This is a genomic window from Mediterraneibacter sp., assembly GCF_030825015.1.
Taxonomy (GTDB): domain Bacteria; phylum Bacillota; class Clostridia; order Lachnospirales; family Lachnospiraceae; genus Mediterraneibacter.
Genome location: NZ_JAPJQP010000009.1, coordinates 1 through 57,671, shown reverse-complemented (window position 1 = coordinate 57,671; position 57,671 = coordinate 1). Strand labels below are relative to the sequence as shown.

At 39.7% G+C, this 57,671-nt stretch carries 56 protein-coding genes (1 of these 56 running past the window's edge); 46 read left to right on the top strand and 10 right to left on the bottom strand.

Annotated features, from left to right (window positions below; genetic code table 11):
- The 35 genes from RCH61_RS06030 to RCH61_RS05860 all read left to right on the top strand — a co-directional run.
- Nucleotides 1–665: the 3' portion of an RluA family pseudouridine synthase gene (locus tag RCH61_RS06030; RefSeq protein ID WP_306480152.1), read on the top strand. 379 nt of this gene lie to the left of the window's left edge; the window shows 665 of its 1,044 coding nt (coding positions 380–1,044); its start codon lies off the left edge, out of view; the stop codon is at nucleotides 663–665.
- Complete coding sequence (locus tag RCH61_RS06025; protein ID WP_306480151.1) at nucleotides 622–1,155, top strand: Holliday junction resolvase RecU; 534 nt, start codon at nucleotides 622–624, stop codon at nucleotides 1,153–1,155. The genes RCH61_RS06030 and RCH61_RS06025 overlap by 44 nt, the downstream gene beginning before the upstream one ends.
- Nucleotides 1,156–1,234: 79 nt before the next feature.
- Complete coding sequence (gene hisZ / locus RCH61_RS06020; protein ID WP_306480165.1) at nucleotides 1,235–2,479, top strand: ATP phosphoribosyltransferase regulatory subunit; 1,245 nt, start codon at nucleotides 1,235–1,237, stop codon at nucleotides 2,477–2,479.
- Between the two features lie 26 nt (nucleotides 2,480–2,505).
- Entirely contained in the window at nucleotides 2,506–3,168 is a 663-nt protein-coding gene (hisG, locus tag RCH61_RS06015; protein ID WP_306480150.1) for an ATP phosphoribosyltransferase, read from the top strand.
- On the top strand, nucleotides 3,158–4,474 hold the full coding sequence (hisD, locus tag RCH61_RS06010; RefSeq protein ID WP_306480149.1) for a histidinol dehydrogenase: 1,317 nt from the start codon (nucleotides 3,158–3,160) through the stop codon (nucleotides 4,472–4,474). The genes hisG and hisD overlap by 11 nt, the downstream gene beginning before the upstream one ends.
- Nucleotides 4,467–5,066 carry an imidazoleglycerol-phosphate dehydratase HisB gene (gene hisB / locus RCH61_RS06005; protein WP_306480148.1) on the top strand — a complete coding sequence of 200 codons (600 nt, stop codon included), beginning with the start codon at nucleotides 4,467–4,469 and terminating at the stop codon, nucleotides 5,064–5,066. Before hisD ends, hisB begins: the two co-directional genes overlap by 8 nt.
- 59 nt (nucleotides 5,067–5,125) lie before the next feature.
- Entirely contained in the window at nucleotides 5,126–6,409 is a 1,284-nt protein-coding gene (gene hisIE, locus RCH61_RS06000; protein WP_306480147.1) for a bifunctional phosphoribosyl-AMP cyclohydrolase/phosphoribosyl-ATP diphosphatase HisIE, read from the top strand.
- 131 nt (nucleotides 6,410–6,540) lie between these two features.
- The gene (locus RCH61_RS05995; RefSeq protein WP_306480146.1) at nucleotides 6,541–6,855 is read left to right on the top strand and encodes a hypothetical protein; all 315 of its coding nucleotides are present in this window, start codon (nucleotides 6,541–6,543) and stop codon (nucleotides 6,853–6,855) included.
- A 217-nt stretch (nucleotides 6,856–7,072) separates the two neighbouring features.
- The gene (locus RCH61_RS05990; protein ID WP_306480145.1) at nucleotides 7,073–8,938 is read left to right on the top strand and encodes a TIGR03960 family B12-binding radical SAM protein; all 1,866 of its coding nucleotides are present in this window, start codon (nucleotides 7,073–7,075) and stop codon (nucleotides 8,936–8,938) included.
- Nucleotides 8,922–9,644, top strand: a complete 723-nt coding sequence (locus RCH61_RS05985; protein ID WP_306480144.1) for a TIGR03936 family radical SAM-associated protein — start codon at nucleotides 8,922–8,924, stop codon at nucleotides 9,642–9,644. Before RCH61_RS05990 ends, RCH61_RS05985 begins: the two co-directional genes overlap by 17 nt.
- Nucleotides 9,645–9,665: 21 nt before the next feature.
- Nucleotides 9,666–10,880, top strand: a complete 1,215-nt coding sequence (locus tag RCH61_RS05980) for a ribonuclease E/G (RefSeq protein WP_306480143.1) — start codon at nucleotides 9,666–9,668, stop codon at nucleotides 10,878–10,880.
- Between the two features lie 133 nt (nucleotides 10,881–11,013).
- Nucleotides 11,014–12,333 carry an aspartate kinase gene (locus tag RCH61_RS05975; protein WP_306480142.1) on the top strand — a complete coding sequence of 440 codons (1,320 nt, stop codon included), beginning with the start codon at nucleotides 11,014–11,016 and terminating at the stop codon, nucleotides 12,331–12,333.
- Nucleotides 12,334–12,436: 103 nt separating this feature from the next.
- Nucleotides 12,437–12,856, top strand: a complete 420-nt coding sequence (locus RCH61_RS05970) for a CBS domain-containing protein (protein ID WP_306480141.1) — start codon at nucleotides 12,437–12,439, stop codon at nucleotides 12,854–12,856.
- Nucleotides 12,857–12,963: 107 nt separating this feature from the next.
- Nucleotides 12,964–13,272 (top strand): 50S ribosomal protein L21, encoded by a 309-nt coding sequence (rplU, locus tag RCH61_RS05965; RefSeq protein WP_004845105.1) that lies wholly within the window; start codon nucleotides 12,964–12,966, stop codon nucleotides 13,270–13,272.
- A gap of 11 nt (nucleotides 13,273–13,283) precedes the next feature.
- Nucleotides 13,284–13,616, top strand: a complete 333-nt coding sequence (locus RCH61_RS05960; protein ID WP_306480140.1) for a ribosomal-processing cysteine protease Prp — start codon at nucleotides 13,284–13,286, stop codon at nucleotides 13,614–13,616.
- Nucleotides 13,617–13,621: 5 nt separating this feature from the next.
- A complete protein-coding gene (gene rpmA, locus RCH61_RS05955; protein ID WP_004845107.1) occupies nucleotides 13,622–13,906 on the top strand; it encodes a 50S ribosomal protein L27 in 285 nt (94 codons plus the stop codon).
- Between the two features lie 163 nt (nucleotides 13,907–14,069).
- Nucleotides 14,070–15,353, top strand: coding sequence for a GTPase ObgE (gene obgE, locus RCH61_RS05950; protein ID WP_306480139.1), 1,284 nt, complete (start codon nucleotides 14,070–14,072; stop codon nucleotides 15,351–15,353).
- A gap of 27 nt (nucleotides 15,354–15,380) precedes the next feature.
- A complete protein-coding gene (gene yhbY, locus RCH61_RS05945) occupies nucleotides 15,381–15,674 on the top strand; it encodes a ribosome assembly RNA-binding protein YhbY (protein ID WP_306480138.1) in 294 nt (97 codons plus the stop codon).
- Nucleotides 15,671–16,288, top strand: coding sequence for a nicotinate-nucleotide adenylyltransferase (gene nadD, locus RCH61_RS05940; RefSeq protein ID WP_306480137.1), 618 nt, complete (start codon nucleotides 15,671–15,673; stop codon nucleotides 16,286–16,288). Before yhbY ends, nadD begins: the two co-directional genes overlap by 4 nt.
- A 35-nt stretch (nucleotides 16,289–16,323) precedes the next feature.
- Nucleotides 16,324–16,896 (top strand): bis(5'-nucleosyl)-tetraphosphatase (symmetrical) YqeK, encoded by a 573-nt coding sequence (gene yqeK / locus RCH61_RS05935; protein WP_306480136.1) that lies wholly within the window; start codon nucleotides 16,324–16,326, stop codon nucleotides 16,894–16,896.
- Nucleotides 16,893–17,246 carry a ribosome silencing factor gene (gene rsfS, locus RCH61_RS05930; protein ID WP_306480135.1) on the top strand — a complete coding sequence of 118 codons (354 nt, stop codon included), beginning with the start codon at nucleotides 16,893–16,895 and terminating at the stop codon, nucleotides 17,244–17,246. Before yqeK ends, rsfS begins: the two co-directional genes overlap by 4 nt.
- 125 nt (nucleotides 17,247–17,371) lie before the next feature.
- Entirely contained in the window at nucleotides 17,372–17,740 is a 369-nt protein-coding gene (locus tag RCH61_RS05925; RefSeq protein WP_306480134.1) for a DUF6442 family protein, read from the top strand.
- Between the two features lie 8 nt (nucleotides 17,741–17,748).
- A complete protein-coding gene (locus RCH61_RS05920; protein WP_306480133.1) occupies nucleotides 17,749–17,955 on the top strand; it encodes a helix-turn-helix transcriptional regulator in 207 nt (68 codons plus the stop codon).
- 101 nt (nucleotides 17,956–18,056) lie between these two features.
- The gene (locus RCH61_RS05915) at nucleotides 18,057–19,634 is read left to right on the top strand and encodes an NAD(P)/FAD-dependent oxidoreductase (protein ID WP_306480132.1); all 1,578 of its coding nucleotides are present in this window, start codon (nucleotides 18,057–18,059) and stop codon (nucleotides 19,632–19,634) included.
- A gap of 109 nt (nucleotides 19,635–19,743) precedes the next feature.
- Nucleotides 19,744–20,445: a RadC family protein gene (gene radC / locus RCH61_RS05910; RefSeq protein ID WP_306480131.1), complete on the top strand. Its 702-nt coding sequence runs from the start codon at nucleotides 19,744–19,746 to the stop codon at nucleotides 20,443–20,445.
- Between the two features lie 79 nt (nucleotides 20,446–20,524).
- On the top strand, nucleotides 20,525–21,550 hold the full coding sequence (locus tag RCH61_RS05905) for a rod shape-determining protein (RefSeq protein ID WP_306480130.1): 1,026 nt from the start codon (nucleotides 20,525–20,527) through the stop codon (nucleotides 21,548–21,550).
- Nucleotides 21,550–22,419, top strand: coding sequence for a rod shape-determining protein MreC (mreC, locus tag RCH61_RS05900; RefSeq protein ID WP_306480129.1), 870 nt, complete (start codon nucleotides 21,550–21,552; stop codon nucleotides 22,417–22,419). Before RCH61_RS05905 ends, mreC begins: the two co-directional genes overlap by 1 nt.
- Nucleotides 22,420–22,467: 48 nt before the next feature.
- Nucleotides 22,468–23,001, top strand: coding sequence for a rod shape-determining protein MreD (gene mreD, locus RCH61_RS05895; protein WP_306480128.1), 534 nt, complete (start codon nucleotides 22,468–22,470; stop codon nucleotides 22,999–23,001).
- Between the two features lie 40 nt (nucleotides 23,002–23,041).
- Nucleotides 23,042–25,849: a penicillin-binding transpeptidase domain-containing protein gene (locus RCH61_RS05890; protein WP_306480164.1), complete on the top strand. Its 2,808-nt coding sequence runs from the start codon at nucleotides 23,042–23,044 to the stop codon at nucleotides 25,847–25,849.
- 17 nt (nucleotides 25,850–25,866) lie between these two features.
- Nucleotides 25,867–26,511, top strand: coding sequence for a septum site-determining protein MinC (locus tag RCH61_RS05885; RefSeq protein WP_178006750.1), 645 nt, complete (start codon nucleotides 25,867–25,869; stop codon nucleotides 26,509–26,511).
- Between the two features lie 31 nt (nucleotides 26,512–26,542).
- Nucleotides 26,543–27,349 carry a septum site-determining protein MinD gene (minD, locus tag RCH61_RS05880; protein WP_178006749.1) on the top strand — a complete coding sequence of 269 codons (807 nt, stop codon included), beginning with the start codon at nucleotides 26,543–26,545 and terminating at the stop codon, nucleotides 27,347–27,349.
- Entirely contained in the window at nucleotides 27,346–27,555 is a 210-nt protein-coding gene (locus RCH61_RS05875) for a cell division topological specificity factor MinE (protein ID WP_178006747.1), read from the top strand. The genes minD and RCH61_RS05875 overlap by 4 nt, the downstream gene beginning before the upstream one ends.
- The gene (locus tag RCH61_RS05870) at nucleotides 27,552–28,688 is read left to right on the top strand and encodes an FtsW/RodA/SpoVE family cell cycle protein (protein WP_306480127.1); all 1,137 of its coding nucleotides are present in this window, start codon (nucleotides 27,552–27,554) and stop codon (nucleotides 28,686–28,688) included. Before RCH61_RS05875 ends, RCH61_RS05870 begins: the two co-directional genes overlap by 4 nt.
- Before the next feature lie 14 nt (nucleotides 28,689–28,702).
- Nucleotides 28,703–29,098, top strand: a complete 396-nt coding sequence (locus RCH61_RS05865; RefSeq protein WP_306480126.1) for a methylglyoxal synthase — start codon at nucleotides 28,703–28,705, stop codon at nucleotides 29,096–29,098.
- Nucleotides 29,099–29,130: 32 nt separating this feature from the next.
- A complete protein-coding gene (locus RCH61_RS05860) occupies nucleotides 29,131–30,183 on the top strand; it encodes a D-alanyl-D-alanine carboxypeptidase family protein (RefSeq protein WP_306480125.1) in 1,053 nt (350 codons plus the stop codon).
- A 165-nt stretch (nucleotides 30,184–30,348) separates the two neighbouring features.
- Here RCH61_RS05860 and RCH61_RS05855 read toward each other — a convergent pair whose 3' ends face one another.
- Entirely contained in the window at nucleotides 30,349–30,552 is a 204-nt protein-coding gene (locus RCH61_RS05855) for a DUF378 domain-containing protein (RefSeq protein WP_306480124.1), read from the bottom strand.
- 116 nt (nucleotides 30,553–30,668) lie between these two features.
- Here RCH61_RS05855 and RCH61_RS05850 point away from each other — a divergent pair, with 116 nt between their 5' ends.
- From RCH61_RS05850 to RCH61_RS05815, 8 genes are all read left to right on the top strand, one after another.
- On the top strand, nucleotides 30,669–32,081 hold the full coding sequence (locus RCH61_RS05850) for an HlyD family efflux transporter periplasmic adaptor subunit (protein ID WP_306480123.1): 1,413 nt from the start codon (nucleotides 30,669–30,671) through the stop codon (nucleotides 32,079–32,081).
- A gap of 65 nt (nucleotides 32,082–32,146) precedes the next feature.
- Nucleotides 32,147–32,839 (top strand): YggS family pyridoxal phosphate-dependent enzyme, encoded by a 693-nt coding sequence (locus RCH61_RS05845; protein ID WP_306480122.1) that lies wholly within the window; start codon nucleotides 32,147–32,149, stop codon nucleotides 32,837–32,839.
- 122 nt (nucleotides 32,840–32,961) lie between these two features.
- The gene (locus tag RCH61_RS05840) at nucleotides 32,962–33,510 is read left to right on the top strand and encodes a cell division protein SepF (RefSeq protein ID WP_306480121.1); all 549 of its coding nucleotides are present in this window, start codon (nucleotides 32,962–32,964) and stop codon (nucleotides 33,508–33,510) included.
- 7 nt (nucleotides 33,511–33,517) lie between these two features.
- Nucleotides 33,518–34,312 carry a YlmH family RNA-binding protein gene (locus tag RCH61_RS05835; protein WP_306480120.1) on the top strand — a complete coding sequence of 265 codons (795 nt, stop codon included), beginning with the start codon at nucleotides 33,518–33,520 and terminating at the stop codon, nucleotides 34,310–34,312.
- A gap of 14 nt (nucleotides 34,313–34,326) precedes the next feature.
- Nucleotides 34,327–34,875: a signal peptidase II gene (gene lspA, locus RCH61_RS05830; RefSeq protein ID WP_306480119.1), complete on the top strand. Its 549-nt coding sequence runs from the start codon at nucleotides 34,327–34,329 to the stop codon at nucleotides 34,873–34,875.
- A 45-nt stretch (nucleotides 34,876–34,920) separates the two neighbouring features.
- Complete coding sequence (locus RCH61_RS05825; protein ID WP_306480118.1) at nucleotides 34,921–35,832, top strand: RluA family pseudouridine synthase; 912 nt, start codon at nucleotides 34,921–34,923, stop codon at nucleotides 35,830–35,832.
- A gap of 132 nt (nucleotides 35,833–35,964) precedes the next feature.
- Nucleotides 35,965–36,612, top strand: a complete 648-nt coding sequence (locus RCH61_RS05820; RefSeq protein ID WP_306480117.1) for a cytidylate kinase-like family protein — start codon at nucleotides 35,965–35,967, stop codon at nucleotides 36,610–36,612.
- A 229-nt stretch (nucleotides 36,613–36,841) separates the two neighbouring features.
- Nucleotides 36,842–41,644: a beta-N-acetylglucosaminidase domain-containing protein gene (locus tag RCH61_RS05815; protein WP_306480116.1), complete on the top strand. Its 4,803-nt coding sequence runs from the start codon at nucleotides 36,842–36,844 to the stop codon at nucleotides 41,642–41,644.
- Nucleotides 41,645–41,743: 99 nt separating this feature from the next.
- Here RCH61_RS05815 and RCH61_RS05810 read toward each other — a convergent pair whose 3' ends face one another.
- Nucleotides 41,744–42,478 carry a tRNA lysidine(34) synthetase gene (locus RCH61_RS05810; protein ID WP_306480115.1) on the bottom strand — a complete coding sequence of 245 codons (735 nt, stop codon included), beginning with the start codon at nucleotides 42,476–42,478 and terminating at the stop codon, nucleotides 41,744–41,746.
- Nucleotides 42,479–42,752: 274 nt separating this feature from the next.
- On the opposite strand from RCH61_RS05810, the gene RCH61_RS05805 reads away from it, so the two are divergent.
- Nucleotides 42,753–43,601, top strand: a complete 849-nt coding sequence (locus tag RCH61_RS05805; RefSeq protein ID WP_306480114.1) for a YitT family protein — start codon at nucleotides 42,753–42,755, stop codon at nucleotides 43,599–43,601.
- Nucleotides 43,602–43,604: 3 nt separating this feature from the next.
- On the opposite strand, the gene RCH61_RS05800 is transcribed toward RCH61_RS05805, so the two are convergent.
- Together RCH61_RS05800 and RCH61_RS05795 are read right to left on the bottom strand one after the other, a co-directional pair.
- Nucleotides 43,605–44,705, bottom strand: a complete 1,101-nt coding sequence (locus RCH61_RS05800; protein WP_306480113.1) for a tyrosine-type recombinase/integrase — start codon at nucleotides 44,703–44,705, stop codon at nucleotides 43,605–43,607.
- A 233-nt stretch (nucleotides 44,706–44,938) separates the two neighbouring features.
- Complete coding sequence (locus RCH61_RS05795; RefSeq protein WP_306480112.1) at nucleotides 44,939–45,301, bottom strand: LysM peptidoglycan-binding domain-containing protein; 363 nt, start codon at nucleotides 45,299–45,301, stop codon at nucleotides 44,939–44,941.
- A 345-nt stretch (nucleotides 45,302–45,646) separates the two neighbouring features.
- Between RCH61_RS05795 and lexA the strand changes: the two genes are divergently transcribed.
- Nucleotides 45,647–46,264: a transcriptional repressor LexA gene (lexA, locus tag RCH61_RS05790; protein ID WP_306480111.1), complete on the top strand. Its 618-nt coding sequence runs from the start codon at nucleotides 45,647–45,649 to the stop codon at nucleotides 46,262–46,264.
- Between the two features lie 94 nt (nucleotides 46,265–46,358).
- On the opposite strand, the gene RCH61_RS05785 is transcribed toward lexA, so the two are convergent.
- The 6 genes from RCH61_RS05785 to RCH61_RS05760 form a co-directional block, all read right to left on the bottom strand.
- A complete protein-coding gene (locus RCH61_RS05785) occupies nucleotides 46,359–47,633 on the bottom strand; it encodes an NAD(P)/FAD-dependent oxidoreductase (RefSeq protein WP_306480110.1) in 1,275 nt (424 codons plus the stop codon).
- 54 nt (nucleotides 47,634–47,687) lie between these two features.
- The gene (locus RCH61_RS05780) at nucleotides 47,688–48,998 is read right to left on the bottom strand and encodes a methionine gamma-lyase family protein (protein ID WP_306480109.1); all 1,311 of its coding nucleotides are present in this window, start codon (nucleotides 48,996–48,998) and stop codon (nucleotides 47,688–47,690) included.
- Nucleotides 48,999–49,042: 44 nt separating this feature from the next.
- A complete protein-coding gene (gene miaA / locus RCH61_RS05775) occupies nucleotides 49,043–49,987 on the bottom strand; it encodes a tRNA (adenosine(37)-N6)-dimethylallyltransferase MiaA (RefSeq protein ID WP_306480108.1) in 945 nt (314 codons plus the stop codon).
- Nucleotides 49,988–52,027, bottom strand: a complete 2,040-nt coding sequence (gene mutL, locus RCH61_RS05770) for a DNA mismatch repair endonuclease MutL (protein WP_306480107.1) — start codon at nucleotides 52,025–52,027, stop codon at nucleotides 49,988–49,990. It abuts the gene before it with no gap.
- A 33-nt stretch (nucleotides 52,028–52,060) separates the two neighbouring features.
- Nucleotides 52,061–54,712 carry a DNA mismatch repair protein MutS gene (mutS, locus tag RCH61_RS05765; protein WP_330692933.1) on the bottom strand — a complete coding sequence of 884 codons (2,652 nt, stop codon included), beginning with the start codon at nucleotides 54,710–54,712 and terminating at the stop codon, nucleotides 52,061–52,063.
- A 99-nt stretch (nucleotides 54,713–54,811) separates the two neighbouring features.
- The gene (locus RCH61_RS05760) at nucleotides 54,812–55,234 is read right to left on the bottom strand and encodes a putative ABC transporter permease (RefSeq protein WP_306480106.1); all 423 of its coding nucleotides are present in this window, start codon (nucleotides 55,232–55,234) and stop codon (nucleotides 54,812–54,814) included.
- Between the two features lie 274 nt (nucleotides 55,235–55,508).
- Between RCH61_RS05760 and RCH61_RS05755 the strand changes: the two genes are divergently transcribed.
- Complete coding sequence (locus tag RCH61_RS05755; RefSeq protein ID WP_306480105.1) at nucleotides 55,509–57,596, top strand: polyribonucleotide nucleotidyltransferase; 2,088 nt, start codon at nucleotides 55,509–55,511, stop codon at nucleotides 57,594–57,596.
- Nucleotides 57,597–57,671 lie beyond the last annotated feature (75 nt).

Sequence of the window (57,671 nt, the reverse complement as noted above, 5' to 3'; positions counted from 1 at the left end):
TTATAGAATATCTTTTAGAAACAGGGCAGGTTACAAAGGAAGAATTAAAAACGTTCCGCCCGTCTATCTGCAATCGGCTCGACCGGAATACAAGCGGGATCGTTGCCGGAGGAAAAACCTTAAATGCATTGCAGATATTAAGCGAAATGTTCCGAAAGCGTACATTGGCTAAATATTATTTATGTCTCGTATCAGGAAGTGTAAAAGAGAAACAAAGAATCCAGGGCTATTTGAAAAAGAATTCAAAAGCAAATAAAGTTGCTGTCATGAACGACTGTCGAAAAGATAAGAATGCACTTCCGATTGAAACAGAGTATACGCCTCTTTGTTCAGGCGAAAATGTCACTCTTTTAAAAGTTCATCTTATCACAGGAAAAACACATCAGATCCGTGCCCATTTAGCTTCGATCGGTCATCCGATCATCGGAGATTATAAATATGGAGATTTCAAAATAAATGAAGTTTATAAAAAGAAGTATGGTCTGCAGAGCCAGCTTCTTCATGCATATCAGCTTTGTTTTCCTGACGAAGATCTCATTAAAAATCTCCCCGAAGGACAGATTACTGCACCTGTTCCTTCTCTATTTAAAAAAATCTGTACAGATAAAGGGGTGATGACAAGTGGCGACATGGAATTCCAGAGGACTTCGCGGTTCCACGCTTGAAGAATTTATTAATCAGACAAATGAACAGTATGCACAGATGAAACTTGCTTTGATTCAAAAGATACCGACTCCTATTACTCCGGTAAAAATCGAACGGGAAAGCAGACATATTACCCTTGCTTACTTCGATAAAGTCAGTACCGTTGACTATATCGGCGCCGTCCAGGGAATTCCTGTTTGCTTTGATGCGAAAGAATGTAAGACGGATACGTTCCCCCTTGCAAATGTCCATGAGCATCAGGTTGAATTCATGCAGAAATTTGAAGAGCAGGGGGGCATTGCTTTTTTGCTGATCTACTATACAACGAGAGAGGAACTGTATTATATGAGATATAGCCAAATACAGAAATTTTGGGATCGAGCAAGAGATGGCGGAAGAAAAAGCGTTCGCTTTGACGAATTAGAACCAAATTGGTTTATGGAACTGAAAAGGGGATATTTTGTTCCGTATCTTGATTGTATACAAAAAGACCTTGAAGGAAGGGATTGACAGATCAAAGGAAAATTCGTATAATATCCGAAAGTGTTTAGTGCATTAGCACAGTAAAGTGAAAGGAGCTTTATTTGTGATGGAAGAAAAACTTCATACTCCTGAAGGAGTAAGGGATATTTATAGCAGGGAATGTGAAATAAAACTCACATTGCAGAAAAAATTAAATCAAGTGCTTCATCTGTATGGATATGAAGATATTCAGACTCCGACATTTGAATACTATGATGTATTTCGGGAAGAGATCGGCTCGACTTCGACGCAGGAGCTGTATAAATTTTTTGATCGTGATGGAAATATACTGTCGCTGCGGCCGGATATTACTCCGTCGGTTGCCAGAGCAGCAGCAACTTTATTTGATACAGAAGAGTTTCCGTTAAGATTTTGTTATGTAGGAAATACTTTTATCAATCATTCCAGTTATCGCGGCAGATTAAAAGAGAACACTCAGTTAGGGGCAGAGTTAATCGGTCTTGATTCTGTGGAAGCAGATGCAGAAATGATTGCAATGGTTGCTGACGCATTAAAAAAAGCCGGATTAGAAGAATTTCAGATCAGCATAGGTCATGTTGATTTTCTTCAAAGTATTTTATCCGCAGCACGATTAGACGATGAAACGGCTGAACATATACGGGAACTGATCGGAAACCGCAATTTTTTCGGGGCAGAAGAGCTTTTGGAAGAAAAAAAAGCAGATGAAACGGTCAGAAAAGCGTTTTCAATTCTCCCTGAATTAATGGGAACCGAAGACGCCTTAGACAAAGCAGAACAATTTGCTATTGATGAGAAGGCAAAATCAGCAGTTGCAAGACTTCGTCAGATCAGTCACCTTCTGCAGTTATATCATGCATCAGATCATGTGACGTTTGATTTAAGTATGAGCGGCGGCTACGGCTATTATACGGGAATTGTATTCCGCGTATATACTTATGGAACAGGAGACGCTATTGTAAGAGGCGGAAGGTATAACCATCTTCTTGAGAAATTTGGAAAAGAAACACCGTCAATCGGATTTGCAATTATCGTTGATGAATTAATGAGCGCGCTTTCACGACAAAAAATCTCTGTAGAGACAACAAGAAGAAATATCATTGTATATACAGAAAAAACAGAAAGTGATGCCATTATTCTTGCCGGAAGTTTTCGTCAGAAGGGGCGATGTATCGAACTGATCAAACAGGAAAAAGGGAAAGACAGATCTGCGTATGAAGCGTATGCAAAGAGAAAGAATGCTGCGGCTTTGATCTGTCTGTCTGATGAAAAGAGATTGGAAATGATGAACCTAATTACAGGAGAAAAGAAAACGGCTGATATTGCAAAATAATGCAAATGGCACAAAAGGAGCACAGTATGAGATATTTGACATTTGCCCTTACAAAAGGAAGACTTGCAGGAAAGACAATGAAGATGCTTGAGAGTCTCGGTATTACTTGTGAGGAAATGAAAGAGAAAGATTCAAGAAAACTAATATTTATAAATGAAGAACTGAAATTGAAGTTTTTTCTGGCAAAAGGACCGGATGTGCCTACATATGTGGAGTATGGAGCGGCTGACATCGGAGTGGCAGGTCGAGATACAATCATTGAAGAAGGACGTAAAGTTCATGAAGTACTTGATCTTGGCTTTGGTAAATGCAGAATGTGCGTTTGCGGACGTGAAGAGGCGAAAGATCTGCTCAATCGCCATGAACTGATCCGAGTTGCAACAAAATATCCGAACATTGCAAAAGACTATTTTTATAATAAGAAACACCAGACTGTTGAATTGATTAAAATGAACGGCTCTATCGAACTGGCGCCGATTGTTGGATTGTCAGAAGTGATCGTTGATATCGTGGAGACCGGAACGACTCTGAAAGAGAACGGTCTTGTTGTTTTGGAGGAAGTTTGCCCATTGTCTGCAAGAATGATCGTGAATCCGGTAAGTATGCGGATGGAGAATGAGCGGATCAAAAAGCTGATCACAAATTTAAGAGAACTTTTACGGGAGGAGCAAAACAGTCATGCGAATTGAAAAATTAGATCAAACTACGAAAAAAAATCTTTTGGAAGACTTGCTCAAAAGAAGTCCCAATAGCTACGGAGCATACGAAGAGCAGGTAAAAGTGATTTTAGATGATGTAAAAGAAAAGGGAGACGAGGCTCTTTTTGCTTATACAAAAAAATTTGACGGATTCTGTCTTGACAAAGATTCTGTTCTTGTGAAAGAAGAAGAAATAGAAGAAGCATATGCTCAAATTGACAAAGACCTTCTTGCCGTCATCAGAAAAGCGTTGAAAAACATTGAATCCTATCACGCAAAACAAATGCAGTACAGTTGGTTTGACAGCAAACCTGACGGAACGATCCTTGGACAGAAAGTGACGGCGCTTGACAAAGTAGGCGTGTATGTGCCCGGAGGAAAGGCAGCATATCCTTCCTCTGTTCTTATGAATATCGTTCCGGCAAAAACAGCAGGCGTAAGAGAGATCATCATGGTGACTCCGCCCGGAAAAGACGGAAAAGTAACGCCGACAACGCTTGTGGCTGCAAAAGAGGCCGGAGCGGACAAAATCTATAAAATCGGAGGCGCCCAGGCAATCGCTGCTCTTGCTTACGGAACCGAAAGTATTCCGAAAGTAGATAAGATTGTCGGTCCCGGAAACATATATGTCGCACTGGCGAAAAAGGCGGTGTACGGTCATGTAAGTATCGATTCGATTGCCGGACCAAGTGAGATTCTTGTACTTGCAGATGAAACGGCAGATCCCCGCTACGTTGCCGCTGATCTTTTGTCTCAGGCAGAACATGATGAAATGGCAAGCGCAATTTTAGTGACAGTAAGTATGGAACTGGCAGAAAAGGTTTCTGAACAGACAGAACTTTTTATCCAGCAATTATCAAGAGGAGAGATTATTCGAAAATCGCTTGATAACTACGGTCATATCCTTGTGGCAGATACGATGGATGAAGCAATCGATGCTGCAAATGAGATTGCTTCTGAACATCTTGAGATTATGACTGCGTCTCCTTTTGAAGTGATGACAAAGATCCGAAATGCAGGAGCTATATTTATCGGGGAGAATTCAAGTGAGCCTCTCGGCGATTATTTTGCCGGACCGAATCATGTTCTTCCGACAAACGGAACAGCAAAATTTTTCTCTCCGCTTTCAGTTGATGATTTTATTAAAAAATCAAGTATCATTTCTTACTCTAGAGAAGCGCTTGAGAAGATTCATCTGGATATTGAACGGTTTGCTGAAGCGGAACATCTGACAGCTCATGCAAATTCGATAAAAGTCCGTTTTGAAACAGGAAGAGGAGAGCAGTGTAATGAGTGAAAATAACAGACGTACTGCGGATTGTGCGCGGAAAACAAAAGAGACAGATATCACATTGTCTATTAATTTAGATGGGCAGGGCAAAAACAAAATAGATACAGGAATTGCTTTTTTTGATCATATGCTGGATGGATTTGCCAGACATGGACTGTTTGATCTTGAGGTAAAAGTAAACGGAGATCTTGAAGTCGATAGTCATCATACGATTGAAGATGTAGGGATTGTTCTTGGAACGGCAATCAGAAAAGCGCTTGGCGATAAAGCAGGGATCAAAAGATATGGCTATTTTGTCCTCCCTATGGACGAAGTACTTGCCCTTTGCGCAGTCGATCTTTCCGGTCGCCCTTATTTTAAATATGACGCTTTATTTACAACAGATAAACTCGGAACAATGGATACAGAGATGGTAAAAGAATTTTTTTATGCCGTCTCATACAGTGCACAGATGAATCTGCATTTAAAAATCTTAGACGGAGGAAATAATCATCATATGGCAGAAGCACTTTTCAAAGTGTTTGGAAAAGCACTTGATATGGCAGTTTCTCCAGAACCGAGAATGACAGAAGTATGGTCTACAAAAGGCGCGCTGTAATGGACGCCAGACTTGACATACTGGTTCGTACAAATAAAAGAAAATTAGGAGAATGAATCATGAGTTATAAAAGACTGACTCCCTGCATTTTTATTGCAGGAGGAAAGGCGGTAAAGTGGTTTGACGACCACACCGTATTGACAGAAGATGTAATCGGACTTGCAAAACAGTATAATACAAATGGGGCAGATGAGCTGCTTGTATTTGATCTTTCGGATTCAGATGAAGAACATGAAGAGTCCATTGACCTGATCAAAAAAATAAACCGTATTATCAGTATTCCGATGGTTGCCGGCGGAAACATCCGAAGAGCAGAAGATGTCAAAAAACTTCTTTATGCAGGCGTAAAACGCGCCATGCTTAACTTTTCAAAAAAAGTTTCAATCGATCTGATCAAAGAAGTTTCCCTGCGTTTCGGAAAAGAAAAAATAGCAGTATCCTTAAATGATTTTGATACGCTTTTTAAACAACAGCATTTGATTGAAAAATACAGTTCTGAAATTGTATTTATGCATCGCCTTGATTTGAATTCCGTTGTAAATATTACAGAAATTCCTTGTGTTGTCGTAACAGATACAATGGATGAAAGCGAAATATTAAGGATTTTAAAAAGCGATGGCGTCAAAGGTGTTTCAGGAATGTTTATCAGCAGTATGGAAATGGATTTTAATCAGTTTAAAGAGGTCTGTATGCAGTCAGGGATTAAAATGACATCCTTTGAAAGCATGATGGATTTTTCTGAGTTTAAATTAAATTCAGATGGACTGATACCTGTAATTGTACAGGATTATAAAACAAATGAAGTTCTGATGATGGCATATATGAATGAAGAGGCATTTGATCATACAGTGAAAACAGGACGTATGACTTATTACAGTCGAAGCAGACAGGAACAGTGGGTCAAAGGAGAAACCTCCGGACATTTTCAATATGTGAAATCTCTGTCTGTCGATTGCGATAAAGATACCCTGCTTGCAAAAGTCGATCAAGTCGGCGCGGCATGCCATACAGGCAACAGATCCTGTTTTTATACAACGATTGTAGGTGCTGATTACGATGCAAAAAATCCGCTTCAAGTATTTGAAACGGTATATAGTACAATCGAAGATCGGAAGCAAAATCCAAAAGAGGGATCCTATACGAATTATTTATTTGATAAAGGCATCGATAAAATTTTAAAGAAAGTAGGAGAAGAGGCTACAGAAATTGTGATTGCAGCCAAAAATCCAAATCCGGAAGAAATCAAATATGAGATTTCAGATTTCTTATACCATGCAATGGTTCTCATGGTGGAGCGCGGCGTTACATGGGAAGATATTATAAATGAACTGGCAGACAGATAAGAAGCAGTCCTGCTGCTGTAAAACGGTATAGAAAGGAACGGCAAAGCATAAGATGTTGTAAAACGATATCTTATGCTTTTTTCTTCTTAAAAATCCGATCATGAAAAAGGGATACAGAGAAAGGAAACAATATGACCGAGGAACAACTAAGACGTAAGGAGCTGCTTCGGCAGGCAAAACAACTTTCCGGCGACCGTGATTCTTTTCCGCCGATTCATCCCCGCTACGGAAATCTTTGTAAAGAGCAGTCTGAAAATGCTTCCAGCGAGGATACAAGCGGCAGTTTTTATATGCGGCTCGTAATCGGCATTCTTTGTTTTATCTTTTTCGTATATATGGATCAGAACCATACAGAAGTAGCAAACGTAAACAGTACAAAAATCATAAATGAGATTGAAAGAAATGTGGATATGGAAACGGTAAAGGAAGTATGGAAAGATTTATAAAAATTTAGATTATCACATTCATTTCAGTACAAATATAAAAATAGCTGTAAAAATGAAAAGATTTTAAAGGTTCTATTTTTTATATTTCCTTGAACTCCTTTCTCAAAAAGTATATAATATTGCGGTCTGGAGTACTGTTTCAGAAGGTATTCTGCGAAATCGAAAAAGAACAGAAAGTTGATTTTTGTATATGTTAAATAAAAACGAAAGGAAAATTATGAGAAAATTAGCTTTAACTGATGATATTTTATTAAATATCGAAAAGCCTGCCCGCTATATTGGGAATGAGGTGAACTCGGTGATGAAGGACAAGGATCAGATCGATATCCGCTTTGCGATGTGCTTCCCTGACGTTTATGAGATAGGAATGTCACATCTCGGTATTCAGATCTTATATGATATGTTTAACAGAAGAGACGATGTCTGGTGTGAACGTGTTTATTCTCCATGGACAGATCTTGACAAAATTATGCGCAAAGAAAAACTCCCTCTCTTTGCACTGGAGTCTCAGGATCCAATCAGGGAATTTGACTTTTTAGGAATTACAATTCAATTTGAGATGTGTTATACAAATATTTTGCAGATTTTAGAGTTGAGTCAAATTCCGATGCATTCATGCGACCGTACCGAAAACGATCCAATCGTGATCGGAGGAGGTCCCTGTGCATATAACCCTGAACCTCTTGCAGAATTTTTTGATTTGTTTTATATCGGAGAGGGAGAGACTTCTTATGATGAACTGCTTGACACATACAAAAAATGTCGGGCAGAAGGAAAAACAAGAATTGAATTTCTTGAACAAGCTGCAAAAATTGCAGGAATTTATGTTCCGGCTTTTTATGATGTTGAATATAATGATGACGGCACGTTGAAATCATTTACTCCGAACAATTTTCATGCTCCTGAAAGTGTAAAAAAGCAAGTTGTAATGGATGTGACCGATACAACATACCCTATGAATCCGGTCGTCCCTTTTATCAAAGCAACACAAGATCGAGTCGTCCTTGAAATTCAGCGCGGTTGTATTCGCGGATGTCGTTTTTGCCAGGCAGGAATGATCTACCGTCCTACAAGGGAACGTAATGTGAAGCGTCTGAAAGAATATGCCAAAACGATGTTGACAAACACAGGACACGAAGAAATTTCACTTAGTTCCTTAAGTTCCAGTGACTACTCTGAATTAAAAGAACTGGTCATGTTCCTGATTGATGAATTCAAAGAAAAAGCAATTAACATTTCATTGCCATCTCTTAGGATCGATGCGTTTTCTTTGGATGTAATGAGCAAAGTTCAAGATATCAGAAAGAGCAGTCTTACATTTGCTCCTGAAGCCGGATCACAGAGAATGAGGAACGTGATTAACAAAGGTCTTACAGAAGAAGATATTATGGAAGGCGCAGGACAGGCTTTTGAAGGCGGATGGACAAAAGTAAAGCTCTATTTTATGCTTGGTCTTCCAACCGAAACAGAAGAGGACATGAAAGAAATTGCCCACCTGTGTGAAAGAGTTGCCCGCAGATATTATGAAATTCCGAAAGATCAAAGAAATGGAAAATGTCAGATTACAGCAAGTTCTTCTTTTTTTGTGCCAAAACCTTTTACACCGTTTCAGTGGGCAGCAATGTGTACAGCCGAGGAATATACGAGAAGAGCACATCTTGTAAATGATGAGTTCAAAGAGCAGTTAAACCGGAAAAGTTTAAAATATAATTGGCATGATGCAGAAGTAACCGTATTAGAAGGAGTCATGGCAAGGGGAGACAGACGGATCGGGAAAGTGATTGAAGAGGCTTACCGACTGGGATGCCTGTTTGATTCTTGGACAGAAAGTTTCCGGGATGATCTGTGGGAACAGGCTTTTTTGAATACCGGAATCAAGAAAGAGTTTTACACGCTTCGCATGAGAGAGGAAGACGAACTTTTCCCTTGGGATTTTATTGACACAGGTGTCAGCCGCAAGTTCCTCAGAAAAGAATGGGAAAGAGCGATGAATGCGGAAGTAACGCCAAATTGTCGTGAACATTGTTCCGGATGCGGCGCTGCAAAATTCGGAGGAGGTGTCTGTTATGAAGGTAAGAATTAAATTCAAAAAATATGGGGCGCTTCGTTTTATCGGGCATCTTGATGTCATGCGATTTTTTCAGAAAGTAATGCGCCGTGCAGAGATCCCGATTGCTTTTACAGGCGGTTACAGTCCCCATATGATCATGTCCTTTGCAAGTCCGCTTGGAATCGGTCTGACAAGCGACGGAGAATATTTCGACATTGAACTGACAGAGACGATAGACAGCCAAACAGCGGTAAAACGTATGAATGAAGCTTGCGTAGAAGGAATTGAAGTTGTTAGTTTCAGACAAATCTCAGAAGAAAAAAAGCAAACCGGAATGACTATTCTTGCAGGCGCTGATTATCTTGTTTCTGTCAGGAAAGGAGAACTTCCTTCCGATTGGGAGAAACAGTTCGGAGAATTTATGTCTCAGCCGAAGATTCAGGTTATGAAACAGACAAAGCGCAGCGAGCGAATGGTTGATATCCGTTCTCTTATCGATGCTTGGGAAATACGCGAAGATAAGATCTACCTGCTTCTTGCAGCAGGCAGTTCGGAAAATCTAAAGCCGGATCTTGTAATGGAAACATTTTCTGATTATGCAAAAATTTCAGAAGATGTGCGTTTCGCCTATCATCGTCTTGAAATGTATGCAAACAAAGGCGAAAATGGAGAAAGAAACTTAGTTTCACTTGAAAGTTTGGGCAGAGAAATCCGCTCAGACTCAGTATCAGAACTGTAATCACAGAGGGAAGGGTTCATCTTGAAACGAAAAATACTGATAGAGAAAAATAAAAACAAAATACGAACGTATCTTATTGAAGAAGATGACATTGTTGAAATACACAGCAGTGTAGAAGAAGAACTGGCTTCTGCCCAAAAATTGGGTGATATTTATATCGGAAAGGTGCAAAATATTGTTCCTAATATAGGCGCAGCCTTTATAGAAGTAGCAAAAGGCGTAAATTGCTATTTTGATCTGAAAGATGCAGAAAATGCATATTTTACACATAAATCAGGGAAAAAGTCACTTTGTATCGGGGATGAACTTGTTGTGCAGATCAGTCGGGAAGCTGTGAAAACAAAAGCCCCTACAGTAACTTCCAAACTGAGTTTTACCGGAAGATATGTCGTATTAACTCACGGAAATACCCGCATTGGCGTGTCCTCGAAAATTTCCCGCACACTTCGGGATGAATTCAAGGAGCGTTTGGCAAATATGAAAAATGACAACTTTGGGATCATCATACGGACAAATGCAAAAAATGCTCCTTTTGAAGAAGTGGTTGAAGAAATTGAACATTTAAAAGAAGAATATGAACGTCTTTTAAAAAACGCATTGTCCCGCGTCTGCTTTTCATGCCTGAAATCAGCTCCTCCTGCGTATATCTCTGATTTAAAGAACGTATATATGGAAGGTATGGAAGAAATCATTGTAGAAGGGGAAAAATTGTATACCGAAATACAAGAATACTTTTATGCGGAATTCCCGGAAAAAGCAGGGCTTCTCAGGCTTTATGATAATCCGGATTTCCCTCTTTGCAAATTGTATTCTACGGAAACAGCTTTGGAAAAAGCGCTGAGAGAATTCGTATGGCTGAAAAACGGCGGCTATCTCATCATTCAGCCAACAGAAGCTCTTACAGTAATCGATGTCAATTCCGGGAAAATGGCAGTAAAGTCACAAAGCGGAGCAGGTGCGCTGAAAGTCAATTTGGAAGCGGCAAAAGAAGCGGCAAAACAGATCCGTCTGCGAAATCTCTCTGGAATTATCCTCGTTGATTTTGTCAATCTCGAATCAGAAGAAGATACGCAGCTTTTGTTAAAAGAGTTTCGAAATTTCTTGTCGAAAGATCCCATTCCAACAACTTTGGTTGATATGACGATGTTGGGTCTTGTAGAAATTACAAGAAAAAAGGTAAGAAAACCACTTTATGAACAGGAAAAATATTTACAATCAGAGATCAAGGCGTTATAATACTTTACCGAGAGCGTTCTGAAATTACGCTTATAACGATACTTTTTGTCGTCAGCAGGAAGTACAATGAATAGATGAAGTCAGGCAGCGGACACAGACGCTGCATCAGTTCTACATTTGGAGGAAAGAAAGAGTGAAAAAAGTAGTTAAGTTCGGAGGAAGTTCTCTGGCAAATGCGGATCAGTTTAAAAAAGTAGGCGCAATCATTACAGCAGATGAAACAAGACGGTATGTTGTTCCGTCTGCACCGGGAAAACGTTTTCCAAAAGATACAAAAGTAACAGATATGCTTTATGCTTGTTATGAAAGCGCATCGAATGGTGAAGATTTCACAGAACAGCTTGACAATATCCACGCAAGATATCAGGAGATTATTGATGGGTTGAATCTTGATTTTTCATTGGATGTTGATTTTGCTGAGATCAAGAAAAATTTCTGTAATAAAGCAGGTGCTGATTATGCTGCATCCAGAGGTGAATGTTTAAACGGTAAAATTATGGCTGCTTATCTTGGTTTCGAATTTGTAGATGCTGCCGAAGTCGTACGTTTTAACGAAGATGGCTCTTTTAATGACGAAGTTACGAACACACTGTTAGCCGCCCGTCTTCAGGACTGCAAGGCAGCTGTAATTCCCGGTTTTTACGGAGCAAAAGAAGACGGAACAGTTGTGACGTTCTCAAGAGGCGGATCTGATATTACGGGTTCTCTTGTTGCGTTGGCTGTTCATGCAGATTTGTATGAGAACTGGACAGATGTTTCCGGATTTTTGATCGCAGATCCCCGTATTGTGAAAAATCCGAAGGCGATTGAAACAATCACATATAAAGAACTTCGCGAACTTTCTTATATGGGAGCGAGCGTTCTTCATGAAGATGCGATTTTCCCTGTAAGAAAAGCCGGAATTCCGATTAATATCCGAAATACAAACGCACCGCGGGATAAAGGAACTTTGATCGTTGAAGGAACTTGCCGCCAGCCGAAATATACGATTACAGGAATTGCCGGAACTGACGGATTTGTAGCAATTACAGTTGAAAAGGCAATGATGAACTCAGAAGTCGGATTTTGCCGAAAGGTACTGCAGGTTTTTGAAGATAATGGCGTTTCTATCGAACATATGCCTTCGGGAATTGATACAATGTCAATTTTTGTAAATAAAGATGTGTTTGAAGAAAAAGAGCAGAAGATTTTATCTGATATCCATAAAGCGGTAGATCCTGATCATATCGAACTTGAGTCGAATCTTGCGCTCATCGCAGTGGTCGGAAGGGGAATGAAATCAACGCGTGGAACAGCAGGACGTATTTTCTCAGCGCTTGCGCATGCTCATATCAATGTTAAGATGATCGATCAGGGATCAAGTGAGCTGAATATTATTATCGGTGTCAGACATGATGACTTTAAAAATGCGATTCGCGCACTGTACGAAATTTTTGTTCTCACACAAATATAAAGCGAAGTTCATCTTAAAAAAGAATTTTTTGTAAAATGCATAAGATCTATACACATAAACGCATCATATTGATGCGTTTATGTGCGGAAAGGGAAAATGTACAATGAATATCTTATTCTTTTTAATACCCAAAAGTGAAGTGGCATATGTTCATGATTACGGTACATTAAGACAAGTTCTTGAAACAATGGAATATCATAAATACGCTTCCATCCCGATGTTGAATAAAGCCGGCGAATATGTCGGAACAATTACAGAAGGAGATCTTCTTTGGGGAATCAAAAAATATACGAATCTGAATTTAAAAGAAGCAGAAAATATTTTTATTCAGGATTTTCCGCGAAAAGTAGATTATGTGGCAGTATCTATCAACTCAGATATGGAAGATCTTTTACAAAAAGCCATGAATCAGAATTTTGTTCCGGTTGTAGATGACCAAAGGAAATTTATCGGAATTGTTACAAGAAAGAGTATTATGGAATACTGTTACGAAAAATTGAAAAATTTCCCGGAAGGCTATTGACTTATACGGAATGAGTATGTTATATTCTAATAGTATGCCGCACAATGAGGTTTAAGTTCTGGAAACAGACACCGTAATTGGCGAGTAATGATAATAGGAGGTGCTATATGTACGCGATTATAGCAACAGGTGGTAAACAGTACAAAGTAGCTGAAGGCGATATCATTAAAGTGGAAAAACTTGGTGTTGAGGCCGGAGAAACTTATACATTTGACCAGGTGCTCGCAGTGAACAGCGATAAGCTCGTCGTAGGAAATCCGACAGTAGAAGGTGCTACGGTTACAGCATCTGTGATCGGCGACGGAAAAGCAAAAAAAGTTGTCGTTTACAAGTATAAGAGAAAAACAGGATACCACAAGAAAAACGGACATAGACAGCAGTACACAGCTGTTAAGATCGACAAGATCAACGCATAATAAGTTTTGTTATGATTGAGGTAACCATTTATAAGACGAAGCGGCATGAATATACAGGTTTTGATATATCAGGACATGCCGGATACGACGATCCCGGAAAAGATATCGTATGCGCGGCAGTTTCGGTATTTGTCATTAATACGCTGAATTCAATCGAGCGTTTTACGGATGATGAAACAAGCTGTATTTCAGATGAAAGCAGCGGAAGTATTGAATTTCGATTTAAAAGCCATCCGTCGCATGATGCCGCACTATTGTTGGAATCTATGATTCTTGGTCTGGAAAGCATAGAAGACAACGAAGAATATGAATCATGCATTGACATTATTTTCAAGGAGGTGTAAGTACCATGATGAAAATGAATCTTCAGTTTTTTGCTCATAAAAAAGGAGTAGGTTCTACAAAGAACGGACGTGATTCCGAGTCTAAGAGACTGGGCGCCAAAAGAGCAGACGGACAGTTTGTAAAAGCAGGAAACATTCTTTACAGACAGCGTGGAACAAAGATCCATCCGGGTCTGAACGTAGGACGCGGTGGAGATGATACTCTGTTCGCTCTCGTAGACGGCGTAGTAAGATATGAAAGAAAAGGAAGAGATAAGAAACAGGTTTCTATCTATCCGGTAGCTGAATAATCAGACTTGACGAGAAAGTCTTGCCGGAACTTTTCACTCGTATAACAGGCAGTATGAGCCCCAGACTTTTTGTCTGGGGCTTTTGTTCCATACATGCGATAGTAACAATTATCATTTGATTCTTCCTGCAAAACTAGCAGGAACAATAGATAAAGGAGAAATTATGTTTGCAGACAGAGCGAAAATATATATCCGTTCCGGCAAGGGCGGAGATGGACATTGCAGCTTCAGAAGGGAACTCTATGTGCCGAACGGCGGTCCTGACGGAGGCGACGGCGGACGCGGAGGAGATCTCATCTTTGCTGTTGATGAAGGACTGAATACACTGGCAGATTACCGTCATAAGCGCAAATATGCAGCAGGGGACGGAGAACCCGGAGGAAAACGCCGCTGCCACGGAAAAGACGGAAAAGATCTTGTCCTTTATGTTCCGGAAGGAACTGTAATCAAAGAAGCTGAATCAGGAAAAGTGATTGCCGATATGTCTGGAGACAACCGCAGACAGATCGTATTAAAAGGCGGAAAAGGAGGACTGGGAAACCAGCATTTCGCGACTTCGACTATGCAGGTTCCGAAATATGCGCAGCCCGGACAGCCTGCCAGAGAATTAGAAGTAAAACTTGAGCTGAAAGTGATCGCTGATGTCGGTCTGATCGGATTTCCTAATGTAGGAAAATCTACCTTACTTTCCCGTGTAACAAATGCTGAACCTAAAATTGCCAATTACCACTTTACGACATTAAGCCCAAACCTTGGTGTTGTAGATCTTGAAGGTGCAAAAGGTTTTGTCATGGCTGATATTCCGGGCTTGATCGAAGGCGCATCCGAGGGAGTTGGATTAGGACATGAATTTTTGCGTCACATTGAACGCACAAAACTTATGATCCATGTCGTAGATGCTGCAGGAACAGAAGGAAGAGATCCGATCGATGATATCTATAAGATCAACGCAGAATTGGAAGCTTATAACCCGGAAATAGCAAAACGTCCGCAAGTAATCGCGGCAAATAAAACAGATCTCATTTTTGAACCTGAAAAAGATCCGGTAGAACTTCTGAAAAAAGAATTTGAGCCAAAAGGTATCAAAGTATTTCCGATTTCCGGCGCTACAGGAAAAGGGGTCTCAGAGCTGCTTTATTATGTAAGTACTCAGCTTGATACAATGGATCATAAAACAGTTGTTTTTGAACAGGAATTTTTCCCGGAAGACGAGCTTATATACGAAGAGCTTCCGTATACAGTGGATATGGAAGACGGTATGTATGTGGTAGAAGGTCCGAAGATTGAAAAAATGCTCGGTTATACAAACCTCGATTCGGAAAAGGGATTTGCTTTCTTCCAGAAATTCCTGAAAGAGACAGGAATTCTTGATGAATTAGAAGCAAAAGGAATACAGGAAGGCGATACAGTAAAAATGTACGGACTTCAGTTCGATTATTATAAATAATTATCTGTAAAATAAAAGGAGACAAATATGACAACAAAGCAAAGAGCCTATCTGAAAAGTCTTGCAATGAAAATTGAACCGATCTTTCAGATCGGAAAATCAAGCATGACTCCGGGATTGACAGAAGCAATTTCAGAAGCGCTGGAAGCGCGTGAACTGATTAAGATCAGTGTTCTTAATAACTGCGGAGATGATCCGAGAGAATTAGCAGAGATCATTGCCGAGAGAACGCATTCTCAGATCGTGCAGGTGATCGGCAAAAAGATTGTCTTATACCGTGAAGGAAAAGACAATAAAAAACGGATCGTTCTGCCGTTATGAAAATAGGAATTATGGGCGGAACGTTTGACCCGATTCATATCGGTCATCTGCTTCTTGCAGAATTTGCCTATGAAGATTTCGGGTTGGATGAAATCTGGTTTCTTCCAAACGGAAATCCGCCCCACAAGAAAACAGATGAAACAGAGAAAGCGCTTGCACATCGGATAAAAATGGTTGAACTTGCCATCTGTGATGTGCCTCATTTTCGAATGGATCTTTCGGAAGCCGAAACAGACAAGCATTCTTATACTTACAGTACGATGCGGGAATTTAACCTTAAGTATCCCGATTGTGAATTTTATTTTATTCTCGGCGCCGATTCTCTTTTTGCGATTGAAGAATGGCGATATTTCAGAGAAATTTTTCCTACATGTACCATTTTAGCAGCAATGCGAGATGATAAAGACGTCCGTACGATGCAGGAACAGATCTCGTATTTAAAAGAACAATACGGTGCAAAAATTGAACTTCTCAGAGCTCCGCTTTTAGAAATTTCTTCAACAACGATACGAAAACGCGCAGCAATGGGACAAAGTATCCGTTACATTGTTCCTGACGCTGTTTCCGATTATATAAAAAAACATGATCTTTATCGAACGGACGAATTTGTATAGAATACTTGATAATACAATCAGAAAGAGTGAGAAAAATGAAGGAAGCACTGCTTGATATAAAAAAAGAATTATCAAAGAAATTAAAAAAGGAACGGTTTGAACATACGATCGGTGTTATGTACACTTCTGCCTCATTGGCAATGCGGTACGATGCAGATATCGAGAAAGCAATGACTGCCGGACTTCTTCATGACTGCGGAAAATATTGCTCCGTGAAAGATCAGATAAAACTGTGTGAAAAATATGAGCTTGCACTGACGGATTCAGAACGCGCCATGCCTGCGTTGATCCATGCAAAACTTGGCGCTTATTTAGCAGAACAGGAGTACGGAATCCGGGATGAAGAAGTGCTCAGTGCGATCACTTACCATACAACCGGAAGGCCCGCAATGACTATGCTGGAAAAGATCCTTTATATTGCGGATTATATTGAGCCGAACCGAAGAGAAATCCCAGGTCTTTCCAAAATCAGACATACTGTTTTTCAAAACATTGATCAGGCAATCTGTCTCGCCTCTGAACGGACAATCCGCTATTTGGAAGATCACGGAAATGAAATCGATCCTATGACAATAAAAACTTATACGTTTTATGGAGGGAAATTATGATGCAATCAAAAGAAATGGCACGTATCGCCTATCATGCACTGAGTGAGAAAAAAGGAGAAGATATTAAAATTATAGATATTGCAGAAATATCTACTCTTGGAGATTATTTTGTGATCGCAAACGGAAACAGCTCCAGTCAGGTGACAGCTCTTGTCGATAATGTAGAAGAAGAGATGCATAAAGCAGGTTTTTCTCTCAGACAGAGAGAAGGTCGCGCATCCGGAAGCTGGATATTACTTGATTTCGGCGATGTGATCATTCATGTGTTTGACAAGGAGAGCAGAGATTTTTATAACATTGAACGTGCTTGGAAAGATGGAAAAGAAATCGTAGTAAAAGATCTCGATTAATTCATTATATCTCTGAAAATCTTTAAAAAATATCCTGAAATACACGGATTTTATTGACAAGTAAACTTGGTATGCTATAATCAAATTAACAAGTAAACTTGGCAACATATGAGAGAGGTGTTTTTATGGATAAAGAATCTGTTTTACAAAAAAGCCGGGAAGAAAACAAAGACGGCGATGAATATGTGATCCAAAAGAGAACTCAAGCAGAACGCAGTTCCCTTCTCATTGTCTCATCCGGATTTTTAGTTCTGTGTACTTGTGAAGTATTCGGAATTATTACCGGAAAATTGTGGATCGGATCCAGGGAAATTGATTTTGGCGGCACGCTCTTTTTCATCATGTTTTTAAGTCAGTTCGCTTTGAATTTAAAGTATTATTTGATCGATAAAAAGAAATGGCGAATTGTCGAGGGGATTTTACTGATCTTTTGCATCGGACTTGCGATTTTCAGAATTTTGAATCCCGGACGTTATCTTATGGAATTTCTTTAAGGTGAATTATGGAAAATGAATTAGTTTTAAAAAATAATTTAAAAGCAGCGCGTGCAGAGAAGCAGATTTCGCAAAGAGAGCTCGCAGAAATGGTAGGAGTGTCCCGTAATACGATCAGTTCAATCGAAACAGGACAGTTTAATCCAACTGCAAAGTTAGCACTGATTATATGTATTGCATTGGATAAGAAATTTGAAGAATTATTTTATTTTTGATGTCTTTCAGAAAGAGTCGATTTCCTTTTGGAAAGCGACTCTTTTTATGATATACTTTATTGATACGATTTGTGATCACATAGCGATAATGGAGGTAAAGGATGCTTAGAATCAGTCAGCTAAAACTCCCTGTGGAGCATACAGAAGCACAATTCAAAAAGAAACTTCTGAAGACAGCTCATATAAAAGAACAGGATCTGAAACAATTTTTTATAAAAAAACGATCCATTGACGGAAGAAAAAAGCCGGAACTATACTATGTATATACAGTTGATTTCATAGTAAAAAATGAAGAACATGTAAAAAAGCTTTCCAAGGGAACTCTACAGACCGTTCAGGAGGCGCCATATCACATTCCTGCACATGGTCCCCAAAAGCTTCGGAAGCGTCCTGTTGTTGTCGGCAGCGGACCTGCAGGACTTTTCTGCGCGTATCTGCTTGCTTTAGAAGGATACCGCCCGTTGATCATAGAACGGGGCGCACCGGTAAGAGAGCGTAAAAAAGATGTGGAGCAATTTTGGAAAGACGGAAGATTAAATCCTGATTCAAACGTACAGTTTGGAGAAGGAGGCGCGGGCACTTTTTCAGACGGGAAATTAAACACTCTTGTGAAAGATAAATTCGGTCGAAACCGTTTTGTATTAGAGACGTTTGTAAAATTCGGTGCTTTAAAAGAGATCTTATGGGAAAACAAACCTCATATAGGAACGGATATTTTAATCGGAGTTGTAGAAAATATGAGAAATGAAATCATCCGTTTAGGAGGAGAGTTCCACTTTCATTCTCAAGTGACAGACATTCTTCCAGAAGAAAATTGTCTGGTTGTAAACGGGAAAGAAAAAATAGAAACTGACGCAGCGATCTTCGCGATCGGACATAGCGCAAGAGATACTTTTCAAATGCTGTTCAGCCGAAACGTTTCCATGGAGTCGAAGTCATTTGCCGTAGGAGTCCGTGCAGAACATAAACAAGCTATGATAGACGAAGCGATGTACGGCAGAAGGAAAAGGAAGTCACTTCCTGCCGCTGCATACAAATTAACTGCACAGCTTGAAAACGGAAGAGGTGTATATACATTCTGCATGTGCCCGGGAGGATTTGTTGTCAATGCCTCCTCAGAACCGGCACATCTTGCAGTCAATGGAATGAGTTATCACGACAGAGCCGGTGAAAATGCAAACAGCGCTGTGATCGTCACGGTGACAAATAAAGATTACGGTTCTGATCATCCTCTTGCAGGAATCGAATTTCAAAGACAACTTGAAAAAAGAGCCTGGGAAGAAGGGAAAGGCAAAGTTCCTATCCAGAAATTTTCAGATTTTTGCAAAGGGACACTTAGCGAAGAATTAGGAGAAATTCAGCCGAATATAAAAGGAAACGCCACATTCGGAAACGTAAGAAATATTTTTCCTGAAGAACTGGCTGAATCCATTGAACAGGGAATACATGTAATGGGGCAAAAAATCAATGGATTTGATAATGGAGACGTCCTTTTATCAGGAGTAGAGAGCAGAACTTCCTCTCCGGTAAAAATATTGCGTAAGGAAGATTTTACATCTTCTGTTCCATGGCTTTATCCATGCGGAGAAGGAGCTGGCTACGCCGGCGGCATTACTTCCGCAGCAATGGATGGAATGAAAACGGCAGAAGCGATCATTCGAACGTTCTCACCCGTCTGATTGATATATCTTCACAGAATTTTAAGGAACAATCTCTATACACGTTTTTTAAATTGTGCTAAAATATATCGTTGTATTGTATCATCGCATTGATTATGAGAGAAAGAAAATGGAAAAAATCAATACGATCAAAGAAATGTACAAAGAAGAGCGTCCTTATGAAAAATGTGAGAAATTCGGTGCGGAAAATTTAACAGATGCAGAACTTCTGGCCATTTTAATACGCACCGGGACGAAAGGGGAAAATTCCCTGGAACTTTCGCGCAGACTGCTTTATGAAAACGGCTGTCGAAACGGATTGGCCGGAATACACAAATGGACACTTGACGAATTGATTCAGATCAAAGGGATCGGCAAAGTAAAAGCAATCCAGCTGATCTGCCTGTCTGAATTGTCGAAAAGACTTGCTCGCACAGACGCTGTTGGAAAACTTGATTTTTCTTCTCCGCATACGATTGCGGATTATTACATGGAAGATATGCGTCATAGAACAAGGGAAGTATTAAAATTGATTTTTTTGAATACACGATGCAAGCTGATCGGGGAATGTATTGTATCAGAAGGCACGATCGACAGCGCGCTCGTTTCTCCGAGGGAGCTGTTCATTGAATCTTTTCGAAGAAATGCTTATGGGATTATCCTCCTTCACAATCATCCGGGCGGTGATCCAACGCCAAGCAGAGAAGATGTAGCTGTAACAAGAAGAATTTATGAAGCTGGGGAGCTTCTTGGCATCCGTCTTTTCGACCATATTATTATCGGCGATCACCGTTTTGTCAGCATGAAGGAAAAGGGATTCTTCGGAAAATAATACAAGATTATGTAAAACAGGCTAAAATTTATGGTTTTAGACAAAGGAGAGTATTTTATTAAAGTAAGGGTTGGTTAGTATGTTTGGTAATGTATACGGTCTTGATCTCGGCACATATGAGATCAAAGTGTTTGATAAAAAGCAGGGGAAGATCCGGCGTGAAAAAGATGTAATTGCGATCAAAAATAAAAGGCATATTTTCGCAATAGGGGATAAAGCATATGATATGTATGAAAAATCGCCTGAAGATATCGAGGTTGTTTTTCCGATGAAAAGCGGTGTGATCGCACGCTTTGACAATATGCAGACATTGCTTGGGGCACTGTTAAAATCAGACAGACGCTCTATTTGGGGTGCTGAATACGTTGTAGCAGTTCCTACAGATGTTACAGAAGTTGAAAAGAAAGCGTTTTGTGATTTGGCGCTGCACTCAGAAGCAAAAGCAAAATCCGTCCGCATCGTTGAACGAGGACTTGCCGATGCAGTTGGATTAGGGATCGATATTTTTAAAGAAAAAGGAATTTTTATTGCAAACTTTGGAGGCGGTATTACGGAACTGTCTGTTCTTTCTTCCGGCGGACTCGTTTTAAATCGTCTTTTAAAAATCGGAGGAGATGATTTTGATGCTGCGATCACCGGTCTTGTGCGCCACAACAAAGAATTTTTGATTGGAAAAACAACGGCAGAAATGCTTCGTAAAAAATTCGGAGTTTTTGAGCAAAGTACAAACAGTACAATTACTGTATCGGGAAGAGATCTCGTGACCGGAGTTCCGTCGCAGACAGACGTTTCCATCGGCATCGTCAGAGCCGCCATCAAAGAACCGCTTGACGAATGTGTCCGCTCCATTAAGCTGATGCTGGATCGCACACCTCCCGATGTGCGCAGAGCAATCAATGAAAGAGGAATCTATCTTACAGGAGGATTGACGAATTTAAAAGGACTCTCTACCTACATACGGGAGCGGGTTGGTCTTCCTGTTACAACTGTTGACGAACCTGAATTATGTGCAGTGAAAGGACTTCAGAAGATCATTTTGGACAAGGAGTATTATAAAAAGCTCACTTATTCGATGTTAGACGAAGATTATAGGTGGTTAAGGTAATGAAAAAGAAAAATCAAATGTCACATACAAATCGATATATCCTGCTTGGACTTTCCATATTCTGCATACTGATGATGGTACTTTCTTCTTTTTCGGATAAAGTGGGAGGTCCGTTCAAGGCAATAGCCAATGTAACAGTGATTCCGCTCCAGCAGGGTGTGAATCATATCGGCGGCTGGATGGGAGATATGAAAGATAACTTTTCCACGATGAAACAACTACGATCAGAGAACAAGAAGCTCAAAGAACAGGTGGATGCCCTGACGACGGAAAATAATTATCTGCAAGAGGAACGTTATGAATTTGAACGTCTGCAGGAATTATATAAATTAGATCAAAACTATGCTGAATATGAAAAAACAGCCGCCCATGTCATTGGAAAAGATGCTGGGAACTGGTTCGGAACGTTTACGATCGATAAAGGAAGCAAAGATGGAATTCAAGTAAATATGAACGTTCTTGCCGGGAGCGGACTTGTGGGGATTGTAACAGATGTAGGTCCTACATGGGCAAAAGTGCGCTCAATCATTGATGATGCTTCAAATATAAGCGCAATGGCGATCTCCACATCTGACACATGTATCGTAAGCGGAGACATGGCGCTTATGAGCACAGGACAAATCGCATTCTCCCAGATGGAAAACAATGACAACGTCGTAGCAGTCGGAGATCAGATCGTAACCTCCTATATCAGCGACAAATATTTGCAGGGGATTCTGATCGGTTCTGTCAGCGAAGTGAATGTTGATTCAAACAACCTGACCCGTTCCGGATATATTACTCCGGCGGTTGATTTTAAAAACATTCAGGAAGTACTTGTAATCACAACAACGAAAGCTGAACTTACCGGTGAAAATAAAACAGAATAATTGAACTGCAGACAGCAAAATTCTAAGAAAGGAATGAAGCTTCAAATTATGAAAAGAATGAAAATCCGACGCATCCTTGTGACAGCGCTTGTCATTCTCGCAGCATTTATCCTGCAATGTACAGTTTTTCCGGCTCTTGATATCGCCGGGATCAAGCCAAATCTGTTGCTGATTGTTACGGCGTCATTCGGATTTATGCGGGGGTCAAAATCCGGAATGCTCGTAGGTCTTTTTTCGGGACTTTTAATCGATATACAATTTGGAAATATGATAGGTTTTTATGCGTTGATTTATGTCATAACCGGTTTTTTAAACGGTCTGTTTGAGCAGATGTTTTATGACGAAGACATTAAACTGCCGCTGTTTCTCATAGCGGTCAGTGATTTTTTCTATGGGATTGTAATTTATTTCTTTACGTTTCTGCTTAACAGCGATTTTCGCTTTACTTATTATTTAAACAGGATCATCGTACCGGAAATGATTTATACGATCGTTATTACCCTTGGAGCTTACCCGCTTCTTCTGTTTATCAGCCATAAACTTGAAGCCGCAGAAAAAAGGAGTGCAAGTAAATTTGTTTAGAAGAATTTTAGACCGAATAAAAGAAGCTGTTGAGTATCTGATGAGTTCCAGACTGATTATGCTCATCATCGTTTTTTGTCTCACATCCTCCGTATTGATCGGACGACTTTTTTACCTTCAGATCGTACGTGGAGAAGACTATTTGGAAAACTATGAGCTTCAAATAAGAAAAACACGAACGGTACCCGGAACACGAGGAAATATTTTTGACCGCAACGGAGAACTGATTGCTTATAACGAACTTGCCTATTCCGTTACGATCGAGGATATTATTCCAACGGACACAAAAGCAGAAGATAAGAATAAAATTTTAAATGATACTCTTGACAAAGTTCTTTCCATTGTTGAAGCAAACGGAGACAGCGTAATCGACAGTTTCGGGATCATTCTCGATTCTTCAGGAAATTATCAGTTTGCAGAAACAAATGAGACGTCGCGTCTGCGTTTTGTGGCCGATGTATATGGAGAAAGCTTTATTGATGATCTTACAGATAAACAAAAAAACAAAACCCCTGCTGAATTGATTCAATATTTGTGTAAACGATACGGGTTGAAAGCGTCAGAGCATGACCCGGCATATATTTTGAAAATGATCAACATGCGCTATGCAATGGGGCTGAACAGTTACCAGCAATGGCTGACAACCGTGCTTGCCTCTGATGTAAGCGACGCTACTGCAGCCGCTATCATGGAAAATCAGGATTCTCTTCAGGGAGTTGATATTTCCGAAGATTCTTTGAGGCGTTATCCTGACGGTCAATATTTTGCATCGATCATCGGATACACAGGTCAGATCTCACAAGAAGAATATGATGATCTGAGCGCAGATGAGAAGAAAAGATATTCTCTTTCCGATATTGTCGGGAAATCTGGAATCGAGCAGACTTTCGACAGTATTTTGCAAGGAGAAAAAGGAGAAACGACGTTTTATGTAGATAATCTCGGTAAGGTGACAGATACCGTCAGTACAACGGATCCGAAAGCCGGAAATGACGTCTATCTTACAATCGATAAAAACCTGCAGATTTCTGCCTACAAGCTGCTTGAAGAAAAGCTTGCCGGAATCGTATTAAGTAAGCTGACGAACGTATTAGATTATGACCCCTCTGCGGAAGCTGATACAAAATACATTAAAATTCCTGTAGGGGATGCATATAATTCATTTATTGCAAATGAGGTCATCGATACAAAACACTTCCAAAATCCGGAAGCAAAACCTGCAGAACAGGCTGTCTCTGCTGTCTTTGCACAAAAGAAAACAGAAATCCTTTCTGAATTAATGGCACAGCTGCGGGATGAAAACGCACCGGCATACAAAGATCTTTCAAAAGAAATGAAAGCTTATATGGATTATATCTGTGACACTCTTTTAAAACAGACAACAGGGATCTTGATGACAGATAAGATCGATGCAGAAGATGAGACACAGATCGCATGGGCGACACAGGAAACAATCAGTTTAAATCATTATCTGAATTATGCGATTTCAAAGAACTGGATAGACACTTCAAAGCTTGGCGACAGCGCTTATTCCAGTTCAGAAGAGATTTATGCCAGTGTTTTGACGTATCTTGAAGAATATTTAAAAGAAGACAGCAGTTTCGACAAACTTCTCTATAAATATCTTATAAAATCAGGAAGTGTCACTGGAGCTCAGATCTGTGCAATTATTTATGAACAAGGAGTGCTTCCGATGGATGAAGCCGCATATAATGGTCTTCTTGCCGGAACAGTCGACGCATATGGATGGCTCTATGACAAAGTAAAGACATTGCAGATTACACCCGGGCAGCTTGCATTAGAACCGTGTTCCGGCGGTATCGTAGTGACAGATCCTAACAGCGGAGACGTCCTCGCCTGTGTATCTTATCCTGGATACGATAATAATCGTCTTGCAAATACGATGGATTCAGCTTATTATAATCAGCTCAACACAGGGCGGGCCAACATTTTCTATAATCGCGCCACACAGGAAAAGACAGCTCCGGGATCAACATTTAAAATGGTCTCGGCTACAGCAGGTTTGGAAGAAGGTTATCTTGACGCATATACAACAGCTTATTGCAGCGGTTCCTTTAATACAGTAACTCCAAGTCCGAAATGCTGGATCTATCCGGGCGGACATGGCGCTCTAAACGTTGTCCAGTCATTGCAGCATTCCTGCAACGTCTTTTACTATCAGTTAGGATATAACATGGGCATCGATGAAAACGGTAATTACGACAGCGATCTTGGAACCGATAAATTAGCAAAATACGCGGCAATGTACGGATTAGATCGGAAATCAGGCGTAGAGATACCGGAAGCCGCACCACAAATCTCTGATGAGTATTCTATCCAGTCCGCAATCGGACAAGGTACGAACAACTATACTGTAAGCCAGCTGAACCGTTATGTGACTGCTATTGCAAACAGCGGAACTGTCTATGACTTGACGCTTATTGACAAGACAACCGATGCAGCAGGCAACCTGATCAAAGATTATTCTGCAGAAGTAGACAGCACAATGGATGAGATTGAACCCGGAACATGGGATCTGATCCATCAGGGGATGCAGCAGATGGTTGCAAGTTCTACTACTTTTTCAGGGCTGGACTTCTCCATGGCAGGAAAAACCGGTACGGCCCAGCATAATGAATTACATGCCGATCATGTATTATTTGTAGGATATGCACCGGCAGAACAGCCTCAGTTATCAGTCGCCGTTCGCATTACCTACGGATATAATTCGGGATATGCATCAGAGATCGGACGAGATTTGGCGAAAATCTACTTTAATCCAGAAGCTGTCAATGAAGTAATCACCGGAAATGCAGCAAATCTCGGAGAAGGAATTGCAGGAGATTAAAAGACGGGGGAATGACAATGAATAAACTTGTGACCATTAGAAGCAACCGCTACGGACTGGACATAGAATTCAGTCCGCAGGCAGAATTTAAAGAGCTTCTTGAAATTCTAGGGCATAAATTCAAACAGTCTGGACGTTTCTTTAAAGACGCTCAAATGGCTCTTAGTTTCAGTGGTCGCGAACTGACTCGTGAAGAGGAAGATCGTGTTCTTGCGGTCATAAGAGAAAATACACAGATTGAAATCCTGTGTATCATCGAACCAAATGATAAAAATGAAATGATGTACAGAAGCGTTGTAGAACAAAGTCTTTCAGATATTTACAAAAAAGAAGGTATTTTCTACAAAGGAACTTTGAGAAAAAGGCAGGTATTAGAAGCAGAAGAAAGCATCGTAATCCTTGGGGATGTAGAACTTGGGGCAAAAGTGATCGCAAAAGGCAGCGTCATTATTATCGGTACTTTATATGGCTCTGTCAGCGCAGGAGTATCCGGAGATACATCTGCATATATCGTAGCTCTTTCTATGCAGCCAAAATATCTTAGCATCGGAAACATCGTAGCAAAACGTCAGATCATTTATCAGGAAAGCCTGAATATCAAAGGTCCTAAGATCGCTGTGATCGACGGAAACCGTATCTATCTTGATCCTTTGACGGATTAAGACGGAACTTATGTAGGAGGAAAAAAGCATCATGGGAGAAGTAATTGTCATTACATCAGGAAAAGGCGGCGTCGGAAAGACAACGACAACAGCAAATATCGGAATCGGCTTATCAAAGCTTGGCAAAAAAGTGATCGTGATTGACACCGATCTCGGTCTTCGGAATCTAGATGTCGTATTAGGATTGGAAAACAGGATTATTTATAATATCGTAGATGTGATCAACGGTAATTGCCGGTTGAAACAAGCCTTGATAAAAGACAGCCAGTTTCCGGAACTTTGTCTGCTTCCGTCTGCGCAGACAAAAGATAAATCGGCCGTTTCCCCGGAACAAATGAAAAAACTGATCGAAGAAATTCGAGGAGATTTTGATTATATTCTGCTTGATTGCCCTGCCGGCATTGAACAAGGTTTTCAAAACGCAATCGCAGGAGCGGAGCATGCCATCGTCGTAACAACACCGGAAGTTTCCGCAATTCGAGACGCAGACCGGATCATCGGACTTTTAGAAGCGTCAGGCATTCGAAAGACCGATCTTTTGATCAACCGTCTGAGGATCGATATGGTAAAACGAGGAGATATGATGTCCGTTGATGACGTCACGGAAATCCTTGCCGTTGATCTTTTAGGTGTAATCCCTGATGATGAACAGGTTGTCATTGCCACAAACAGGGGAGAAGCGGTTGCAGGAGAAGACTGTTTGGCAGGCAGATCCTATATGGACATCTGCCGCAGACTGACAGGTGAAGAAGTCCCGATCAATGATTACTCAAAATCGGAAGGATTCTTCGGAAAGATTGCGGAATTTTTCCACAGAAATCAGGAGGGAACCCGATGAGCGTCCATTCTGTTTCGATTGCAAAAGAACGTCTGAAAAATCTGCTGATTGCAGATCGGATGCATTGTACGGCAGACGTAACGGAACAAATGAAAAATGATTTATATCATGCGGTTTCAAAATATACGGAAATTAATCCGGAACATTTTTCAATCGATATCACGCGTAACGATATACATATAAAATACATGGGAGAAGATCGTTGAAATTTTTAATCAATCATATCAAACAACAATATCATATAAAAGATTACAAATTCGGACTTATTATCTCGGTTCTTGCAATTTCCGTGATCGGCATTATGATGGTCGGAAGTGCAAAACCGGATCTTATGACAAAACAGATCATGGGCGTGATCCTTGGATTTGGGGCGATGATCGTCATTTCTCTGATCGATTATAAATGGATCATGAATTTTTACTGGCCGCTCTATATTTTGAATCTGCTTCTCCTGATTGCGGTAAAGATCCCGGGATTAGGACATTCGGCAAACGGCGCCCAGAGATGGTTGAATCTTGGTTTCATGCAGCTTCAGCCTTCTGATCTTACGAAAATATTGCTTATCATTTTCTTTGCCAGATTTTTTTCTGACAGAGAACTGAAAATCAGCAGTCCGAAAGTGATCATTCAGGCAGTAGCCCTGCTTGTTCCTTCACTTGCTCTTATTGTAACGCAGCCGAACCTTTCCACAACAATTTGTATTGCAGCGCTTTTTTGTGCCCTCATTTTTTTAGCAGGACTCAATTACAAATTTGTCGGAACGGTTCTTGCAATAACAATTCCAACCGTCGCAATCTTTCTCGCAGTTGCGGTACAGCCGGATCAGCCTTTTCTTCATGGTTATCAGCAAGATCGTATTCTTGCATGGCTGGAACCAGAAAAATATGCGGATGACGAATCATATCAGCAGTTGAATTCTGTTATGGCGATTGGTTCAGGACAGCTTTCGGGTAAAGGATATAATAACGATGCGACTACGTCAGTTAAAAACGGAAATTTTGTATCCGAACCTCAAACAGATTTTATTTTTGCAATTATTGGAGAAGAATTAGGTTTTGTGGGTTGTTGTGTGGTCATATTTTTGTTATTATTAATTGTAATACAATGTATCTTAGTAGGTTTGAAGGCGAAAGATTTGGGAGGACAAATTATCTGCGGTGGTGTTGCCGCACTGATCGGTATTCAAAGTTTCATCAATATCAGTGTGACTACTTTGATTCTTCCAAACACAGGACTTTCGCTCCCGTTTGTCAGTTATGGACTTACATCAGTGGTATGTTTTTTCCTTGGCATCGGGCTTGTACTAAATGTCGGATTACAGCCTAATAAGTATCAGTAAGGAGATTGACAATTATGAATATTGGACTGATCGCGCATGACGCAAAGAAAAAATTAATGCAGAATTTTTGTATCGCTTACCGCGGAATATTAAGCAAACATAATTTGTATGCAACGGAAACAACCGGAGCTTTAATTGAAAGTGTTACGAATTTGAACATTCATAAGTTCCTTCCCGGGCATCTCGGAGGAATCCAACAGCTTTCTTCACAGATTGAGGGCAATCAGATTGATCTGTTTATCTTTTTCACGGATCCTCTTACCCCGCGTCTGCACGAACGCAATGTAAGCAACATTATAAAAATGTGTGATATGTACAACATTCCGGCTGCTACCAATATCGCAACCGCAGAAGCTCTTATACTCGCTCTTGACAGAGGTGATTTAGACTGGCGGGAGATGTACAAATAACACACAGAAGATTAAAAAATGGCAGGATTAAAATGAACAAAAATTATTATATAGACGACAAAAGCAGACGCAAAAGATCCGCTTCGCAAAAAAGAAGACGACGCAGAAGGCGAACCTCTTCGAAAATAGCAGCTCTTCTAATCTGTTTTGTGCTGATGATCGGCGTCGGGATTGTCGGCTTTGTTTTGTGGCAGGAATATTCGCAGAATTATATACAACAATACGAGTATGCCGAATATAATAAAGAACTGATTTCCGGTGAACTGTTTGCTGAAGACCTTTGTGTTGCGGCACAAGATGTATCTCTGGACGGAATAGAAACAGATCCTTCGCTTCATGGAGCCGGACTATTTGATCTTACAAATTCAGATGTAAAATATGGCTATAAAATGTTCGATCAATTATATCCGGCAAGTACGACGAAAATCATGACAGCATATTTGGCATTAAAGTATGGCAATTTAGACGATGTCGTTACAATGAGCGCTGATTCTACGAATTTTAATTGGGATGAATCTACCTGCGGTCTTGCAGAAGGTGATTCTCTCACACTATATGATCTTGTATGTGGGCTGATGCTCCAATCCGGAAACGACTGTGCAGCAGCAATCGCCGAACATATTTCGGGCAGTCAGGAAGCATTTGCAGAGAAAATGAACGCCGAAGCGAAACAGCTTGGCGCAACCGGAACTCATTTTGTAAATCCTCACGGACTTCATGACGAAGAGCATTATACAACTGCATATGATCTGTATCTGATGTTTGAGGCAGCCTTGGAAGACCAGACGTTTCTTGACATCATTTCCATGAAATCATATACTGCATCTGTCACATCAGCAGACGGAACTGTCTACACAGCGGACTGGTCTGCAACAAATTATTATTCAAACGGAACAACGACGCCTCCTGACGGAATCCATGTATATGGCGGCAAGACTGGAACAACCGATCAGGCAGGAAATTGTGTGATTTTATATGAGAAAAATGCGGCTGGAAATCCATATATCTCTGTTATCATGGGAGCTTCCGACAAACCGCTTCTCTATGAAGAAATGAATGAATTATTAATGAAAGGTATGAAATAAAAGAAATACAACACCCTGTAAATATGAAATTACCGTTTTTGTTTTGGCAGCTTCATTTTACAGGGTGTCATTTTTTGCAATGTCGACAAGCCTAAGTCCGAGCTTGCCCGAGACCTTGGTGGCCGCTTGCAATCCCCAAATGTGCCTTTTGGCACTTCCGGTGATTTATTCAGACATAGATCTGATTCTGCCAAACAGACTGATTAAATATAAACCGCATAAACCCACTATCGTGTAGATGATCCGGGAAAGCCAGCTCATATTACCACACAGAAATGCCACAAGATCAAATCTGAATACCCCAATCAGCAGCCAGTTGACAGCACCTATAATAACGAGCGTCAGAGCTGTATTGTCAAACCATTTCATGTTATTTCCTCCTTTACCATCTCAATATTTTTTATTATGTCCGTAAAAAGTGGAAATATACAAAAAAAAATGATATACTAGCAACGCTAGAAAAAATGCAGGAGGTGTATCCTGAATTGACATCCAAAAAAAATAATTCAGTCAATATAAAAAAGTATAAAACAAAAAGAGAATTAAATCTCGGGATCTTTCTTTTTGCAATCGTATTTATATACTTACTCGTGACGATTGTTTTATATTTTACCGGTGACAGAATTTCTGTTTATGAAGTAAGAGAGGGCAGCATTGTAAAAGATAATTCGTATACCGGTCTTATTATTCGTAACGAGATGACAGTAAATGCCGAATCTTCCGGTTATGTCAGTTATTACCAGGCTGAAAACAGCAAGATCAAACGCGGCATGAATGTCTATGCTGTTTCTCCTGAAAAACTTGATACAACTTCCGGAACGAGTTCTGCACAGGAAAACAGTACAAACGGGCAGTCGATCATGGTAAACCCTGAAGTCCGTTCTGCTATTACTTTGCAGACACAGAATTTTGTAGAAGGATATGATTCGAATGAATTTAACTCTGTATATTCATTGAGATCAGAAATTACTACCGCGCTGCAAAACGAATTCAGCGCGACCCGCACCGAACAGCTTGACGCTGTAATTGCCGCAAGCGGACTGTCGGTATCTTCTTATGCCGCACAACAGGACGGAATTATCGCCTTCTCGATTGACGGATACGAAGATTTGACAGTAGATACATTTACTCCGTCAGATTTTGATAAGACAAAATACGAAGTATCCGCCTTATCCGACCAGACAAAAATCCAAGCCGGAGAGCCGGTATATCGGATGATCACAAGTGAAGACTGGTCTGTTATCGTTCCGTTTACGAAAGAGACGGCGGTAAAACTAAAACATGAAAATGTCTCCGGTATGAAAGTACGAATAGATAAAGACAGCGAAACACTTTGGGGAAAGCTTACTATTGTCGAACGTCAGGGGAATTATTACGGACAGCTTGATTTCGATAATTCTATGATCCGTTATGCAGAAGAACGATTTCTAAATGTTGAATTGATCATGGAAGATGAAAGTGGACTGAAAATTCCAAAATCATCTGTAGTAAATGAGAAATTTTATGTAATTCCAAAAGAATACCTGACAACCGGAGGAAACAGCAGCGCTAACGGTGTGATGCTCGCAAAAGAAAATGGAAGTACTGTTTTTCATACAGTAAATATCTATGATATTTCTGAAAATGGAGACGTCTGTATCAGCAAAAATGATTTGAAAGAAGGCAGTATTTTAGTAAAACCGGAATCTTCTGATACATTTACCGTTGGAAAAACAAAGAATCTGCAGGGTGTATATAATATTAATAAAGGATATGCCGTATTTAAAAAAGTAAGCGTTCTCTGTGAGAATGATGAATATTATATCGTAAAAGAAGGAGAGTCATATGGCCTTTCCAACTACGATCACATTGTACAGGAAGGCGCAGGTATCAACTCAGACGATGTTGTGTTTCAATAGGGACAGTTTTTGAGAACACTGTTTTGTTCATCTGATTTTCAAATTATCAAATAAGGAGTGATAAAATGCTAAAAGAAAATTTATCCGAAGTAGAAGAGCGGATACAGGCAGCATGTGAAAGAGCTGGAAGAAAACGAGATGAAGTTACACTGATTGCCGTCAGTAAGACAAAACCGCCGCACATGCTTCAGGAAGCGTACGATCTCGGAGTTCGCGTCTTCGGAGAAAACAAAGTGCAGGAAATCCGTGAAAAATATGAAATCTTACCGCAAGACATTCAATGGCATATGATCGGGCATCTTCAGACAAACAAAGTAAAATATATCATCGATAAAGTAAAACTGATCCATTCTGTTGACTCCTTAAAATTAGGCGAGACGATCGAAAAGGAAGCTGCGAAACAAAATCGGATCATGGATATTTTATTAGAAGTGAACGTGGCGCAGGAGAGCAGTAAATTTGGATTAAAAACAGAAGAAGTAATTCCTCTTATGGAAAAATTTTCACAATTACCGCATTTAAGAGTAAAAGGTCTTATGACGATCGCACCATTTGTCGAAAATCCAGAAGAAAACCGTGCAATTTTTGCAGATTTACATAAATTATATGTTGACATTAAGGAAAAAAACATTGATAATGGTACTGTGAGCATACTTTCAATGGGGATGACCAATGATTATGAAGTTGCCATTGAAGAAGGCGCAACTATGGTTCGTATCGGAACCGGAATCTTTGGTGCCAGAAATTACAATATCTGATGTAAGATCTGGAAAGAAGGTATGACATGGCAGAAGAAATGTCCAACAGAATAACTGTAGTCTTTTGCTATGAAAATAATAAAATTGCGCAAGTGATACAGCGCAAGATAGGAGTGTAAAAAATGGGTGTATTTGATAAATTTCTGGACATTATGAAACTGAATGAAGAGGATTATGATGACGATTTTTATGATGAAGAGGATGAATATTTCGACGATGAAGAATTCGAAGAAAAAGCTCCTCGCCGTTCTTTGTTCGGAAAGAAAAATACGAAAGAAGAATCCTTTGACGATTTTGATATGGAAGAGGAGAAGAAATTTCAGCCTGCTTCCTCAAACAAGGTGACTCCAATGAGACATCCTGCAGCCAGAAAGGGTGGTAATATGGAAGTTTGTGTTGTAAAACCAAGTTCTGTTGATGATTCAAGAGAGATTACAGAGACATTATTGTCTGGACGTACTGTTATCTTAAATCTTGAAGGTATGGATCTTGAACTTGCACAGCGTATTATTGATTTTATTTCAGGCGCTACATTTGCAATTAACGGAAATCTTCAGAAAATTTCGAACTACATATTCCTCGTAACACCGACAAATGTAGATATTTCAGGAGATTTGCAAGATCTTCTCGGCGGTTCTATGGAAACTCCGAGTGTGAAAGGAAGATATTAATTCGGACATGGGAAACAGTACTCTTGAAAAAGATAAATATCTTCTTGAAAAACGGTTCATGGAGTTATCCCGGACTGCATACCAAAGAGATATTATAACTTACTCCGATTTTCTGAATTTAAACGAACAAAATATACTTCATACACTGCCGAAAGACAAATGGTTTTCACAAATCATTACTTTCGGCGGGTATGACATGGCAGAGCGTCAGATGGCTGCGTTTATCCCTGATGCTCTTTATTTGCGTTACGGAGAAAAAGAAGGCACAGTTCCGCCTTATCCGTTTAAAATGATTCAGATCCTTCCTTTGAATCGTAAATTTTCAGAAGATCTCACTCACAGAGATTATTTGGGGGCAGTTCTGAATTTGGGAATTGATCGAGTGAAAATCGGCGATATTCTTATGCAAAACAGTACAGCGCTTCTCTTTGTTCATAATGACGTCGCTGCTTTTATATGTGAAGAACTGACCCGGATCCGTCATACTTCTGTTAAGGCAGAAGAAGTTCCTTTTTTTGATATTCAATATACTCCAAAATACGAAGAAATCAGCGGAACTGTCGCTTCTGTTCGTCTGGACACTTTATTGGCTCTTGCCTTTTCTTCTTCACGGACAAAGCTTACCGGACTGATCGAAGGAGGAAAAGTTTTCGTTAATGGGAAATTGATTACAAGCAATGGATATCAGCCGGAAGAAGGAGATCTGATCTCAGTCCGCGGAATGGGGAAATTTCGTTTTGTAGGAATCGGAAATAAAACGCGGAAAAATCGAATCTATGCGCAGATATATAAATATATTTAGATATGGAGAACACAATGGCTTTAGAAACAGAGAAACAAAATTTTCGTTTATTAAAAAGCTATCTTATAGCAATTTTTGGGATCGGAGCTGCAATTTTTTTCGATCAAATTACAAAATATTTTGCAGCAGCGTATTTAAAAGGCAACCATGCAAAAGTGCTCATAGAAGGCATCTTTGAACTGCAATATCTTGAAAATAGAGGAATGGCATTCGGAATACTCCAAAATAAACAGTTTCTGTTCATCATAGGGGCTTTAGTTATATGCGCAGTTGTCTTTTTTATATATGGAAAGCTCCCTTATGAAAAAAAATATATGCCTCTTCGGATTTGTTCGATTCTGCTGATCGCCGGAGCTATCGGCAACTTAATTGATCGAGTAAGGTTAAATTATGTAATCGATTTTTTCTATTTCAAATTGATTGATTTTCCAATCTTTAACGTAGCTGACTGCTATGTGGTTGCAGCATGTATCACTTTTGCGATTTTAATTTTATTTTATTATAAAGAAGATTCTGATTTTGATTTCCTTCACAAATCAAGACGCGCTTCTTTTGATAAATAAATTAATCTGCAATCTATTTCATATAAAACAGAAAGGTCACATACTATGGAACAGATCAAACTGACAGCCGATTGCAGCGGGGAAAGGATTGACAGATTTTTAAGTGAAAATCTTGAGAACCTTTCCCGTTCTTATATTCAAAAGCTGCTGAAAGACGAAAAAATTACCGTCAATCAAAAATCTGCCAAAGCGAATTACAAAATCAATGAGAACGATGAGATAGATATCCTTATTCCCGATCCTGAAATGTTAGATATTCTTCCTGAAGAAATCCCGCTTGACATTTTATATGAAGATTCTGATATTCTTGTTGTAAACAAACCAAAAGGCATGGTTGTACATCCGGCTCCCGGACATTACAGTCATACTCTTGTCAATGCCGTCATGTATCACTGCGAACACAATCTTTCAGGAATCAACGGAGTTCTTCGCCCTGGAATTGTACACCGGATCGATATGGATACAACTGGATCGCTCCTTATATGCAAAAACGATAAAGCGCATCAGATCATAGCCGATCAGTTGAAAGAACATTCTATTACACGGCGATATCATGCCATCGTTCACGGGAATCTAAAAGAAGATATCGGAACGATCGAGGCGCCGATCGGAAGGCATCCGATCGACCGGAAAAAGATGAGTACAAAAGCGAAAAACGGAAAACCTGCAGTTACACATTATAAAGTTTTGCACCGTTTTTGTAATTATACTTATATCGAATGTGAATTAGAAACAGGACGTACTCATCAGATTCGTGTTCATATGGCAAGCATCGGGCATCCGATCTTAGGAGATCGTTTATATGGACCGTCAAAATCTCCTTTCAAACTTCAAGGACAGACTCTTCACGCCAAAATTCTCGGAGTGATCCATCCTTCCACAGGAAAATATATTGAATTTGACGCCCCGCTTCCTGAATACTTTGAAAAACTTCTTACCCAATTAGAAAAACAATGATTTTAAATCACTTACTTTATAAACTATTGTATTTTCGCTTGTTTTTAGCTATAATACTCATATGCAGTTCGTTTATACATCTGATTTTTATGCATAATCACATATTATTGACGTAAAGGAGAGTGACTTCATATGAAAACAAATACGATCATTACTATCGGAAGAGAATTCGGAAGCGCCGGACGCGAGATTGGAAATCGGGTTGCCGAACAACTTGGAATCAAACTTTATGACAAGGAAATGCTTGCACGCGCCGCAAAAGAAAGCGGTATTTGTGAAGAAATTTTCGAATCTCATGACGAGAAGCCGACAAGCAGTTTTCTCTACTCCCTTGTAATGGATACCTATTCTATGGGATATTCAGGAAATACATATACAGATATGCCGATCAACCATAAAGTTTTTCTTGCACAGTTTGATGCCATAAAAAAAATTGCAGATGAAGGTCCTTGTATCCTCGTCGGAAGATGTGCCGATTATGCGCTCGAGTCTTATAAAAATGTAGTAAGTGTTTTCATTCATGCCGATTTAGACGCAAGAATACGACGTATCGCAAGGATTTATAATCTGACAGATGCAAAAGCGAAAGATATGATTCTTAAAACAGATAAGAAAAGGGCAGGCTATTATAACTATTATACGAATAAAAAGTGGTCCGACTCGAAAAGCTACGAACTTTGTCTTACAAGTTCTGAACTTGGTATAGACGGCACTGCAAAAGCAATTATCGATTATGTAAATCTAAAAGAGAGTATTGCAAAAGAAAGTAAAAAAATCTAATAAATATATAGGATCCTATTTCCCGGAGATGGTAAAATAAATTTTCTTAATTATAAATTTGTTTTATCGTTTTCGGGATTTTTTATTTGATCTGATTATATTCTCTTCTATATGAACCATTATCTTGTATAAAACGATTTCTATAATTGATTTTGTTAGGTATATATAGTATTATAAAAATAATAGGGAAATTTTATAGAAAATGACGAAAAGGAGCTGGGGGAAGCTTATGAAAAAATTCAAACAATTTAAAATCCGCCAAACAATTTTGAGCATTTTGCTCATAGCAGCTTTGATCCTGCCGCTGTGCAGCGGGATCGGTATTCGTGCGGAAGCAAAGGAAAAGGAAACAAACGTTTATAAAATTTATCCGATTCCTCAATCTGTAGTTTACGAAAACGGAGAATTCGCTATGTCAGATACAGTCAATGTTATATATGAAGATGACATTGACGAAGCAACAAAGAAATTTCTGGAAGAAGTGATAACAAACTACGGAAAAACTGTTGTACAGGCAGAAGATATTGCAGATGGGGAAACTACGATCCTTTTAGGAACAAACGGTTCTTCCGGGAAAGCAAGCGACTATGTCGATAAGAATGTAACAATTAAAACAGACGATTTGTTTTCTAAGACAGATTCATATGTGCTCAGCGCCAAAGACAACGTCATCTCCATTGTAGGAAAAGACAGCGACAGCACATTTTACGGCGTTGCCACATTGCAAATGATGCTGAAATCTTATGATTCTCCACAACTTCGCAATGTGCAGATCGAAGATTTTGCAGGCATAGAATATCGTGGATTTATTGAAGGATTCTATGGCGGATGGGATTATAAATCAAGAGAGAGTCTGATGCGGTTCGCTCGTGATGTAAAAATGAACAATTATGTTTATGCATCAAAAACAGATCCATATCATACGAATAAATGGGGCGAACTTTATCCGCAAAATGAGATTGATCAAATCAGAGAACTTGTCAAAGTCGGGGAAGAAACAAAATGCTACTATGCATGGTCCGTGCATATTTCAGGATTTTTTAGCGGTTTAGATACATCAAATGAAACAGCTTACAATGAACGATATGAAAAATTACTTGCCAAATTCCAGCAGCTTTATGATGCTGGCGTCAGAAAATTTGATATTCTGAACGATGACTTTGGAAGCGGCACACATGAAGATGTTGTAAATCTTCTGAATAAATTAACAACTGAATTCATTCAGCCAAAGAACTGTAAACCGATCACTTACTGTATGCAAGGATATAATAAAGGATGGGCAAATGCAGCAGAATTGGAAGCATTAAAAGCACTCGATTCATCCATTATCCTCTATTGGACAGGCGACGATGTAAATTCACCGATTACACAGGAAACTATTAATTATGTATCAGAAAAGACCGGTCACAAAGTTTGTTTCTGGCTGAATTATCCGGTAAACGAACATGCCAAATCAGGAATTTATCTTGGAGATATTACACATTATGCCAGAGACGGTGTCACTGGACTTACAGGCGCCGTATCGAATCCTTCCCGTTTTGCCCAAAGCAATAAGATCGGATTGTTCCAGTTAGCATCTCTATTTTGGAATAATACTGATTATTCCGAACATGCACAAACAATTTGGCAGGATGCTTTCCTCTACGTCGAACCTGAAGTACAGGATGCCTACTTTAAGATTGCAAGCAATGTTGCGAACTGTCCTCACTCTGGTCGCGTACCCCAGGGATTTCCTGAATCCGAATACTTAAAAGAAAAGCTTGAAAGCGTCATGGAGAAGGTCAATACCGGAGAACTCTTAAAAGACGATAAAGAAACTGCTAATCTGCAGGCAGAGTTCGATTCCATTTTAAAAGCGATCGAAACTTTTAATGTTGATTGTAAAAATGAAGATTTGAAATCAGAACTTGCCCCTTGGCTTCACTCCTTAAAAGATATCGTTTCCGGAGCAAAGGCAATCATTGAAAGTGTTATAGCCATTCAGGAAAAAGATACAAATACAGCCTGGGTCAAATTTGCCGCTGCAGGAAAAGCACTGGAAACATGGAATACATATCCGACCGCAGAAGGTGAAACAACAATGGCAGAAGCAGGAAGTAAACGTCTGCATCCATTCGTTTCATCTATGACATTGTGGGCTAAAAACGCATTGACACCACTTTTTGATTCCAACAACACAGATGTCACACCATCTTTCTATGCGGTTTTAGGAGGAGTAAAACAAACAGATGACGCAAACTCAGCCAATCTGTTCGATCAGGATCTGACAACTGCAGGTAAATGGCAGCAAAATCAAAAGACAGGAGACTATTACGGAGTTGATCTCGGCAGAATAATCCCGATAACAGATATTACAATCGTGCAGGGGACAACTGATACCGACCATGATTATTTCCATAACTTTATTTTGGAATATTCCGAAACAGGTTCTGACGGATCTTGGACGGCAATTCAGGAATATAAAGAAACAGATGCTGCACAGCATATTGAAAAATCCGGGTTAGATATAAAAGCCCGCTATATCCGTATCCGTCTTACCAAGACAGGTACAATAACTCCTGCAAAAGAGAATTATTGGACAAATGTACGTGAATTTACTGTTAATAAAAAAGCAGAAGAAGGAGAGCGTATTTATACAAATATCGAAAGTTTAAAAAAGACTCCTCTCCATGTACTCGGAAATGAATTTCGTGTAAAAGATCTGAAAAATATAGAATTAAAACCGAATGAATATATTGGAATCAAAATGACATCTTTGACTTCCGTATCTGCAATTTCATATAAGGCAGACGGACTTGCTGGGGCAAAAATACAATATTCGCTGAACGGAATTGAATGGACGGATGCAGCAGACTTTAACGAACCTCAGATAATGCGTTATATCCGTATTGTGAATCCGACTGAAAAAGCAATTACAGGAACATTGACAAAACTTGGAATTTCGGCAAACAATCTGAAAATCACTCCAACAATGAGTGAGACAAGCTTTACAAATCCGCTCAGAGAAGGTAAGTGGGAATATATGTTTGACGGTGACATTTCAACTTACGCATGGACGAATCAAGGACAAAACAAAGATGACTACATTATCGTAGACTTAGGCGTGTTAACTTCCCTCTATGACGTTACCATCGCCACATGGGACGGAAAAGCACATTTATACGATGCGGATATTCAGATTTCTGCTGATAAAAATAAATGGAGAACAATCGCTTCTGTAAAAGATGACAATACAAAAGTGGAGCCTCCGTGCCGTTATGTCAGAGGAAACGGGGAAGGAGAGCAAGCCAGATATATTCGCATTCTTATAACAGATCAAGTTGCATCGAAATATGATAATCCGTTCCTTCGGATCCACGAAATCGAAGTCAATAAAAATGTAGAAAAAGATATCAGCACGTCACCAGTAATCTCAAGCGCATCCGGCGATTTGGATAAATGTATCGACAAAGATATCTCTACGGTATTTACAACAACGGATTCCGAAGCAGGATGGCTTGAATACAGACTGACTGATCACACAAAACTGAACTCCATTTCCCTCCTGCAAGATGCACAGGAAATCTCTAACGCCTCCGTAAAAGTAAGAACCGGCGTCGATAAATGGGAAGAACTTGGTTCTTTTGATCAGGGAACAAAAACTTTTGATACGTCAAAATACGATCATATTTTTGCAATTCGCTTGGAGTGGACTGACGGAAAAGCGCCTTCTGTTTATGAAATTTATACAGATGAAGATTCCCTGCAAGATACCGATGATATCGGAATTTATGTCGAACATATCATTGACACAGAACCAGATCCGGAAGAACCAGAGCAACCGGAAATTCCCGACTCTGAAAATCTTGCATTAAAACGTCCGGTTGAAGTATCCGGAACAGAACTTAACGGAGATCAGAAAGATTTTGCTGTAGACGGAAATCGGGATACGCGATGGAACAGTAACTATATCAAGGGATCTCAGGCAGACAAAGAGGCTTGGATCATTGTTGATCTTGGAGAAACTACAAATATAATAGAATCTCTTACAGCAGAATATTTTAACCTTGTCTACCCCACAGATTATGAGGTTCTTGTATCAGCAGATAAAGAAAATTGGATTACAGCAAAAACACTCAAGTATGAACCTAACGGCGCAGCACATCCTACTCATGAGATTACACTTGATCAGCCGATCGTCGGAAGATATGTGAAATTGTTATTCCATGAGTTGAACAGCGCCGCTATCGGAAACTGTGTCGGTTTGGAAGAACTTACTATAACCGGAAAAAGAATTTCTTCTGAAACAGAATTGAAAGAATATCTTCCGATCAATGACATTAAAATTGATAAGGGTACTTCTGAAAAAGAACTGAAAAAATTACTTCCATCGCTTATTACAGGAAAACTCGCATTAAAAAACAGCGATAAAACACTGGATCCGGCCTCTCTTTTTGTGAATTGGGATCTTTCAAAATACAATGCCGATCAAGATGCAACACTTGTTTTAAATGGAAATTTAATCGGTGCAGGAAAAGTATCCAATAATGAAATTTCACTGACTCTTATCATTGGAACAGGAGAAACGACTCCTCCTGTCGAGCCGGAAGATCCTGATGTGAAAAAGATCCAGCAGTTAAAACAGGAATTATCTTCCCTGATCGCATCTGCTAAAGAAAAAACGGAATCTGATCAATATACAGATGATTCTGTAGCTGCTCTGAAGAAAGAGATTACAAATGCAGAAACGCTCTTAAGCAATGAGAAACTGACAGTTGAACAGCTCCAACAGCAGATTAATGGCTTAAAGAAAGCAATCGATGGATTGACAAAAAAAGACTCAACAGAAAATCTTACTCCTGATGGTACTGATAAGGATACTAACAATAATAACAATAATAATAATACTAATAATAATCGCATTCCTGATAACAAAAATTCAGCCGTAGAAACAGGAGATAATACGCCAATAATACCATTGCTTTTCTTGTTTATTTGCAGTGGAACATTTCTGATTGTATTCAGAAAAAAGTACTTTATAAAAAATAAGTAATAGAGAAACAAAAAAGAGCACTGGTTCATAACTAATTAAATTGAGTTATGAATCGGTGCTCCTTACTTTTTTGAAATCTTAAAACCTTTCATTTCTGCCCTAACGCCGGGAAATAATACGTTCAGGCCAGCCTTTAATATTACCTGTCAGAATAGCATGAAACATGCGCTCTTTCGTACCGGGATGTTCTTTGTTCAGTTCCCTCAAAAGTTCTTTGGCATATTGTCTCTTTGTATGTCCGTCAACAGGACATTTTCCCTTTACAACCGGAAGAGAGTATTTATTCCGAAAACCAATTACTTCCATCTCATCCACAAACATCATCGGACGAATTACAGTAAGATCCATACGATCTAAATATGTTTTTGGAGAAAAAGAATAAAATCTTCCTTCAAAAATCAAAGACAACAGCATCGTCTCAATAATATCATCTTTATGATGCGCATAAGCTACTTTATTGCATCCCATCTCTTTTACAGCCTCATTTAAAGCTCCTTTGCGCATCTTAGCACAAAGCGAACACGGATTACTTTCCTGACGTACATGAAACAAGATGTCATAAATATCTGATTTCACTACTTTATAAGGTACTTCCAGTTCTTTACATAAATTCTGAATAGGTTCCAAATTAAAATTTTCAAATCCCAGATCTACAGTTACTGCACTTAATTCAAATTTTTGCGGATAAAATCGCTTTAATCCATGAAGGGCATAAAGAAGGGTAAGACTGTCTTTTCCACCGGAAATTCCTACTGCAATATGGTCACCTTCCTGTATCATACTGTATTCATCCACCGCTTTGCGAGTATAACTGAGTAATCGTTGTAACTGCATTTTTCTTCCTCATCTTTCCTGACTGAACTGTATTTGTGACTTTTTTATTATAGCGACAGGAGAATAGAAATACAAGCTTTTTACACGAAATCAACATCAATCAAAGAAAGGAAAATCGAAAACACTTTAAAAGCTTTGGTTTCAGATGCTTCACAGAAAAATTAGATTGAAATTCATCTCTAATCGAGATAAGATATTATTTAGAGAATTTGATTTGTCTGATTTTTATAAGAATTTCTATCATTATATTTTAACGAGAAAAGAGAGTATCAAGATGAAAAGTAAAGGAATATCTATTCGAGAAATAATAATTATCACATTTGGGATGCTTCTTGTTGCGTCCGGAGTTTACTTCTTTATGATTCCCGGAAATATTGTCGCAGGAAGCGTTTCAGGTTTGGCTCTCGTACTATCTAAATTATCAGGAATACAAGTCTCTGTGTTAACATTTATTTTAAACGCATTTTTACTGATTATCGGATTTATCTTTATCGGAAAAGAGTTCGGTGCAAAAACAGTGTACACATCCATGCTTCTTCCTGTATATCTTTGGATTTTTGAACATTTTATGCCGATCAACCATTCTATTACGAATGAACAAGTCATTGATCTTGTGATCTATGTCCTGCTGATTGCCCTCGGACAAGCATTGTTATTCCATGTCAATGCATCGTCCGGAGGATTGGATATCGTGGCGAAAATGCTGAATAAATTTACACATATTGAAATAGGAAAGGCATTAACAATCTCAGGGCTAATAACTGCAATGACATCGATCTTTGTTTATGATATACCTACTCTGATCATCAGCTTGCTCGGAACATACGCCAACGGAGCAGCAGTAGATTATTTCATCGACGGCTTTAAAAAACGAAAAAGAGTATGTATCATTGCCGATGACTATCGTCCGATCCAACACTACATCATCCATGAGTTAAACCGAGGCGCAACTTTATATACGGCTCAGGGGGCATATGATCAAACTCACCGAACAGAATTGATCACAATTATTACACAGCAAGAATACCGTCTGCTCTTAAATTATCTTCATACATGTAAACAAAAAGTATTTGTAACAGTCTCTACCGTCAATGAAGTGATCGGACAGTGGAATGTAAAATAATGATTATATTTCCCGTAGTTTCACTGCCTTTGCAGCCTGACGGCGTCGATCTTCATCGAGCGCTGCATAGTGCTTTTTCGTTGTATTGACATCTTTATGTCCGAGAACGTCTGCTACAAGATAAATATCTCCCGTTTCTTTGTAAAGAGAAGTTCCATATGTGCTCCTAAGCTTATGTGGTGTAATTTTCTTGTTTGGCGTCACTTCTCGGGCATATTTTTTCACCATATTTTCAACAGCCTGAACACCCATACGTTTTCTTTGGGTAGATAAGAAAAGTGCATTTTCATGACCGGGAAGCGGGAGAGTAGTCTTACGGGTTGTATACATGTATTCTTTTAATGCATTCGCAACTTCTTCACCGAAATACACGATCATTTCGTTTCCTCCTTTTCGCATTACTTTAATTCCGTTATTCTTAAAATCCACATCATTTAGATCAAGACCCACACATTCCGAAACACGGATACCTGTTCCCAAAAGTAATGTTAAAATAGCAAGATCTCTGTTTTTTGTTTTCTCAAAATAAGCTTTTCTCTGACCGGTTAAAGAATCGCCTCCATGATCCACATAATCTAACAATTTTACAACCTCATCCGTATCAAGACGAATAATTGCTTTATCATGCAGTTTAGGCATATCAACAAGCAGCGTCGGATTTTTGGAAATTTGCTGCCGTTTAAAATAATATCCGTAAAAACTTCGCAGGGCAGACATCTTTCTTGCAAGTCCTTTCTCTGCATTTGTAATTTGCTTTTTCTCATTTTTATATACTTTCAAATATTCCTGGTATTCTTCAATATCAACAGGTTCCAGTCTTTCAAGATCTGATAATGTAAATTGCTCCATCGTATAATTTTTATAAACAGGATTATTTTCTGTCAAAAAATGAAAAAATACCCGGATATCATATGCATATGATATCCTTGTCTTAGCAGATGTTGTCGGTTCTATCGCCCGAAAATAATCTTTTGCAAAAGGCGGTAATGTTTTTAATATCTCCCTTAACCGTAAAGTATAATCTATATATTTTTGTTCGTGGTACGTCTTTGCAGAAGGATTTATTTCTAAATTCTTATTCTCAGTATTGTTTTCTTTTCCCATATTTTTTTCATTTCCCTTCTTTATAAATTCTTTCCTGTTTATACCGATTATACCAAAGAGACTGTTTTTCGTCTATATCTTTTGGAAAAATCAGTATTTGTCGTATAGATATATTTCTGTTATATAAAGCAGCCGCATGAAACAACTCTCTTTTTTGTTCCACACGGCTGCCATTAGGAGTGTATATATCAATACATAGGGTGTATATTGATACCAAATTAAACAGATAATTCTCATTTAGTCGTATATGCAATCGTAAGATTCTCCCCTGAAAAAATTTCATCGGAAGAAAGTCCGTTAATCTCTTTAAGCACCTCAACATATTTCTCAACTGAACTATATGTTACAGGAAGATTTTCACTTGCAATATCCCACAAAGTATCTCCCTGTTCAATTCGTATGCTTCTGTAATAAATATGGGATGACTCATTATCTGTTGTCTCTTTTTCTTTTGCGGAAACGAAAAATGCACTGAATGACATGCTCACACATAAAACAATCGCAATTCCTGAGAGCATATTTCGTAACTGTCTCTTTAATATAACCGACCTTTTTGTTTTGTTGCTAAGTTTTCCTTCATTTCTTTTTCCCTGCATAATCATATATCCCCCTTTACCTCTTTTGCTTTTTTCATCTAAAGTTGCTTTTGACATTTTAACTTCCGGCATTTCTTCCTTCATTCGTTTTTTGATCTATACGCAAAAGGTCAGTTTATTAAGTTAATCCTAAATTTCCCGCATGATCATATTGTATACATGTATTCATTATATCGAATGTTTGTTTCCGTGAACTTATGTTCTATATTTGGATTATATATCAAGAACAAATGTTTGTCAAGCTAAAAATCGAACATATTTTCGTAACAAATGTTTGATTTTTAGCTTCTATTGTGTTACCATAATATATAATAAAATAAACCGTTTATCACATCGGAGGGAATTATGTCACAAGGGAAAATAAGTAAAAAACAAGAAGAAATTTTAGAATATATTAAAGCACAGATCCTTCAGAGAGGTTTTCCGCCTGCGGTTCGCGAAATTTGCGAAGCTGTTAATTTAAAGTCAACTTCTTCTGTTCACTCGCATCTTGAAACATTAGAAAAAAACGGCTATATCCGTCGTGACCCGACGAAGCCCCGCGCGATTGAAATTTTAGACGATATGTTTAATCTGACGCGCCGTGAGATGGTTCAAGTACCGATTATCGGTCAGGTAGCTGCCGGAGAACCGATTTTAGCACAGGAGAATATCGAAGATTACTGGCCGATTCCAGCAGAACGCATGCCGAATAAGCAGACGTTCTTTTTGAAAGTAAAAGGAGAAAGCATGATTAATGCCGGCATACTCGACGGGGATATGGTTCTTGTAGAAGAAGATTCTACTGCTTCTAACGGTGATATGGTTGTTGCTTTAATTGATGACGGTGCTACTGTTAAGACATTTTATAAAGAAGAAGGTGTTTTTCGTCTCCAGCCTGAAAATGACTTTATGGATCCAATCATCGTAAAAGATGTTACCATTTTAGGCAAAGTTATCGCCGTGATGAGATTTTTGAATTAATCTATCGAAAACTTAAAAGATATAACACGATAAAAATAAAGAGAAGTACACAGAATTTTTTTAATCTGCATACTTCTCTTTTCTCTTTCTAATCTCAGTGGCTCTTAACTTCTTGACGCTTCCGGGAAAAATTGTTCCTGCTTTCTGCCGCTTCTTTTCCGCTTACAGCCCCGCTCGCCCATGCCCAGGTCAAATTATAACCACCGCACATTCCATCCACATCAAGAATCTCCCCTGCAAAATAAAGTCCCGGAATATAGATAGATTCCAGTGTATCAGGATGAACTTCCCGCGTATCGATGCCGCCTCTGCAGACTTGTGCCTGTTCATAAGCATTTGTTCCTGTTACAGTCATTTTAAAATTTTTAATCAACTGTACAATTTGTTCGATCTCTTTTTCTGTAAATGTTCCTGCTTTTTTCTCTTTTGGAAATTTTCCTTCTTTCAACCATAAATCAGCCAATTTTTTATTAAACAATCCAACAAAAAATTGATCAGCCTGTTTTTGCGGGCGGATTTCTGCACGTTTCATTAAAAATGTTTTTAATTCTCTATCTGAAAACTCCGGCATGAAATCAAGAACTGCTGAAACGGATTTCTTTTTGTATAATGCTATCGATGCATACCGGCTTACCTGAAATACCGGTATCCCTGATATTCCGTAATTTGTAAGCTGCAATTCCCCTGTATCTTTTGCAAGACATTGATTTTCCGACCATATAGAAACCGTTCCCTGAACTCTTACTCCCGCGATCGACCGAAAAAAATTTCCATCGCATCGCAACTGCACTAGAGCAGGAAGTACAGGGATGAGGCTATGACCAAGTTTTTTTGCCAAATCATATCCCGAACCATCCGATCCGCTTGAAGGGAAAGCTTTCGATCCTGTACATATGATCACGCTGTCTGCATATATTTTACTCTTTTTCCCATTTTGAATAATATGAATGGTAAATTCTTTCTTACCCGGAGAGATTTCCAGACACTCTGTTTGAAGCATCAGATTTATTTTCAGTCGTTCGGCTTCCATTCTCAAGGCATCTAAAACGGCGGATGCCTGATCTGAATTAGGGTACATGTATCCATTTCTTTCTTTCGCATAAACGCCAAGGTCTGAGAAAAAATCTATGATGTGCTCCGAGTTAAATTTTTCAATAATCTTCCATGGAAACCCTTCATTTTCCGAGTGATAGCAGCTTGGAGTCTGATATGTATTTGTAAAATTACACCGTCCGTTTCCCGTCGAAAGAATTTTTTTTCCGGCGCGGTCCATATGTTCTAAAATAACAACCTCCGCACCGTTTGAAGCTGCCGTGATTGCCGCTGTTAATCCTGCCGCACCTGCTCCTATCACTGCTATTCTTTTCATATTTTTCCTGCCCTTTCCTGAATTTTTCCTGCTTGTCCCCTTCTGTTTCTCAAATCAAATAAGAGAAAGAAGTTGTGTTCGATCAATCACTCCGGCGTCAATTAAACTTTGAAGTGATTTTAAAATTCCTAATTTCGCATGATGCCATGTCAATCCCCCTTGAAAATAAACAGCATAAGGCGGCTTAATCGGACCGTCTGCTGACAATTCAATAGAAGAACCTTGTACAAAAGCTCCTGCAGCCATGATCACTTCACTGTCATATCCCGGCATTGCCCACGGTTCCGGCGTCACATAACTATCTACCGGAGCTGCAGCCTGAATTCCCTGACAAAACGCGATAACACCTTCCGCATTTCCAAAGGTAACAGCCTGAATGATATCATGTCTGCTCTCGTTTCCGTTCGGAATAACCGGATAACCCAGTTTTTCATAAATATTAGCGGCAAAAACAGCTCCTTTAAGTGCTCCGCACACAACAGAAGGAGCCATAAAAAATCCTTGATAAAATGACTGCATTACGCCGAGAGATGCGCCAACTTCTTTTCCAAGTCCAGGGGAAGTAAGCCTGCATGCACAATTTTCAATAAGCTCCTTTTTTCCTGCAACATAGCCGCCAATCGGAGCAAGTCCGCCGCCCGGGTTCTTAATCAAAGAGCCGACGATCATATCCGCCCCTACATCACTTGGTTCAATCCGTTCTACAAATTCCCCATAGCAGTTATCTACCATACAGATAACGTCCGGTCGCCTCTCTTTAATAAACGCAATCAATTCCCCAATCTTTTGTACCGAATAACTTGGTCGCGTTTGATATCCTTTGGAACGCTGAATTGTTACAAGCTTCGTTTTCTCATTTAATGCTTTTTCAATGGCAGGATAATCAAAATAACCATCTTCCAGCAAGTCTACCTGTCTGTAAGACACTCCATATTCTGCAAGAGATCCTCTTGACGGACGAATTCCGATCACTTCTTCCAATGTATCATATGGTTTGCCGACCGGAGACATTACTTCGTCACCCGGTCTTAAATTTGCAGACAAAGCAAGTGCAAGCGCATGAGTTCCACAAGTGATCTGAGGACGTACAAGAGCGGCTTCTGTGTGAAATGCTGCGGCATAAACTTCTTCCAATGTATCTCGACCTTGATCATTATAACCATAACCGCTGGCATAATTAAAACATCCCTCGCTGACTCTGCATTCCTGCATAGCGGAAATTACTTTCAGCTGGTTATATTCTGCATTCCGGTCAAATTCTGCGAAACGCTCTTTCAGGCTTTCCTCCACTTTCTGTCCGTATTTCCATACCTCCTCTGAAATTCCTAACTGCTGATAAATTGTTTTTGTCTCTGTATTACTCATTTATATTTTCCTCTTTACTGTGCTCTTCTCTTCTTTTTTGATTTTTATAAAATCTGTCTGTTTCTCAATTCATTCATCATAAAATCAAGAATCTGTTGTTCCCCTTCTCCGATAACCGAACGATCTGCCCAAATCACATCTTTTTCCCGTTTAAACCATGTAAGCTGTCTTTTTGCAAAATGTCTTGTATCACGTTTTATAATACGAACTGCCTCGTCAAGCGGATACTCTCCGTTCATATATGCATATAATTCTTTATACCCAAGTCCCTGCATTGCCGTAGAATCAGGACGTACTCCCCGTTCTTTCAAAAAGCGGACTTCCTCTACTAATCCCGCTTTCATCATAAGATCTACACGCTGATCGATCCTTTCATATAATTTTGCTCTCTCATCTGTCAAAACAAAGTAAGCAAATTGATACGGTGATTCTTTTGCCCGTTCTTCCTCGTTGTGCTCTGATATTTTTCTGCCTGTCTGATGATAAAATTCAATGGCGCGAATTGTTCGTTTTATATTATTTGCATGTATTTGCAAAGCTGATTCAGGATCTATTTTCTCTAACATTGTATGGATATATTCCGCACCATTTTCTTCTGCCAGACGTTCCAATTCTTTCCGGCAGGCATTCTCACCGTCATTTTCTGTAAAATTAATATGATAAAGGATAGACTGGATATAAAACCCTGTTCCTCCTACAATCAACGGAATTTTTCCTCTTTCATAAATCTGTTCCATCGCTTCAAATGCAAGTTTCTGAAAACGTACAACATTAAACTCCTCTTCCGGTTCAAGAATATCGATCAGATAATGCCGGACTCCTTTCATTTCATCACGAGTAATCTTAGCTGAACCAATATCCATATATTTATACACTTGCATTGAATCCGCTGAAATAATTTCTGCCCCGATCTGTTTTGCAAGCATAATCGACGCCTTCGTTTTGCCGACTGCCGTCGGTCCCGCCAAAATAATCAGTGGTTTTTTCATTTATACGATCCTCTTAAACTTTTTTTCTAATTCTCGTTTTGTCATAGCTATGATCGTCGGCCTACCGTGTGGACAATGATATGGATTCTCCAACGTAAGAAGCTCACCGATCAAAGCATCCACTTCTTGTGCTGACAGGCGATTATTTCCTTTTACAGCCGCTTTACAGGACATTGATGCAATTTTTTCATCAATTAATTCCGGTGTCATCGACGTATTGATTCCGTCTGCCAAATCATCGATCATTTCCATAAGAAGTTCTTTTTTTGCTATACTGAACAGATTATCCGGCACTGCTCTTACCGCATACTCCTCGCCTCCGAAAGGCTCGATCTCAAACCCGATTCGTGTAAAACGATCCATATGCTCATTGAGAAGCTGTGCTTCCTGCATGGAAAGTGATAAAATAATCGGAGGACTTAAATATTGTGAAGTATATTCTCTTGATTTCATTTCTTTCAACGTTCTTTCATACATCACCCTTTCATGTGCTGCATGCTGATCGATAATGTAAAGACTGTCCTGAAATTGTACGAGCCAGTAAGTATCAAACACCTGACCAATCAGTTGATACTCTGCTTTCATTTCCCGCTTCAGAAAATTTTCTTCAAACAAATCTAACTGCTTTGGTTTTTCTTGCTTTGTTTCACTCTGAACGTTGCCTGACTCTTCTTTCTTTACCTCAGGCTGAGTGTTTCCAACCTCTTCTTGCTGTATTTCAGGAGGAATCATTCCAGCCTTTTCCTTCTGTACTTCAAGCTGAATGTTTCCAATCTCTTCTTTCTCAGCTTTTGTTCCATAAGTTACTGCTTCCCGTATCCGCTCTGTTTGCTGCGGACGATAGATTTCACTTCGGTTCGAAACTTCAGCAGATGAGGATCGTTCATGATACGCCTTTACTCGTTCCTGCATTTTCTTTATAAAATAATCTTCATCATGGACAGCCTCATCTGACTGTTTTTCTGCCGGCTTCGGCTTCAGCAAAAACGGACTTTCTTTTTTCTTTTGTACTACAGCCACCGGATCCGGAATCGAAGCAGTCTGGACCAGTTCCGGCTCAAGAAGTCTTCTGTGAACAGCTTCATAAACGGTGTTATACACTTCCTGCTGACGCTGAAAACGGAGTTCCATTTTCGTTGGATGAACATTTACATCTATAAGATCGCCATCCACCTTGAAATGCAGCACCGCAAACGGGAATTTATGCTGCATTGTAAAATCTTTATAAGCATCTTCAAGCGATTTGGAAATCATCGCGCTTTTCACATATCTTCCATTTACAAAGAAATTTTCAAAATTCCGGTTTCCCCTTGTAATGATCGGTTTTCCAAGAAAACCAGAAATAGAAAGTCCGTTTTTTTCATAATCAATCTCTAAAAGATTCGCCGCCACATCACGGCCATATACATTATAAATCACATCTTTTAATTTTCCGTTTCCGGATGTCCGAAGCTTTTCCTGTCCATTATTAATAAACAGAAAAGAAACCTCAGGATGAGATAATGCCAAATGGATCAAAAGATCCTGCACATGTCCTGCTTCCGTCATCGGAGTTTTTAAAAATTTTCTTCTTGCCGGAACATTATAAAAAAGCTGATGTACAAGAAAAGTTGTTCCATTGGGCGCGCCTGTTTCTTCCAAAGCGGTTTCTTTTCCGCCTTCTATCACATATTTTATTCCGGTCTGTGCACTTTCTGTCTTTGTAATTACCTCCGTTCTTGTCACGGCGGAAATACTGGAAAGCGCCTCTCCCCGAAATCCCAGCGAATGGATCGCCGCAAGATCTTCTACGGTACGAATCTTGCTTGTAGAATGCCGCAGAAAAGCACACCGTACTTCATCCTTCTCGATTCCACAGCCGTTATCGCTGACGCGGATAAATGTAATCCCGCCATCCTTGATTTCGACTGTCACAGCAGATGCTCCTGCATCAATGGCATTTTCGACAAGTTCTTTTACAATAGAAGCCGGACGCTCGATAACCTCTCCGGCCGCGATCTTATCAATCGTTATCTGATCTAAAACTTGAATATGAGGCATGACAGTTCCTTTTCCTTTTTCGTTTCTATTTTTTTACCAACGGTTCTTCAGTTTATTCTGCAATCTGTATATCGTATTAAGCGCATCAATGGGCGTCATATTTCCAACGTCAACATTTTTCAACTCTTCCAGAACATCATCGTCTTTCACTGTATCGAAAAGTGACATCTGCGCAATATCTACATCGTCATATCTCTTTGCTTTCGGCTTCTTTTTCACAACCCGTTCTTTTGACGCGATCTCGCTTACCCGTGCCGTAATATCTTCATCACTTAACTCTTCTACGATTTCTTTCGCCCGTCCGATTACAAGTTCCGGTACTCCTGCAAGTTTCGCTACTTGAATTCCATAACTTTTGTCGGCTCCGCCTTTAACAATCTTCCTCAAAAATACGATATCATCACCTTTTTCTTTTACGGCAATACAATAATTATTTACATTATCAATTTTGCCTTCCAGCTCTGTCAATTCATGATAGTGAGTAGCGAACAGTGTTTTTGCGCCGAGCAGCCTGCTGTCGCTTATATATTCCACAACCGCCCAGGCGATCGATAACCCGTCAAAAGTACTTGTTCCTCTCCCGATCTCATCTAAGATCAGCAAACTTTTTGAAGTGGCATTTCTGAGGATATTCGCTACTTCTGTCATTTCAACCATGAAAGTACTCTGTCCCGAAGCAAGATCATCCGATGCCCCGACTCTTGTGAAGATCCGATCAGATAAACCAATATTTGCACTTTTAGCCGGAACAAAAGAACCGATCTGCGCCATAAGCGCGATCAGAGCTGTTTGACGCATATAAGTTGATTTTCCTGCCATATTCGGACCGGTAATGATTGAGATCCGATGCTTTTTATCATCAAGATATGTATCGTTTGAAATAAACATTTCGTTCGGGATCATCCGCTCTACAACCGGATGTCGCCCTTCCTTAATATCAATAACTCCTTTTTCGTTGATTTTCGGACGAACATAATTATTGCGCTCCGCCACAAGAGCAAAAGAAGCAAATGCATCCAGCGCTGCCACAGCCTTTGCTGTCTTTTGAATACGCTCCACCTGATTTGCAATACATTCTCTGACTTCACTGTAAAGTTCATATTCAAGAGCATACAGCTTGTCCTCTGCCCCAAGTATCATATCTTCCAACTCTTTTAATTCCGGGGTGATATACCTCTCTGCATTTGCCAGTGTCTGCTTTCGCGTATAATATTCCGGAACGAGTTCTTTGTACGAATTAGTCACTTCTAAATAGTACCCGAACACTTTATTATATTTGATTTTCAAATTTTTAATTCCGGTCTTTTCCCGTTCGTCATTTTCAAGCTTTGCAAGCCAGTCTTTCCCATCAGATTTGGCGCGGCGCAGTTTATCGACTTCCTCGTTATACCCGTCTCTGATAATATTTCCTTCTTTCATTGCAATCGGAGGTTCTTCTCTGATTGCTTCTTTTACAAGCGTACAGAGATCCTCAAGAGGATCAAGATCTTGACAGATTTCTTTTAAGAGTTCTGCACTCATCTCCTGCAGTATATACCGAAGAGCCGGAAGCATCTCCAAGGAACTCCGAAATGCTGTCAGATCTCTGGGGTTCGCCGTACCGTATGCAATTTTTGTAATCAGACGCTCTAGATCGTACACCGGAGAAAGGTATTCCCTGATCTCTTCTCTTGAGATCGCCTGCTCTTTTAATTCCTGTACCGCATCCAGCCTGCGAAGGATCGCAGATTTATCAATCAGAGGCTGCTCCACATATTTTCTCAATGTCCGCGCGCCCATTGCTGTCTTCGTCTTATCAAGCACCCATAGAAGAGATCCTCTCTTTTGTTTTTCTCGAAGAGTCTCACACAATTCCAGATTTCTTCTTGTCGAACTGTCCAGCATCATATATTTACCTGCCGCGTAAGGGGTTATATGCGTCAGATTCGAAAGAGAATTTTTTTGCGTTTCCAGCAGATATTGAAGAAGCGCCCCTGCGCTGATAATCCCGCAATCATAATCTGCAAGTCCGAGTCCGGCAAATGACGAAACTTCAAAATGTTCTAAAAGTTTCTTACGGCATACTTCATCGTCAAAATACCATGACTCAAGAGAATAGATTGTAATCCCCAGGCGGTCTTTCATACCATCTAAATCTACGCCGCTCATATAAAACGCTTCGTTGCAGATAATTTCAGAAGGAGAAAAACGATAGATCTCATCTGTTAACTTTACACTATCCGGTATCTCCGTCACAAAATAATCACCGGTAGAGATATCGGCGACCGAAACGCCGTATCTGTCAGCGATGTACACAATACACATAATATAATTATTCTTTGTCTCATCCAACGCCTGTGTATCAAGATTCGTTCCAGGTGTTACAATACGCACAACTTCTCTTTTGACAATTCCTTTCGCCGTCTTCGGATCTTCTACCTGCTCACAGATCGCCACTTTATACCCTTTGGAAACAAGACGGTTTAAGTATCCTTCCACTGCATGGTATGGAACTCCGCACATCGGCGCCCTCTCTTCCTGCCCGCAGCTTTTTCCGGTCAAAGTAATCTCAAGTTCTCGCGATGCAGTCAGTGCATCCTCAAAAAACATCTCATAAAAATCGCCTAATCTATAAAACAGAATGCAGTCTTGGTATTGAGACTTTGTCTCCATATACTGCTTCATCATCGGTGTTAATTCAGCCACATTCCTACTCCTTTGTATATAAAAATAACAACTTCGGGCATAAAACTTCCTATGCCCTTTTCTAAGGTAGTATAGCATTTTTAGAAAATGTGTTCAACATTATAATATATGAAACTTCGGTCTTTCCTCCCCATACAGGCAGCAGAGAAGATACCCGCTCACAATAATTCCCAACGCACACAAACCTGAAAAAAGGATCGTAAACGGAAGGCAGATCTGTCCCATAAGATGAAACGGCTGATCTGTATAATCCCACACATTCCAATGCATTATTTTATTTACGATCATCCCTGTAATAAATTCAGCGGCCGTCACAAATGCAGTACACCAAAGAACCTGTTTCCAAAGCGGCTCTTTCCATTTCGTCCACAGCCCCTGCTGAGCAAAAAAAAGAAAACAGAACCCTCCAAGCAGAAACATTGACCAATGAGAATAGCCTCTGAACAAAATTTCTGTCATATAGTAAAGGGTTCCTCCAAGCGTTCCCATAAACAAATATTCACTTAATTTTTTCATTTTCATCTTCTGAATCATCTCCTGTTTTTCTCTATTTTATAGTTTAAACATTTTAGGGAAATATATAACATGTTTCTCCATTTCATATATTACGATTCGTTTTTCAAAATGTTTGCCTAAGTCAACACGGTATGATATAATAAATAAGATTATGGACAGTTCAGAGTATCCGAGACCACTGAAAAACATATTTACTATGTAAATGTGCTTTTCAGTAGTTTCGGGACACTTCTAAAAACCGTTCACGATTGATATAACATAGATTGAAAAGGAGATTAACATGTACAAGACGTATGAAATGGAACTTGCAGGCAGAACATTGCGTGTCGATGTAGACAGAGTTGCTAAACAGGCGAACGGCGCTGTTCTGATGCATTACGGAGACACAACTGTTTTGTGTACATCCACAGCATCTGAAAAACCAAGAGACGGAATTGATTTCTTCCCTCTTAGTGTTGAATACAATGAAAGACTTTATGCAGTCGGTAAAATTCCCGGAGGATTTAATAAAAGAGAAGGAAAAGCATCCGAAAATGCGATCCTGACAGACCGTGTCATCGATCGCCCGATGCGTCCGCTTTTCCCGAAAGATTACAGAAACGACGTAACTTTGGAAAACCTTGTAATGTCAGTAGATCAGGACTGCAGCCCGGAACTCACCGCAATGCTCGGCGCATCTATCGCGACAAGTATTTCCGATATCCCATTTGACGGTCCGATCTCAACAACACAGGTAGGACTTGTCGACGGAGAATTTGTGTTCAACCCGACGGCAGCACAAAGAGAAGTATCTGATCTCGCACTTACAGTAGCTTCTACAAAAGAAAAAGTAATCATGATCGAAGCCGGTGCAAACGAAGTGCCGGAAGCCCGTATGATCGAGGCAATTTTTGCCGCACATGAACTGAATCAGGAAGTCATTGCATTCTTCGATACAATCGTTGCAGAATGCGGAAAACCAAAACATGAATATGAAAGCTGTGCCGTTCCGGAAGAACTGTTCGATGCCATCAAAGAAATCGTACCTCCTGCCGAAATGGAAGAAGCGGTATTCACAGATGAAAAACAGACAAGAGAAGATAATATCCGTCAGATCACAGAAAAACTCGAAGAAGCATTTGTTGATCATGAAGATTGGCTCGCCGTTCTCGGAGAAGCTGTTTATCAGTATCAGAAAAAAACAGTAAGAAAGATGATCTTAAAAGATCACAAACGTCCGGATGGACGCGCAATCGATCAGATCAGACCTCTTGCTGCAGAAGTGGACTTAATTCCGCGTGTACACGGTTCTGCAATGTTTACAAGAGGACAGACTCAGATCTGTACCGTGACAACGCTTGCACCACTTTCTGAAGCACAAAGACTTGACGGTTTAGATGAATCAGAGACAACAAAAAGATATATGCATCACTATAATTTCCCGTCCTATTCTGTCGGTGAAACAAAACCTTCCAGAGGTCCGGGAAGACGCGAGATCGGTCATGGAGCGCTTGCGGAAAGAGCTCTTCTTCCGGTACTTCCAAGCGAATCTGAATTTCCGTATGCGATCCGTACAGTTTCCGAAACATTTGAATCAAACGGTTCCACTTCTCAGGCAAGTGTTTGTGCATCCAGTATGTCTCTTATGACTGCCGGTGTTCCGATCAAAGCTGCCGTAGCAGGTATCTCCGCGGGTCTTGTAACAGGCGAAACAGATGACGATTATCTTGTTCTTACAGATATCCAGGGACTGGAAGACTTCTTCGGCGATATGGACTTTAAAGTAGCAGGTACACATAAGGGTATTACAGCAATCCAAATGGATATTAAGATTCATGGACTGACAAGACCAATCATAGAAGAAGCGATCGCAGCAACAAAGAAAGCCAGAACTTATATCATCGATGAAATTATGAATAAAGCAATTTCCGAACCGAGAACTGAGGTCGGTGAATTTGCTCCTAAGATCATTCAGATGCAGATCGATCCGCAGAAAATCGGAGATGTCGTAGGACAGCGCGGAAAAACAATTAATGCGATCATCGAGCAGACAGGCGTTAAAATTGATATTGATGATGAAGGCGCCGTTTCCATCTGCGGTACAGAAAAGGACGCTATGGAAAAAGCTGCTAAGATCATCCACACGATCGTAACAGATTTTGAAGCAGGACAAGTATTCGAAGGAAAAGTTGTAAGTATTAAAGAATTCGGCGCATTTCTTGAATTTGCACCAGGTAAGGAAGGGCTTGTTCACATTTCAAAAATCGCAAAAGAACGTGTAAATAAAGTAGAAGACGTCCTTTCACTCGGCGATGTTGTAAAAGCCGTATGTCTCGGCAAAGATAAAATGGGAAGATTCAGCTTCAGTATCAGAGACGTTGCAGAATAAAACAAAAGTTCAAAAAAGGGCAGGGGCTGTTGCAAAATAGATGAGTAATCATCTATGGAGCAATAGCTCCCTTTT

Coding starts and splice junctions, on each gene's coding strand:
- RCH61_RS05795 (WP_306480112.1), bottom strand. CDS start 45,301: ATGCAGGGAAAAAGAAATGAAGGAAAACTTAGCAACAAAACAAAAAGG.
- yqeK (WP_306480136.1), top strand. CDS start 16,324: ATGAAGGAAGCACTGCTTGATATAAAAAAAGAATTATCAAAGAAATTA.
- RCH61_RS05815 (WP_306480116.1), top strand. CDS start 36,842: ATGAAAAAATTCAAACAATTTAAAATCCGCCAAACAATTTTGAGCATT.
- RCH61_RS05885 (WP_178006750.1), top strand. CDS start 25,867: ATGAATAAACTTGTGACCATTAGAAGCAACCGCTACGGACTGGACATA.
- RCH61_RS05800 (WP_306480113.1), bottom strand. CDS start 44,705: ATGGGAAAAGAAAACAATACTGAGAATAAGAATTTAGAAATAAATCCT.
- rpmA (WP_004845107.1), top strand. CDS start 13,622: ATGATGAAAATGAATCTTCAGTTTTTTGCTCATAAAAAAGGAGTAGGT.
- RCH61_RS05985 (WP_306480144.1), top strand. CDS start 8,922: ATGAAGGTAAGAATTAAATTCAAAAAATATGGGGCGCTTCGTTTTATC.
- lspA (WP_306480119.1), top strand. CDS start 34,327: ATGGCTTTAGAAACAGAGAAACAAAATTTTCGTTTATTAAAAAGCTAT.
- hisIE (WP_306480147.1), top strand. CDS start 5,126: ATGAGTTATAAAAGACTGACTCCCTGCATTTTTATTGCAGGAGGAAAG.
- mreC (WP_306480129.1), top strand. CDS start 21,550: ATGAAAAAGAAAAATCAAATGTCACATACAAATCGATATATCCTGCTT.
- RCH61_RS05905 (WP_306480130.1), top strand. CDS start 20,525: ATGTTTGGTAATGTATACGGTCTTGATCTCGGCACATATGAGATCAAA.
- RCH61_RS05755 (WP_306480105.1), top strand. CDS start 55,509: ATGTACAAGACGTATGAAATGGAACTTGCAGGCAGAACATTGCGTGTC.
- RCH61_RS05845 (WP_306480122.1), top strand. CDS start 32,147: ATGCTAAAAGAAAATTTATCCGAAGTAGAAGAGCGGATACAGGCAGCA.
- RCH61_RS05785 (WP_306480110.1), bottom strand. CDS start 47,633: ATGAAAAGAATAGCAGTGATAGGAGCAGGTGCGGCAGGATTAACAGCG.
- RCH61_RS05835 (WP_306480120.1), top strand. CDS start 33,518: ATGGGAAACAGTACTCTTGAAAAAGATAAATATCTTCTTGAAAAACGG.
- RCH61_RS05915 (WP_306480132.1), top strand. CDS start 18,057: ATGCTTAGAATCAGTCAGCTAAAACTCCCTGTGGAGCATACAGAAGCA.
- obgE (WP_306480139.1), top strand. CDS start 14,070: ATGTTTGCAGACAGAGCGAAAATATATATCCGTTCCGGCAAGGGCGGA.
- RCH61_RS05960 (WP_306480140.1), top strand. CDS start 13,284: ATGATTGAGGTAACCATTTATAAGACGAAGCGGCATGAATATACAGGT.
- yhbY (WP_306480138.1), top strand. CDS start 15,381: ATGACAACAAAGCAAAGAGCCTATCTGAAAAGTCTTGCAATGAAAATT.
- RCH61_RS05810 (WP_306480115.1), bottom strand. CDS start 42,478: ATGCAGTTACAACGATTACTCAGTTATACTCGCAAAGCGGTGGATGAA.
- hisZ (WP_306480165.1), top strand. CDS start 1,235: ATGGAAGAAAAACTTCATACTCCTGAAGGAGTAAGGGATATTTATAGC.
- RCH61_RS05840 (WP_306480121.1), top strand. CDS start 32,962: ATGGGTGTATTTGATAAATTTCTGGACATTATGAAACTGAATGAAGAG.
- RCH61_RS05875 (WP_178006747.1), top strand. CDS start 27,346: ATGAGCGTCCATTCTGTTTCGATTGCAAAAGAACGTCTGAAAAATCTG.
- nadD (WP_306480137.1), top strand. CDS start 15,671: ATGAAAATAGGAATTATGGGCGGAACGTTTGACCCGATTCATATCGGT.
- RCH61_RS05855 (WP_306480124.1), bottom strand. CDS start 30,552: ATGAAATGGTTTGACAATACAGCTCTGACGCTCGTTATTATAGGTGCT.
- mutL (WP_306480107.1), bottom strand. CDS start 52,027: ATGCCTCATATTCAAGTTTTAGATCAGATAACGATTGATAAGATCGCG.
- mreD (WP_306480128.1), top strand. CDS start 22,468: ATGAAAAGAATGAAAATCCGACGCATCCTTGTGACAGCGCTTGTCATT.
- RCH61_RS05760 (WP_306480106.1), bottom strand. CDS start 55,234: ATGAAAATGAAAAAATTAAGTGAATATTTGTTTATGGGAACGCTTGGA.
- hisG (WP_306480150.1), top strand. CDS start 2,506: ATGAGATATTTGACATTTGCCCTTACAAAAGGAAGACTTGCAGGAAAG.
- RCH61_RS05925 (WP_306480134.1), top strand. CDS start 17,372: ATGGATAAAGAATCTGTTTTACAAAAAAGCCGGGAAGAAAACAAAGAC.
- RCH61_RS05990 (WP_306480145.1), top strand. CDS start 7,073: ATGAGAAAATTAGCTTTAACTGATGATATTTTATTAAATATCGAAAAG.
- RCH61_RS05890 (WP_306480164.1), top strand. CDS start 23,042: ATGAGTTCCAGACTGATTATGCTCATCATCGTTTTTTGTCTCACATCC.
- miaA (WP_306480108.1), bottom strand. CDS start 49,987: ATGAAAAAACCACTGATTATTTTGGCGGGACCGACGGCAGTCGGCAAA.
- RCH61_RS05995 (WP_306480146.1), top strand. CDS start 6,541: ATGACCGAGGAACAACTAAGACGTAAGGAGCTGCTTCGGCAGGCAAAA.
- RCH61_RS05970 (WP_306480141.1), top strand. CDS start 12,437: ATGAATATCTTATTCTTTTTAATACCCAAAAGTGAAGTGGCATATGTT.
- rsfS (WP_306480135.1), top strand. CDS start 16,893: ATGATGCAATCAAAAGAAATGGCACGTATCGCCTATCATGCACTGAGT.
- rplU (WP_004845105.1), top strand. CDS start 12,964: ATGTACGCGATTATAGCAACAGGTGGTAAACAGTACAAAGTAGCTGAA.
- lexA (WP_306480111.1), top strand. CDS start 45,647: ATGTCACAAGGGAAAATAAGTAAAAAACAAGAAGAAATTTTAGAATAT.
- hisB (WP_306480148.1), top strand. CDS start 4,467: ATGAGTGAAAATAACAGACGTACTGCGGATTGTGCGCGGAAAACAAAA.
- RCH61_RS05805 (WP_306480114.1), top strand. CDS start 42,753: ATGAAAAGTAAAGGAATATCTATTCGAGAAATAATAATTATCACATTT.
- RCH61_RS05780 (WP_306480109.1), bottom strand. CDS start 48,998: ATGAGTAATACAGAGACAAAAACAATTTATCAGCAGTTAGGAATTTCA.
- RCH61_RS05920 (WP_306480133.1), top strand. CDS start 17,749: ATGGAAAATGAATTAGTTTTAAAAAATAATTTAAAAGCAGCGCGTGCA.
- minD (WP_178006749.1), top strand. CDS start 26,543: ATGGGAGAAGTAATTGTCATTACATCAGGAAAAGGCGGCGTCGGAAAG.
- hisD (WP_306480149.1), top strand. CDS start 3,158: ATGCGAATTGAAAAATTAGATCAAACTACGAAAAAAAATCTTTTGGAA.
- RCH61_RS05825 (WP_306480118.1), top strand. CDS start 34,921: ATGGAACAGATCAAACTGACAGCCGATTGCAGCGGGGAAAGGATTGAC.
- RCH61_RS05865 (WP_306480126.1), top strand. CDS start 28,703: ATGAATATTGGACTGATCGCGCATGACGCAAAGAAAAAATTAATGCAG.
- RCH61_RS05860 (WP_306480125.1), top strand. CDS start 29,131: ATGAACAAAAATTATTATATAGACGACAAAAGCAGACGCAAAAGATCC.
- radC (WP_306480131.1), top strand. CDS start 19,744: ATGGAAAAAATCAATACGATCAAAGAAATGTACAAAGAAGAGCGTCCT.
- RCH61_RS05820 (WP_306480117.1), top strand. CDS start 35,965: ATGAAAACAAATACGATCATTACTATCGGAAGAGAATTCGGAAGCGCC.